Source organism: Spirosoma koreense, assembly GCF_054777875.1.
In genome coordinates, this window is the sequence record NZ_BAAHAC010000003.1 from 461075 (window position 1) to 518745 (window position 57671).

General features: G+C 54.3%; 47 protein-coding genes (2 of these 47 running past the window's edge). 24 read left to right on the forward strand and 23 right to left on the reverse strand.

The features are described 5' to 3' along the window. On the reverse strand, positions 1-2947 hold the 5' portion of the coding sequence (porU2, locus tag ACYVC2_RS05395; RefSeq protein WP_461101274.1) for a putative type IX secretion system sortase PorU2. The gene continues 1100 nt to the left of window position 1, outside the view; 2947 of the gene's 4047 nt are visible here — the first part of the coding sequence; the start codon lies at positions 2945-2947; its stop codon lies beyond the left edge, outside the window. 114 nt (positions 2948-3061) lie between these two features. On the opposite strand from porU2, the gene ACYVC2_RS05400 reads away from it, so the two are divergent. The 6 genes from ACYVC2_RS05400 (at position 3062) to ACYVC2_RS05425 (ending at position 12324) form a co-directional block, all read left to right on the forward strand. Further along, positions 3062-4957 carry a YgiQ family radical SAM protein gene (locus tag ACYVC2_RS05400; RefSeq protein ID WP_461101275.1) on the forward strand — a complete coding sequence of 632 codons (1896 nt, stop codon included), beginning with the start codon at positions 3062-3064 and terminating at the stop codon, positions 4955-4957. A 311-nt stretch (positions 4958-5268) separates the two neighbouring features. Continuing rightward, positions 5269-6636 carry a Gfo/Idh/MocA family protein gene (locus ACYVC2_RS05405; protein WP_461101276.1) on the forward strand — a complete coding sequence of 456 codons (1368 nt, stop codon included), beginning with the start codon at positions 5269-5271 and terminating at the stop codon, positions 6634-6636. 6 nt (positions 6637-6642) lie between these two features. After that, positions 6643-7959, forward strand: coding sequence for a sugar MFS transporter (locus ACYVC2_RS05410; RefSeq protein WP_461101277.1), 1317 nt, complete (start codon positions 6643-6645; stop codon positions 7957-7959). Next, positions 7959-9185, forward strand: a complete 1227-nt coding sequence (nagA, locus tag ACYVC2_RS05415; protein WP_461101278.1) for an N-acetylglucosamine-6-phosphate deacetylase — start codon at positions 7959-7961, stop codon at positions 9183-9185. Before ACYVC2_RS05410 ends, nagA begins: the two co-directional genes overlap by 1 nt. An 11-nt stretch (positions 9186-9196) precedes the next feature. After that, positions 9197-9982, forward strand: coding sequence for a glucosamine-6-phosphate deaminase (locus tag ACYVC2_RS05420; RefSeq protein ID WP_461101279.1), 786 nt, complete (start codon positions 9197-9199; stop codon positions 9980-9982). Between the two features lie 41 nt (positions 9983-10023). Further along, a complete protein-coding gene (locus ACYVC2_RS05425) occupies positions 10024-12324 on the forward strand; it encodes a DUF5703 domain-containing protein (protein ID WP_461101280.1) in 2301 nt (766 codons plus the stop codon). Positions 12325-12533: 209 nt separating this feature from the next. Here ACYVC2_RS05425 and ACYVC2_RS05430 read toward each other — a convergent pair whose 3' ends face one another. The 11 genes from ACYVC2_RS05430 to ACYVC2_RS05480 form a co-directional block, all read right to left on the reverse strand. Then, positions 12534-12944: a response regulator gene (locus ACYVC2_RS05430; protein WP_461101281.1), complete on the reverse strand. Its 411-nt coding sequence runs from the start codon at positions 12942-12944 to the stop codon at positions 12534-12536. Next, the gene (locus ACYVC2_RS05435; protein ID WP_461101282.1) at positions 12931-14859 is read right to left on the reverse strand and encodes a sensor histidine kinase; all 1929 of its coding nucleotides are present in this window, start codon (positions 14857-14859) and stop codon (positions 12931-12933) included. The genes ACYVC2_RS05430 and ACYVC2_RS05435 overlap by 14 nt, the downstream gene beginning before the upstream one ends. Before the next feature lie 130 nt (positions 14860-14989). Then, the gene (locus ACYVC2_RS05440; protein ID WP_461101283.1) at positions 14990-16438 is read right to left on the reverse strand and encodes a DUF1501 domain-containing protein; all 1449 of its coding nucleotides are present in this window, start codon (positions 16436-16438) and stop codon (positions 14990-14992) included. A 190-nt stretch (positions 16439-16628) separates the two neighbouring features. Continuing rightward, positions 16629-19844 carry a DUF1553 domain-containing protein gene (locus tag ACYVC2_RS05445; RefSeq protein ID WP_461101284.1) on the reverse strand — a complete coding sequence of 1072 codons (3216 nt, stop codon included), beginning with the start codon at positions 19842-19844 and terminating at the stop codon, positions 16629-16631. Positions 19845-20332: 488 nt separating this feature from the next. After that, positions 20333-21106: a DUF2490 domain-containing protein gene (locus tag ACYVC2_RS05450; protein WP_461101285.1), complete on the reverse strand. Its 774-nt coding sequence runs from the start codon at positions 21104-21106 to the stop codon at positions 20333-20335. Positions 21107-21160: 54 nt separating this feature from the next. Further along, entirely contained in the window at positions 21161-22300 is a 1140-nt protein-coding gene (locus tag ACYVC2_RS05455) for a DUF3179 domain-containing (seleno)protein (protein ID WP_461101286.1), read from the reverse strand. A gap of 2 nt (positions 22301-22302) precedes the next feature. After that, a complete protein-coding gene (locus tag ACYVC2_RS05460; RefSeq protein WP_461101287.1) occupies positions 22303-24447 on the reverse strand; it encodes an outer membrane protein assembly factor BamB family protein in 2145 nt (714 codons plus the stop codon). 182 nt (positions 24448-24629) lie between these two features. Next, positions 24630-25115: a DinB family protein gene (locus tag ACYVC2_RS05465; RefSeq protein WP_461101288.1), complete on the reverse strand. Its 486-nt coding sequence runs from the start codon at positions 25113-25115 to the stop codon at positions 24630-24632. Positions 25116-25231: 116 nt separating this feature from the next. After that, the gene (locus ACYVC2_RS05470) at positions 25232-26707 is read right to left on the reverse strand and encodes a DEAD/DEAH box helicase (protein ID WP_461101289.1); all 1476 of its coding nucleotides are present in this window, start codon (positions 26705-26707) and stop codon (positions 25232-25234) included. Positions 26708-26995: 288 nt separating this feature from the next. After that, positions 26996-27769, reverse strand: a complete 774-nt coding sequence (locus tag ACYVC2_RS05475; RefSeq protein WP_461101290.1) for an SDR family NAD(P)-dependent oxidoreductase — start codon at positions 27767-27769, stop codon at positions 26996-26998. Between the two features lie 92 nt (positions 27770-27861). Continuing rightward, complete coding sequence (locus ACYVC2_RS05480) at positions 27862-28677, reverse strand: phytanoyl-CoA dioxygenase family protein (protein WP_461101291.1); 816 nt, start codon at positions 28675-28677, stop codon at positions 27862-27864. Between the two features lie 249 nt (positions 28678-28926). On the opposite strand from ACYVC2_RS05480, the gene ACYVC2_RS05485 reads away from it, so the two are divergent. Further along, positions 28927-29994, forward strand: coding sequence for a BamA/TamA family outer membrane protein (locus tag ACYVC2_RS05485; protein ID WP_461101292.1), 1068 nt, complete (start codon positions 28927-28929; stop codon positions 29992-29994). A 36-nt stretch (positions 29995-30030) separates the two neighbouring features. Here the strand turns inward: ACYVC2_RS05485 and ACYVC2_RS05490 are convergent, their stop codons facing one another. Next, positions 30031-30696, reverse strand: coding sequence for a phosphatase PAP2-related protein (locus ACYVC2_RS05490; protein ID WP_461101293.1), 666 nt, complete (start codon positions 30694-30696; stop codon positions 30031-30033). 222 nt (positions 30697-30918) lie between these two features. On the opposite strand from ACYVC2_RS05490, the gene ACYVC2_RS05495 reads away from it, so the two are divergent. Next, on the forward strand, positions 30919-32034 hold the full coding sequence (locus tag ACYVC2_RS05495) for a BamA/TamA family outer membrane protein (protein WP_461101294.1): 1116 nt from the start codon (positions 30919-30921) through the stop codon (positions 32032-32034). Between the two features lie 50 nt (positions 32035-32084). On the opposite strand, the gene ACYVC2_RS05500 is transcribed toward ACYVC2_RS05495, so the two are convergent. Beyond that, on the reverse strand, positions 32085-32390 hold the full coding sequence (locus ACYVC2_RS05500; protein WP_461101295.1) for a hypothetical protein: 306 nt from the start codon (positions 32388-32390) through the stop codon (positions 32085-32087). Between the two features lie 241 nt (positions 32391-32631). Between ACYVC2_RS05500 and guaA the strand changes: the two genes are divergently transcribed. Next, positions 32632-34164: a glutamine-hydrolyzing GMP synthase gene (gene guaA, locus ACYVC2_RS05505; protein ID WP_461101296.1), complete on the forward strand. Its 1533-nt coding sequence runs from the start codon at positions 32632-32634 to the stop codon at positions 34162-34164. Positions 34165-34230: 66 nt separating this feature from the next. Here guaA and ACYVC2_RS05510 read toward each other — a convergent pair whose 3' ends face one another. Beyond that, the gene (locus ACYVC2_RS05510) at positions 34231-34614 is read right to left on the reverse strand and encodes a YtxH domain-containing protein (RefSeq protein WP_461101297.1); all 384 of its coding nucleotides are present in this window, start codon (positions 34612-34614) and stop codon (positions 34231-34233) included. A 363-nt stretch (positions 34615-34977) separates the two neighbouring features. On the opposite strand from ACYVC2_RS05510, the gene ACYVC2_RS05515 reads away from it, so the two are divergent. Both ACYVC2_RS05515 and ACYVC2_RS05520 read left to right on the forward strand, forming a co-directional pair. Beyond that, the gene (locus ACYVC2_RS05515) at positions 34978-35427 is read left to right on the forward strand and encodes a YsnF/AvaK domain-containing protein (RefSeq protein WP_461101298.1); all 450 of its coding nucleotides are present in this window, start codon (positions 34978-34980) and stop codon (positions 35425-35427) included. Positions 35428-35488: 61 nt separating this feature from the next. After that, the gene (locus ACYVC2_RS05520; RefSeq protein ID WP_461101299.1) at positions 35489-36418 is read left to right on the forward strand and encodes a YsnF/AvaK domain-containing protein; all 930 of its coding nucleotides are present in this window, start codon (positions 35489-35491) and stop codon (positions 36416-36418) included. Positions 36419-36513: 95 nt separating this feature from the next. On the opposite strand, the gene glmM is transcribed toward ACYVC2_RS05520, so the two are convergent. The 4 genes from glmM to ACYVC2_RS05540 all read right to left on the reverse strand — a co-directional run bounded on the left by glmM (position 36514) and on the right by ACYVC2_RS05540 (position 41390). Next, on the reverse strand, positions 36514-37926 hold the full coding sequence (gene glmM, locus ACYVC2_RS05525) for a phosphoglucosamine mutase (RefSeq protein WP_461101300.1): 1413 nt from the start codon (positions 37924-37926) through the stop codon (positions 36514-36516). 108 nt (positions 37927-38034) lie between these two features. Further along, on the reverse strand, positions 38035-38865 hold the full coding sequence (locus tag ACYVC2_RS05530; RefSeq protein WP_461101301.1) for a transglutaminase family protein: 831 nt from the start codon (positions 38863-38865) through the stop codon (positions 38035-38037). A gap of 92 nt (positions 38866-38957) precedes the next feature. Then, positions 38958-39698, reverse strand: coding sequence for a peptidase (locus ACYVC2_RS05535; protein WP_461101302.1), 741 nt, complete (start codon positions 39696-39698; stop codon positions 38958-38960). Between the two features lie 192 nt (positions 39699-39890). Next, the gene (locus ACYVC2_RS05540; RefSeq protein WP_461101303.1) at positions 39891-41390 is read right to left on the reverse strand and encodes a sialate O-acetylesterase; all 1500 of its coding nucleotides are present in this window, start codon (positions 41388-41390) and stop codon (positions 39891-39893) included. Between the two features lie 252 nt (positions 41391-41642). On the opposite strand from ACYVC2_RS05540, the gene ACYVC2_RS05545 reads away from it, so the two are divergent. Then, the gene (locus ACYVC2_RS05545) at positions 41643-42137 is read left to right on the forward strand and encodes a hypothetical protein (protein WP_461101304.1); all 495 of its coding nucleotides are present in this window, start codon (positions 41643-41645) and stop codon (positions 42135-42137) included. Between the two features lie 41 nt (positions 42138-42178). On the opposite strand, the gene ACYVC2_RS05550 is transcribed toward ACYVC2_RS05545, so the two are convergent. After that, positions 42179-43633 (reverse strand): tetratricopeptide repeat protein, encoded by a 1455-nt coding sequence (locus ACYVC2_RS05550; RefSeq protein ID WP_461101305.1) that lies wholly within the window; start codon positions 43631-43633, stop codon positions 42179-42181. A gap of 468 nt (positions 43634-44101) precedes the next feature. On the opposite strand from ACYVC2_RS05550, the gene ACYVC2_RS05555 reads away from it, so the two are divergent. From ACYVC2_RS05555 to mtgA, 6 genes are all read left to right on the forward strand, one after another. After that, entirely contained in the window at positions 44102-44389 is a 288-nt protein-coding gene (locus ACYVC2_RS05555) for a YciI family protein (RefSeq protein WP_461101306.1), read from the forward strand. A gap of 75 nt (positions 44390-44464) precedes the next feature. Beyond that, positions 44465-45154 carry a hexitol phosphatase HxpB gene (hxpB, locus tag ACYVC2_RS05560; protein ID WP_461101307.1) on the forward strand — a complete coding sequence of 230 codons (690 nt, stop codon included), beginning with the start codon at positions 44465-44467 and terminating at the stop codon, positions 45152-45154. A gap of 33 nt (positions 45155-45187) precedes the next feature. Next, positions 45188-46033 carry a PhzF family phenazine biosynthesis protein gene (locus ACYVC2_RS05565; protein WP_461101308.1) on the forward strand — a complete coding sequence of 282 codons (846 nt, stop codon included), beginning with the start codon at positions 45188-45190 and terminating at the stop codon, positions 46031-46033. 372 nt (positions 46034-46405) lie between these two features. Continuing rightward, positions 46406-46861, forward strand: coding sequence for a GNAT family N-acetyltransferase (locus ACYVC2_RS05570; protein ID WP_461101309.1), 456 nt, complete (start codon positions 46406-46408; stop codon positions 46859-46861). Positions 46862-46944: 83 nt separating this feature from the next. After that, positions 46945-48066: a radical SAM family heme chaperone HemW gene (gene hemW / locus ACYVC2_RS05575; RefSeq protein WP_461101310.1), complete on the forward strand. Its 1122-nt coding sequence runs from the start codon at positions 46945-46947 to the stop codon at positions 48064-48066. A 179-nt stretch (positions 48067-48245) separates the two neighbouring features. Further along, the gene (gene mtgA / locus ACYVC2_RS05580; RefSeq protein WP_461101342.1) at positions 48246-49046 is read left to right on the forward strand and encodes a monofunctional biosynthetic peptidoglycan transglycosylase; all 801 of its coding nucleotides are present in this window, start codon (positions 48246-48248) and stop codon (positions 49044-49046) included. A gap of 32 nt (positions 49047-49078) precedes the next feature. Here mtgA and ACYVC2_RS05585 read toward each other — a convergent pair whose 3' ends face one another. After that, on the reverse strand, positions 49079-49432 hold the full coding sequence (locus ACYVC2_RS05585; RefSeq protein WP_461101311.1) for a hypothetical protein: 354 nt from the start codon (positions 49430-49432) through the stop codon (positions 49079-49081). Positions 49433-49493: 61 nt separating this feature from the next. Here ACYVC2_RS05585 and ACYVC2_RS05590 point away from each other — a divergent pair, with 61 nt between their 5' ends. From ACYVC2_RS05590 to ACYVC2_RS05600, 3 genes are all read left to right on the forward strand, one after another. Continuing rightward, complete coding sequence (locus ACYVC2_RS05590; RefSeq protein WP_461101312.1) at positions 49494-49952, forward strand: OsmC family protein; 459 nt, start codon at positions 49494-49496, stop codon at positions 49950-49952. Positions 49953-50073: 121 nt separating this feature from the next. Continuing rightward, positions 50074-50868, forward strand: a complete 795-nt coding sequence (locus ACYVC2_RS05595; protein WP_461101313.1) for a thymidylate synthase — start codon at positions 50074-50076, stop codon at positions 50866-50868. A gap of 10 nt (positions 50869-50878) precedes the next feature. Next, positions 50879-51445 (forward strand): pentapeptide repeat-containing protein, encoded by a 567-nt coding sequence (locus tag ACYVC2_RS05600; protein WP_461101314.1) that lies wholly within the window; start codon positions 50879-50881, stop codon positions 51443-51445. A gap of 10 nt (positions 51446-51455) precedes the next feature. On the opposite strand, the gene ACYVC2_RS05605 is transcribed toward ACYVC2_RS05600, so the two are convergent. Together ACYVC2_RS05605 and ACYVC2_RS05610 are read right to left on the reverse strand one after the other, a co-directional pair. Next, positions 51456-52649: an FAD-dependent oxidoreductase gene (locus ACYVC2_RS05605; RefSeq protein WP_461101315.1), complete on the reverse strand. Its 1194-nt coding sequence runs from the start codon at positions 52647-52649 to the stop codon at positions 51456-51458. A gap of 20 nt (positions 52650-52669) precedes the next feature. Then, positions 52670-52978 (reverse strand): 2TM domain-containing protein, encoded by a 309-nt coding sequence (locus ACYVC2_RS05610; protein WP_461101316.1) that lies wholly within the window; start codon positions 52976-52978, stop codon positions 52670-52672. A gap of 132 nt (positions 52979-53110) precedes the next feature. On the opposite strand from ACYVC2_RS05610, the gene ACYVC2_RS05615 reads away from it, so the two are divergent. From ACYVC2_RS05615 to ACYVC2_RS05625, 3 genes are all read left to right on the forward strand, one after another. Beyond that, positions 53111-54847, forward strand: coding sequence for a helix-hairpin-helix domain-containing protein (locus ACYVC2_RS05615; RefSeq protein WP_461101317.1), 1737 nt, complete (start codon positions 53111-53113; stop codon positions 54845-54847). A gap of 127 nt (positions 54848-54974) precedes the next feature. Next, entirely contained in the window at positions 54975-57386 is a 2412-nt protein-coding gene (locus ACYVC2_RS05620; protein ID WP_461101318.1) for a TonB-dependent receptor, read from the forward strand. Beyond that, positions 57386-57671, forward strand: partial view of a DUF4249 domain-containing protein gene (locus ACYVC2_RS05625; RefSeq protein ID WP_461101319.1) — the beginning only. It continues 779 nt past the right edge of the window; the window shows 286 of its 1065 coding nt (coding positions 1-286); its start codon is at positions 57386-57388; its stop codon lies off the right edge, out of view. The genes ACYVC2_RS05620 and ACYVC2_RS05625 overlap by 1 nt, the downstream gene beginning before the upstream one ends.

The window sequence follows — 57671 nt, forward strand, 5'->3', positions numbered from 1 at the left end:
GCCAGTAATAGGTTGTGCTGGGACGCTCGGGCAGGGTTGTTTGGTAGCTGACAACGGGCGACCCCTCGACACGCTGCTTCCAGCGTATCGGGCTGTCGAACCGGGCCGTACTGTCGAGTTCGAGGTCAAACGGGTGCACTATTCGGGAAGCGTATTGTGCGGTTAATCGCACAGATCGGGTCGTAACGACGCTGCCTGGTGCTGGGTAGATCAGGACTGGTTTGGGGCTCGCCAGGATCAGTTCGACGGTAACCTGGTTATTCGTGTGATTTATTTCCGGTTGGGTATCTGGAGAATCGACTGGGTTGACCGTCACCTCGAACTGGTTTTGCCCATCGGCTTCGGATTGGTTCGGAACGGTCAGCGTGAGCGTATCGCTATACGCCACTGATTTAACGAACACTGGGTTGAAAACACCAGACTCGTGCCCATTTACAAACCGACGGACCCGAACCGGCAGCGGATCAGTTCGATACTGCCCGGCGTTTTGCACGACTGCCCGGATCATCACCGAATCACTCTGGATTGTCAGCGGCTGGTTATCTGCGCTTTGAATGCTTACTCCACCCGCGGTTAGCCCATAGTCGGGCGTGCTGAAGGGAAACAGGCGAATGGCCGGATCACCCTGCAACACCATCTGCTGACAGTTCGCCAGCACCCGTCCGTCCGACGACTGCGCTAACAAACGCCGGATGGTTTCCTGCTGAAGATGCCCGATGGATTTGGCTAGCTGGCTACTGTCGGCCAGCAGATTATACAACACCGTACTGTATTGATGCAGCACGTCCGGATAGCCGAGGTGGCTGTGTGCAAGGGCCGCAATTGCCCCGCGGTTGGGTGTCAGAACCCAGTCGGTCGAGAGCGTCGGGCGACCGTAAAAGAAATTGCCGATGGCACAACCGTTGACCAGCAGCAGCGGGTATTTACCTACATTTTGATACCCCAGCGCATCGTTCGAGCAAAAGCCAATGTCCAGATCGGTGACGTCCAGCCCCGAGTGGCCGAAAAATGTGATCAGCCCGATCCCTTCGTTGACGGATTTGACTACGTCGATGGCCTCGACCGGTTTGTCCGTGGTTTTGGCAAGCGTCGTTACCTGGGCTCCCAGCGCCGGGGCAGCCGCCAGATTCCGGTAATCGTCGACCAACTGACGGAACAGACTCCTCTCGTCGGGGGTTTCGCCCCCGCTCAGGTGGAGCAGGTTTTTACGCCAGAGCGCACTCGGCGGCAGGCTTTCGTATTCCTTTACTTTTGCCAGATAGTGCAATACCTCTTCCGGCGAACTAGCGTTGATGCGGCCGGTTGGAACGGCGGGCACATCGACAGGCTGCCCATTCAGACCGGCTGAAAAAAGCAGATCGGAGCCGGGAAAGCCAGCAGTCATGACCAGATCGAGGGTTGCCTGAGCCGGGTCACGCCGGATGCCGGGCGTGCTTCGGCCCCGTCCGACCAGTAGCAGGTACTGCAATGATCCCCTGGATTGCCGGAGCAACTGATCCAGAAATCGCCGGATCGCCAGCGGATGTCGTTCGCCGTAACTATACTGGTCGATCAACTGCTGCATGGTGACCGTCAGCGTATCGTGACTACCGCCGGCTGCCGACGCCCGGTATCGGGCATATTCCTGAACGGCGTTGACCGTGCCAACCGGTCGCATCAACCGTTCGTGACTAATAATCAGATACGTTGGTTTTCGGGCTGTCCAATCGGTGAACCGGACGGGTCGGATGGCTGCCACTGATTTCGGGGTATTCACGCTGAGAAGGGTACGGGCGATGTCGGTACCGTGCACAATGAGCCGGGCCGTACCGGAACGCTGGGTTGCCCCAATCAGTTGCGGAGCGCTCGGGTCGGAAATATTCCAGAAGCGGGTGTTGGCCGGTACCGCCGTCAGTTCGATAAGCGAACGACCCACCGGATTAGGAGCCAACTGAAACGTCTGCATCATTAGACCGTTGACGGTAAATCGCTGAGGGTACCGAAGCCGGACGTACGAAACGGAGTAAGCATCCGTCGCCGAAGCCTCGCCTGTCGAAACCGTCGATACCAGCAGTTGCCCGTTGGTGCCGACATCGCTCCAGGATATACCGGTCTGAATACGAGCATTGTCGTAGACCGAAAAGCGGACCGAGTCAAGCGGATGTTGAGAGCCGGAAGCAGCACCGGCCAGGCAGGTAACCCGGTGATTCGTGAACTCACGGCCCGCCAGCAGCAGATCAATTTTGGGGCTGGGGCCGCTCCGGACGGCGTCGGTCAGCATAAACGACATCGTGTATGGTTTGGCCTTCTGCTGCATACTCCCGGTATAGCCTTCCCCGGCTTCGTAGTAGCTGTATTCGATTTTGGGAGGGATTCCCGCGGCCCAGCCAGGGTAGTTTTCCGTGAATAATCGCAGCTCGTCGGCCCAATGATAGGCGTCGGGTGTAAGATCAGCGTAGGTCGTGTCGGTGTATCCGCTCATGCGTCGGCCCGGCAGACCGTCGAGTCGCCAGGTGAGAAAATATGCTGTTGTGTCGTTGAACAGGCTGTAATAAGCATGAGGCTGAGCCGATGTGGGGCGGTATAACAGCGAATCCGGCGCCCCGTCGTTCCGGCGCCCGTAGAACTCGATGAAATCGCCCGTATCAAATCGCCCGTCGGTTTCACCGGCCACATAAATCGCCTGTTCGACACCCCGATGAAATAGCTGCACCGTGGCTGGATTGAGTTGGTCAGTAGAGATACCGGCTTGCTGAAGTTCCACCGTCGTGATTCGATAAATCCCGTTCTCGGCAATAGGTATTTTGAAATAAGTCTGGCTATACCTGATCCAGCGGGTGGGGTCGGGGTCGCTGACCGTAGCTTGCTTTTGTGCCATGACCGGGATGCTCTCCACGATTACGACAAGCAAGAAATACGTCAGGCTGCACCAATGAAAGCCGGGTGAAGGGAGGACGAAACGATTCATTCCCTTGAGACGGACGAACCCATGGGCCGGTGTCATCTTTGGCAGGAAATGAGGGTTCAGAAGTGAATTATTTCGCCGTTTCCGTGTTTTCCAGATGAACAGGTTTATAAACTCATGATCGAAAGACCCCTGACAGACTGGTTGCCGCTGACGATGAAAGAAGTCGAGAAAAGAGGCTGGGACGAAGTGGATATCGTGCTGGTATCCGGTGACGCCTATGTCGATCACCCGGCTTTTGGAACCGCTGTTATCGGACGGATCATGGAGAGCGAAGGGTTTCGTGTGGCCGTTATCGCCCAGCCCAACTGGAAAGACGATCTGCGCGACTTCAAAAAATTCGGTAAACCAAAATATTTTTTCGGGGTTACGGCCGGCTGTATGGATTCGATGGTGAATCATTACACGGCCAACCTGCGCCTTCGTTCCAACGATTCCTACACGCCGGGTGGCGAAGCCGGGTTTCGACCCGACTACGCCACTATCGTTTACACGAATATTTTAAAAACCCTTTACCCCGATGTGCCGGTCCTGCTGGGCGGTATCGAGGCTTCATTGCGTCGGGTAACCCATTACGATTACTGGCAGGATAAGCTACTGCCCTCCATTCTGGTCGATGCCGGAGCCGACATGCTGGTTTATGGTATGGGGGAACAACCCCTGCGCGAAATTCTGAAGCTGGCGCGCAAAAACGTGCCGTTCTCGTCGATGCGCAACATCAACCAGGTGGCCTACCTGCACGACGCCAGCACCGAACTCCGTGATTACAACAACTGGGATACGATAGAGCTGGCCAGCCACGAGGTTTGTCTGGAGGATAAAATCAAGTACGCGGCCAACTTCAAGATTGTCGAAGTCGAGTCGAACAAGTGGCAGGCCAATCGCATCACCCAGCGCGTCGGCGATCAGGTGCTGGTCATCAATCCGCCGTTCAAGACGATGGATGAAGCCGAGATCGACAAATCGTTTGACCTTCCGTATACCCGCCTGCCGCACCCTAAATACAAAAAACGGGGACCGATTCCGGCTTATGAGATGATCAAGTTCTCGGTCAACATGCACCGGGGCTGTTTTGGCGGCTGTAGCTTTTGCACCATTTCGGCACACCAGGGTAAGTTCATTGCCTCGCGCAGTGAAAAATCGGTGCTGAAAGAAGTGGACGAAATCACGAAACACCCTGAGTTCAAGGGCTATATTTCGGATCTGGGCGGCCCGTCGGCGAATATGTACAAGATGAAGGGCAAAGACGAGTCGATCTGCGCCCGTTGCCAGAGCCCCAGCTGCATTCACCCGGTCATCTGCTCGAACCTCGATACCTCGCACAAGCCACTCACGGAACTATACCGGAAGGTCGATGCCAATCCGGCGATTAAAAAAGCGTTTGTCGGCTCGGGTGTGCGCTACGATCTGCTGGTCGACGATTTCAACAAAAACAATGCCGATGGCAACCACGACGAATACATGGAGCAGCTGACAACGCGCCACGTATCGGGGCGGTTGAAAGTAGCGCCCGAGCATACAGCCGACGATACGCTGCGAATCATGCGGAAGCCGTCGTTCAAATATTTCAAGCTGTTCAAGAAAAAATACGACCAGATTCAGGAGAAGCACAACCTCAAACAGCCGCTGATTCCGTACTTTATTTCGTCGCACCCTGGCTGCGAAGAGCAGGACATGGCCAATCTGGCCGCCGAAACCAAAGATATGGGCTTCCAGCTCGAACAGGTTCAGGATTTCACCCCGACACCCATGACTGTCGCCGAAGTGATCTACTACTCAGGGGTGCATCCGTATACGCTGAAACCCGTCAAAACGGCGAAGACCCGGGAGGAAAAGCAGGCGCAGAACCGCTACTTTTTCTGGTACAAATCCGAACATAAAGACTGGATTCGGAACCGGCTCAACAAACTCAACCGGCCCGATCTGGTCGAACGGTTGCTGGGTAGTCCGAAGAAAGAAAAAACGGGTAAACCCCAATTTTCAAGAAATTATTCAGGAAAGAAGAAACGGTAGGGCGGTTTACGCTCACCCGTTGTAAATTGCCCAACAGACACTAGCTGACGTCTGTTGGGCAATTGTCTTTTTGGATTCTCTGATTTAATTTGATTGAGTAGTTGGCAGCCCAAAAAGGCTTCTCTGCCTGGAATTGCCAGAACGAATAAAGTTTTTTTCGACAGGATTTCTTTTAACGGAGCTGTTTAGGGTTTTCAATTTGATATGTATTCTATCAATGCCGAGACGATGCATTTTTCAAAATGCTAAACCGCTTTAACTAATAAATCCTGTCGAAAAAATATAAACCTAATCTTCCTCAACCGTTTGCCATGAAACAGCTTAAGAACGAGTCGGTTGCTAGTACTCGTCGCGTATTTATCAAAAAAACAGTAGCCGGAGCCGCTACGCTGTCGGTGGGCGGCATTTTGCCGGGTTTCAGTCCGCAGAGCTACGGCCGGATACTGGGCTCGAACGAAAAAATACGAGTCGGGGTCATGGGCGTCAACAGCCGTGGGCTGGCCCTGGCGAGCAATTATGCCCTGCAACCTAATTTCGAAGTGGCCACCATCTGCGATGTCGATACGCGGGCGGCCGAAAAAGCCATCACCACCGTAGCGGGTCTTCAGGCAACGAAACCGAAAAACAATCCCGACTTTAGAAAAGCACTCGAAGACAAGGATCTCGATGCGCTGGTTATTGCAGCGCCCGATCACTGGCATGCACCCGCAGCCATTCTGGCTTCTAAAGCCGGAAAACACGTTTACCTCGAAAAGCCCTGTAGCCATAACCCACACGAAGGTGAGTTGCTGGTAGCAGCAGCTGCTAAGTACAAAAACGTCATTCAGATGGGCAACCAGCGCCGGTCGTGGCCCAACGTAAAGCAGGCGATTCAGGACATCCAGGACGGAGCCATCGGTCGACCGTATTTCGCCAAAGGCTGGTATACCAATAACCGGGCAACGATCGGGGTGGGCAAAGCCGGGCCTGTACCTACCTGGCTAAACTACGATCTATGGCAGGGACCCGCTCCCCGACGCCCGTTCAAAGACAACCTTATTCATTACAACTGGCACTGGTTCTGGCACTGGGGCACCGGCGAAGCACTCAACAACGGCACCCACATGCTGGACCTGATGCGCTGGGGCCTGGGCGTGGAGTACCCCAATAAAGTGACCTCCCTGGGTGGCCGCTATCGGTATAAAGATGACTGGGAAACGCCCGATACGCAGGTGATCAACCTGACGTTCCCGAACAATACGGCTATGACCTGGGAAGGGCGCAGCTGTAACGGACGGACCGTGGAAGGCAGCGACGTGGGCGTGACGTTCTATGGGGAGAAGGGATCGTTGCAATACGGGGGAGGGAATGCGTACACAATTTTCGGCCTCGACAACAAAGTTATCAAAGAGGTCAAAAACGACCTGCCGATCGACCCGCGCAACAAAATGAACCCCTCTCAGGTCCTGGACGCTACCCACCTGCAGAACTTCGCCGATGCGATCCGAAAAAATACACCGCTGGCGTCGGGTATTGTTGGTGGACATCAGAGTACGCTGCTCTGTCAACTGGGGAACATTGCCCTGCGCTCGGGCGACGCGCTGGACATTGACCCGACCAACGGCCATATCCTGAACAACAAAGCCGCCATGAAATTCTGGCAGCGCGAGTACGAAAAAGGCTGGGAACCAACGGTCTGACATCCGATGAGCACACTTGCGGTTGACATACATGGCCTGACCCGGCGCGAAACCACCCTGTCGATTGGCCTGGTGGGGCTGATGTTTTTCATCTTCGGCTTCATTTCGTGGGTCAATTCCATCCTGATTCCGTATTTTAAAATTGCCTGCGAACTGACCAGTTTTCAGGCCTATCTGGTTGCCTTTGCTTTTTACATTGCCTATTTCATCATGTCGGTGCCGGCGTCGTACCTGCTGAAGGCCGTCGGTTTCAAGAAAGGCATGATGGTGGGTTTCTGGGCGATGGCGCTGGGGGCCTTTTTATTTATTCCGGCGGCCCTGAGCCGTACTTACGGGATTTTCCTGCTGGGGCTTTTTACGATCGGCATCGGTCTGGCCATCCTGCAAACCGCTACCAACCCCTACATCACCATCCTGGGGCCAAAAGAGCGGGCGGCTCAGCGGATCAGCCTGATGGGCATCTGCAACAAAGCCGCCGGGATTCTGTCACCGCTTGTCTTTGCGGCCGTTATTCTGCGCCCCACCGATACAGACCTGTTCGCTCAATTGAAAACCATGAGTTCGATCGAGCGGGGTGCTGCACTGGATGAGCTGGTTCGGCGGGTCATTCCGCCATATGCCGTGCTGGGAACGTTCCTGCTGGTGCTGGGCTTTCTGGTGTACCGATCGCCCCTGCCCGAGATCAATACCGAGCATGAAAGCGCCGAGGTGGCGACGGCCAATGCCGGAAAAACCAGCATTCTTCAGTTTCCGCACCTGATGCTGGGCGCGCTGGCTATTTTCATGCACGTCGGTACGCAGGTCATCGCCATCGATACCGTGATTGGCTACGCCAACTCGATGGGCATCGATCTGCTCAAAGCCAAAACGTTTCCGTCGTACACGCTGACCTGCACCATCATAGGCTACCTGATCGGGATCGCGACCATTCCCCGGTTTATCAGCCAGGTCAACGCGCTGCGAGTCTGTACCCTGCTGGGAACGGTCTTTACCCTGCTGATTATTGCCACGCAGGGAACGGTTACGTTTCTTGGGCATACCGCCGACGTCTCGATCTGGTTCGTGGTGCTGCTCGGGCTGGCCAATTCGCTGGTCTGGGCCGGACTCTGGCCACTGGCGCTGGACGGACTGGGGCGCTTCACAAAAATAGGGGCCTCTATTCTGATCATGGGGCTTTGCGGAAATGCTATCATGCCCGTTCTTTACGGTTACGTGGCCGATCGGTTCGACGTGCGGACGGCGTATTGGGTGCTTTTCCCCTGTTACCTGTACCTGGTTTATTACGCCCTGTACGGCCATACCATCAAACGCTGGCGATTCTGATGCGCTATAGAATACAAAATGGCATCCTCCTGACCCCTTACCGTACGCTTCGGGGCGCTACCCTGGTCGTTGAGGATGGCAAAATTGCGGGTATTCACGAAGGGGCCGTTCCGGTGCCCGATGCGGTCGAGATCGATGCGAAAGGGCAATATGTGTCGCCGGGTTTCATCGATATTCACGTGCATGGCGGGGGCGGCTTCGACTTTATGGATGGCACCGAAGAAGCCTTTCTGGGTATCGCTGAACTGCACGCCCGTTACGGTACCACGGCGCTGGTACCGACCACGCTCACCGCTGAGAAAGAAGACCTGCTGCAAACCCTGGATGCTTACGACCGGGCGAAGACCCGGAATACCCAGGGCGCGGCTTTTCTGGGGATGCATCTGGAAGGACCTTACTTTGCGTTAAGCCAGCGAGGAGCGCAGGACCCGCGGTATATCCGAAACCCCGATCCGCAGGAGTATGAAGAGATTCTGGCGTATTCGTCATCGATTGTGCGCTGGAGTGTCGCTCCTGAACTGGACGGAGCCATTGCCTTCGGGCAGCGACTGCGCCAGCGGGGAATTCTGGCCGCCATCGCTCATTCCGACGCCTTCTACGACGACGTGCTGACCGCTTATGAAAACGGTTATTCGCTGGTCACTCATCTGTATTCGGCCATGTCGGGCGTCACCCGACGAAATGCCTTTCGGTACGCGGGCGTCATCGAGAGTGCGCTGCTACTGGACCTCGATGTGGAAGCGATCGGCGATGGCATTCACCTGCCTGCTCCGCTGCTGAAACTGATTTATAAAGTGAAAGGAGCCGACCGGATCGCACTGATTACCGACGCCATGCGGGCCGCCGGGATGCCCGAAGGCGAAAGTACGCTGGGCTCCCTGAAAAATGGACTGCCCGTCATTGTTGAAGATGGCGTGGCCAAACTGCCCGACCGAACGTCGTTTGCGGGCAGTGTCGCTACCACGAATCGGCTGGTCCGTAACATGGTCCACCTGGCCGACGTGTCGGTGCCGGAAGCCGTCCGGATGGCGAGTGCCACCCCCGCCCGGATCATGGGTGTCGATCACCGAAAGGGCTCGCTGGCGCCGGGAAAAGATGCAGATATTATTTTATTCGATTCGGAGTTCACCATCAGCCTGACGATGGTGGAAGGCCGCATTGTTTATACCAGCGAGGACTTGACGCAGGAAAATACAGCGATCGACCAGACAATTCAAAAGCTATAATTTATTTGGTTATGACCATAACCCGTTCTCCTCTCCGGACATTCACTGTCGATCAGCTTACCGTTAACCTGTATGAAAATCGGCGGGAGCTGGGCGAGCAGGCAGCTACGCTGGCGGCCGACCGAATCCGGGCATTGCTGCAGACACAGGATACGGTGAACCTGATTTTTGCCGCAGCTCCGTCGCAGAACGAGTTTCTGGAAGCACTGTCCCAGCAGCCCAACATCGCCTGGGAGCGGATCAATGCGTTTCACATGGACGAATACATCGGTTTGCCTGACGAGGCTCCCCAGCGCTTCGGGAATTTTCTTAAAGACCGGCTCTTCGCCAGAGTGCCGCTAAAGGCGGTTTATTACATCGATGGAAACAACGACCCAGTCGGGGAATGCCGTCGCTATGAATCGCTGCTAAGGGAGTACCCCGCCGATATTGTGTGCATGGGGATCGGTGAGAACTGCCATATCGCCTTCAACGACCCCCACGTAGCCGATTTTAATGATCTCGTGCTGGTTAAAAAGATCGATTTAGACCTGACGAGTCGCCAGCAACAGGTACACGACGGCTGTTTTGCTACCCTGGAGCAGGTGCCCGAATATGCGCTTACGCTGACCATTCCGGCGCTGGTCAGCGCCCCCTGGGTGTTCTGTATGGTACCGGCCGCGCACAAAGCCGAGGCCATTAACCACACGCTGACCGATGCCGTTTCTGAACGCTACCCCTCGACCATTTTACGCCAGCACCCCCATGCCACGCTGTTTATCGATCAGGATAGTGGCCGAAACTGGGGTGGAGCGTAATGCCATTTGGGGCTACTTTTGCGCTCCATTATGTCCTGCTTATGAAAATTTGTTTCTGGGCTCTGTTGATGCTCCTGGTCAGCCGGTCGGGTGTGGCACAGCCGCACCCGATCAGTGCTTACGATGTCGTCTGGACGAGCCCGAGTAAACATTCGTCGGAGTCCATGCCCTGCGGGGGCGGAGACATCGGCTTGAACGTCTGGGTCGAAAAAGGCGACGTGCTGGTTTACCTGGCCCGCAGCGGCACCTTCGACGAGAACAACGCCATGCTTAAGCTTGGGCGGGTACGGCTTACGCTGTCGCCTAATCCGTTCAACGGGGCCGATTTCAGGCAGGAGCTTAAGCTAAGGGAGGGGGGCGTAACCATTAGCGGAGGTAAGGCGCAGATAAACCTGTGGGTCGACGTATTCCGGCCGGTGGTACACGTAGAGCTACAGAGTGCTAAACCCGTTAGTCTGACGGCCGCCTACGAATCGTGGCGTCACGAAGACCACGTGGTGAAAGGGCCGGAACTCCGGGCGAATTCGTACAAAGTATCGTCGAAATTCGACGTTGTCACCCGAAAAGATGCCATCGATTTTCAGGGGAGCGATATCCTGTTTTACCACCGGAATCGTAGCGACGAAGAAACCGCTTTCGACTATACGGTCCGGCTGGAGGGCATGGATTCAGTAAAAGATAGCCTCTTCGATCCACTAAAAAACAACACGTTTGGTGGGCTGCTCAGAGGGGCCAAAATGAAACCCGCCGGAACGGATACCGGTACCTACGCCAACGCCCGCTATAAATCCTGGAAACTGGTTACGCCTGCGCCGGTGCGTACGCAAACGCTTGAGATTGGTCTGCATGTTGAGCAGACTAATTCACTCGATGACTGGAAATCGGGACTAAGGGCGTTGCTCAGCGAAGCCGACCGGGCTCGCAAAACAGCCCGCCAGAAAAGCCAGAACTGGTGGCAGCAGTTCTGGAACCGGAGCTACATCCGCATCGATAGCGACGACACAACTGGGGCTATGATTTCGCGGAATTACCAGCTGTTTCGGTATCAACTCGGCTGCAATGCGTACGGAAAATGGCCGACGAAATTCAACGGCGGGCTGTTTACCTTCGACCCTGCATCCGTCAATAAAACCTATCCGTATTCGCCCGACTTCCGGCTCTGGGGTGGGGGTACCATGACCGCCCAGAACCAGCGGCTGGTTTATTATCCGATGCTGAAAACCGGCGACTTCGACATGCTGAAACCACAATTCGACTTTTACCTTCGTTCGCAGAAAAACGCCGAACTGCGGAGTCGGGTATACTGGCAGCATGCCGGCGCCTGTTTTACGGAGCAGATCGAGAACTTTGGCCTGCCCAACATTTTCGAATACGGCACGAAACGCCCTGATGGCTACGACCCCGGTATGGAATACAACGCCTGGCTGGAATACGAGTGGGAGACGGTCTTCGAGTTCTGCCTGATGATGCTGGAAACCGAGCGCTACGAAAATCGGAATATCAGCGCCTACGTGCCGTTTATCGAGAGCTGTCTGACGTTTTACGATGAGCACTACCAGCAACTGGCCAAAAAACGGGGAGCCCGGCCCTTCGACGAGCAGGGACATTATGTGCTGTATCCGAGTTCAGCCGCCGAAACCTATAAGATGACCTACAACTCGACCACGGTCATTTCGGCGCTGAAGGTGATCCTGAACCGGCTGCTGGCACTGCCGGATACTTACCTGAACAAAAGCCAGCGGGAAAAATGGAGTACCATGCTCCTGCGAGTCCCTCCGCTGCCGTTTGGCGAGTACGAGGGGCACAAAACCCTGGCACCGGCCCAGGCCTGGGCACGCATCCAGAATACCGAAGCACCCCAGCTTTACCCGGTCTATCCGTGGGGGTTGTATGGCCTAGGGAAACCCGGCCTGGAGGTTGCACTCAACACCTGGAACTACGATACGCTGGTGGTGAAATACCGAAGTCATGTGGGCTGGCGGCAGCACAATATCTTTGCTGCCCGCCTGGGCCTTACCGACGAAGCCACCCGCCTGACGACGCTGAAATTTGCCAATTCGACCCACCGGTTTCCGACGTTCTGGGGGCCGGGTTTCGACTGGACGCCGGATCATAACTGGGGTGGATCGGCCATGATTGGCCTGCAGGAAATGCTGATGCAGACCGATGGAAAAACCATTCGGCTACTGCCCGCCTGGCCCAAAACCTGGAATGTCTCGTTTAAGCTCCATGCACCCTACAACACGACCGTAGAAGGACGGGTCGTAAACGGCAAAGTCGAACACCTGACCGTCAGCCCACCCGAACGCGCCAGCGATGTAGTACTGCCTGAAGATGAATAGAGTTGACCCACGGAGCTGAGCCACCTGGCGTTATTTGAAAGCGAATGGCGGGAGGCTTTTCGAATAACGGCTCTGTTATTAATGGCTTATGGCTTTTTGTCATGCCGGCCGTAGGGAGGGATCTTAACGTTTCCTAACTCGAGAGTCGGGAGGCATTAAGATCCCTCCCTACGGTCGGCATGACAAAAAATGGCAGTTGATAACGGGTATTATTTCACCAGTTGCTTCTGTTCGATACGCTTGTATAGTTCCTGCCCATAGGGCTCATAGTCAAGAAACGTGTCGGGCTTGATGAGGTAATCGGCGGCTCCCAACGTTAAACATTTCTCGATTGTCGACGGTGTAGCCGAGGTTGAGGTGATCACAACCGGTAGATGGGCGAATCGGCTTTCCTCCTGCAGTGCTTCCAGGAGCTCATACCCATTCTTGACCGGCATATTCAAATCCGACAATATCAGGTCGGGCAAATCACTGAGGTGGGCTGTCAGCCATTCGAGAACCTGGCGTCCATGTTCGGCCTGAGCGACAATCTCGAACAAGCCCGTCTGTTCGATACCGCTTTTCATAAACAGCCGTTCATCTTCATCGTTTTCTACAATGACGAGCTTATATTTTTTCATAAGGCAGCTGTTTCTCAGCCTGGTGAAGAGTAAAACAAAACGTGGTTCCCTGGTTCAGTTCAGATTCTACCCAGATCTGACCGCCATGCCGTTCAATGATTTTTTTACAGATCGCCAGCCCGATACCGGTACCAGCGTACTCCTGAACGGTATGCAACCGCCTGAACACCTCGAAGATTTTGGTCTGATCCGCTTTCGCAATCCCAATGCCATTGTCCGTAACGCCGAACCGAACCTGGTCGCTGTCGAGCCGGGCATGAAGCTGTATGCTGGGCGTCCGGCCTGCCGTAAACTTAATGGCATTGCTGATCAGGTTCTGCAATAACTGGACTAACTGCAGCCGGTTTCCGTATACGGTATCCAGTTGCAGGTCGAGGTCGATGTGCGCCTGGCTGTCCTCGAGGGAGGAACGAAGGTTCTGCAAAACCTCCTCCACTAACCCCTGGACCGACAGTTTTTCGAATCGTAATTCCTGCTTACTGATCTGCGAATAACGGAGCAGGTGTTCGATGAGCTCCTTCATGCGCGTCGCTGCCAGAATGGTTTTGGCAATGTATGTTCTGGGGGCATCCCCCAGTTCAGGGCCGATTTCCCGATCGATGAGCAGCAGGTAGCTTTTCATAGTCCGGATGGGTTCCTGTAAATCATGCGATACGACAGAAGTGAACTGTTGCAGTTCCTGATTGGCGATGACCAGTTCATCGTTGAGGTGCTGTAACTCGGTGGCCAGTCGCCGGTAGCGGTCATTGCTGTCGCGCAGGCTTTGTTCGGCCCGTTTGCGTTCGGTCAGATCACGGGTTACTTTAGAAAAGCCGATATGAATTCCCTTCGGATTATAAAGCGCCGTAATGACCACATTGGCCCAGAACGGGCTACCGTCTTTCCGGATACGCCAGCCTTCTTCTTCGTATTTTCCCATTGCCTGCGCTATTTTCAGTTCACGCGTGGGTTTTCCACTGAGGATGTCTTCTTCGGAATAAAAGATAGAAAAGTACTTGCCGATAATCTCATCGGCACTGTAGCCGTTAATCCGTCGGGCACCTTCGTTCCAGTTAATGACCCGTCCTTTTTCATCCATCATGAAAATGCCATAATCTGCCACCTGCTCCACCAGCGAGCGGTACTGCTCTTCGCTCTGCCGAAGCGTTTCGTCGGCTTCCTTCCGTTCGGTCAGGTCGCGGGTCACTTTAGAAAAGCCTATCAACTGATTCTGTTCGTTGAAAAGGGCCGTTATGACAATATTGGCCCAGAAAACCGAGCCGTTTTTTTTGACCCGCCAGCCTTCTTCCTCATACTTGCCGGTTTGTCGGGCAATTACCAGCTCGCGGGCTGGTTTCTGACTGGCCAGGTCTTCGGCGGTATAAAAAGTCGAGAAATGCTTCCCGATGATTTCGGCCTCCGAATAGCCTTTGATGCGCCTGGCCCCTTCATTCCAGGAAATGATGTGCCCTGCTGGATCGAGCATAAAAATGGCATAATCCCGGATGCCCTCGACCATCAGCCGGAAGCGCTCTTCCCGCTTCAGCAGCTCAAGCTCCTGCTGTTTCCGGCCCGAATTGTCCTGCAACAGGCAACTGAAGCCCGTCAGGGTACTCTGCTCATCCTGAATGCGGGTCAGGGTCATGTCGCCCCAGAACTTGGTCTTATCCTTCCGGATTCGCCACCCTTCCGTCGTGAACTGCCCATTTTTAACGGCCATGCTTAACTCGTAATCGGCTTTGATGATGCCGCCAGGCGCATCATAAAAAATGGAAAAAGGTTGGTCGATCAGCTCGTCCAGGGTCGACCGAATGAGTTGTACCGCAGCCCGATTGGCAAATGTGATCAACCCCTGCGGATTTAAGTGAAGTACGGCGTGGGGCAGCGCTTCAAGAAGCAGACCGTAATCGGTAAATATGGTTCGCTGAGTAGACAAGAGAACGAGTTAGCTAACCTTAACTAATTATCTAAGAAAATATGATCGAATATAGCGGGTTGAGCCCAATATCGTACCGAGCTGGCCCAAAAATCGGGCTTGCTCGATACGCCAGGTCCATTCAGTAGTGTCAGGCCAGAATACCGTTGACCAGTTTACCTTCTACATCCGTGAGCCGGAAGCGTCGGCCCTGAAATTCGTAGGTGAGTTTTTCGTGGTCGATCCCCATCAGGTGCAGCAGCGTGGCCTGAAAATCGTGCACGTGCACCGGGTTATGGGCGATGTTGTAGCCAAACTCGTCGGTTTCGCCGTAGGTGATACCCGGTTTGATGCCTCCGCCCGCCATCCAGATCGTGAAGCAACGCGGATGGTGATCACGCCCGTAATTGTCTTTGGTCAGTTTACCCTGCGAATAGTTCGTCCGGCCGAACTCGCCCCCCCATACCACGACGGTGTCGTCCAGCAGACCGCGCTGTTTGAGGTCCTGTACCAGAGCTGCCGACGGCTGATCGGTAGCTTTGCACTGGCGCGAAAGCCCTTTGGGCAGGTCGCCGTGCTGGTCCCAGCCCTGGTGATAAAGCTGCACGAACTTGACGTCGCGTTCCAGCAGTCGCCGGGCCATCAGGCAGTTAGCCGCGAACGTGCCGGGGTTGCGGGCTTCGGAGCCGTAGAGGTCGAATACCCAGTCGGGCTCGTCGGACAGATCGTTGACTTCCGGCACGGAGGTTTGCATCCGGAAGGCCATTTCGTACTGCGCAATGTGGTTGGCCACCTCCGGATCGCCGTATAGTTCTTCCTGCGTCTGATTCAGATCCTTCAGCGCATCGAGCATCGACCGGCGGTCGGCGGTGGAATAGCTCCCCGGATTATTCAGATACAGCACTGGGTCGGCGCCGGAGCGAAACTGTACGCCCTGATGGCGCGAAGGCAGAAACCCGTTGCCCCAAAGGCGGGCATAGAGCGGCTGGTCCTGGGGGGCGTCCTTCGATACCAGTACAATGAATGCGGGCAGGTTTTCGTTGGCCGAACCCAGCCCGTAACTGATCCACGAACCGATGCTGGGCCGCCCGGCCAACTGATTGCCCGTCTGAAAAAATGTCAACGCCGGGTCGTGGTTGATCTGCTCGGTGTACATGGATTTGATGAAACACAGTTCATCGGCCACCCGGCTCGTATGTGGCATTAGCTCACTCACCCAGGCTCCGCTTTTTCCGTACTGAGCAAATCGATAGGGCGAACTCACCAACGGCAGGGCCGACTGCTGAGCGCTCATCCCCGTTAGCCGTTGCCCTTTCCGGACCGAATCGGGCAGGTCTTTGCCATGCATGGTTTCCAGAAACGGCTTGTAATCGAATAGTTCCAGCTGCGACGGTCCTCCGCTCTGGCACAGATATACGATCCGTTTGGCCCGCGGAGCCCGGTGCGGCACCAGCAACTCGGAGGTCGGAGCCGGATTGGAAAACAGATTCCGGGGGAGCAGTGACCCCAGCGCCAGCGTACCTAAGCCAATAGATGCTTTGGTCAGAAACGACCGCCGGTTAAACGTATCGGCCAGGTGTTGCGTCAGTTTCTCGTTCATGGGGATGGGGTCAATTTTAGGGTCATGCGTGGTTATTAAATGGTCATTGGTGGTTAGTTTTAGTCAGTTTATAGTCAATTGTTGTCATGCTTTGTCTTAAGTTGTAACTGCCTGTCCGTGAGATTTTTCTACCAATACCAACGAATGACCAATTAATGACGGATAATGAAACCAAATGACCATTAACCCGTCAATGTTTTGTAACGAAGGCTTCCGAATTCATAACCGTACTGGCTACCACGGTACCGGCCGCCAGCGCTGCCCGATCCGGTACCGTGGTCGATCGAGACTCGCCTGTTTGTAGCCAGCCGGTTGCCTTGGCCGGATTGTTTTTGAATTTCTGGTGTTCCTGGTCGTACAGCCGAATTAGAATCGCTAGTTCTTTATCCATTGGCTTCCGACTCGTCAGCAGACGAAACAACCGCGTCATCTGGTCGGGTAATGTCGTTCGCTGGGTCAGCGACCGTTCGGCAACGACCCGTGCGGCTTCAACAAACTGCGGGTCGTTCAGCAGCACCAGCGCCTGTAGGGGAGTGCTGGTTTTCTGCCGCTGCACTACGCAATAGCTCCGGGAGGGTGCATCGAAGGTGTTCATCGACGGGGGCGGGTTTGTCCGGCGCCAGAACGTGTACAGACTCCGCCGGTACAGACCTTCGCCTTTGTCCTGCTCATAAACCGCTCCATTGACCGCCCACAGGCCGTCGGGCTGGTAGGGCTTCACGCTGGGGCCACCCAGTTTTTCCGATAAAAGTCCACTGGCAGCCAAGGCGTTGTCCCGGATCATTTCGGCCGTCAGGCGCATCATGGGGCCACGGGCCAGCCAGGTATTTTCGGGGTCTTTCTGCAAACCCACGCGAGTCGGGCGCGACGATTGCCGGTAGGTAGCCGACAGAACGATAAGCTTCTGCATGGCTTTGATGTTCCAGCCCGTTTCCCGAAACTTGATCGCCAGCCAGTCGAGTAGTTCCGGATGCGTCGGCAAGCCACCCTGGTTACCAAAGTTGTTCGACGCTTTCTGAAGCCCCGTTCCGAAATAGGTCTGCCAGTAGCGGTTCACGGCGACGCGGGCCGTAAGCGGGTTGTCTGGGTGCAACAGCCACCGGGCCAGCCCCAGCCGATTGCGCGGAAACTCGGGTGAGAACGGAAGAACGCTGGCCGGTACGTTAGGCTGTACGCGGTCGCCGTGAGCGTCGTACACCCCCCGCCTGAGCAGGTACGTCGGCCGGGGTGTTCGCATCTCCTCCATCACCATGATCTCCGGAATGGCTTCAATAACCTGATTTCGCTCCGTTCGTAGTTTCTGTAATTCGGTCCGCTTTTGCTGGTAGGCGGCCGAATGCGTAGCCAGGTAGTACGAAAATAGCCCCTGGGGGTCCGACGGGGCCGTAGAAGAGGGCTGAGCTGGACTCGCTGCCCGAGCCAATACGGCCACTTCGGGTGCGGTAAGTTCGCGGGTGTAAACCACCAGTTCATCGACCAGCCCATTTTTAAAGCCCGCTCCCCGCATATCGGCCCCCACCTGCAAACCGGGCTGGTCTTTACTCAGGTGTTTGCCTTTGAGAAAGACAATGTCCTTAAACAGGTTGTCTCGTTCGGTAGTCATTGCTGCTTCCCGCCCATCGATGTACAGCTTTAGCCCGGTCGCCTGGCTTGACCCGTCGTAGGTCATGGTCAATTGAATCCATTTCTGCTTCGGTAGGCGTTGCCGACTGACCCGGATGATGCTGTTGTAAGGCCAGGTATGTGCCATCAGCAGTTCGGCTTTTCCGTCGCGCAGGTTCAGAAAATAGCCCCGAAAATTATACAGAATGTCGCCCTGCCCTTTGTGCAGAATAACCCCTTTGTTCAGGTCTTTCGGGATATTGACCCAGACACCGATTGAAAACGGCTGGGCCCGGTGAAAAATACCGACTTTGCCCAGACTCAGAATATCGTCGCCGTTGGAGCGGAAGGCTTGCCCGAATTTACCTGGTGCCAGCACGGGTTCCACCACGGTGCCTTTGTCGGCAACCGAAACGTCGCTTACAAACGTGCCCTTGACCAGTTTATCGAACGTGAACCGGGCCTGTAAGCCCCGCGCCAGATCGAGTGAAGTCGTTTGATCGTTGGTAGTCTGCCACCGGGCAAACGGCTGTTGTTCAGCCTGTTTTAGCTGGCCCAGATCATTTTCTGTTCGTTTGATGGCTGTATCGATAAAGGTCAGCAGGCTATCCTGTTTTTTTTCGGTGAGCAGCAGGGTGGGCACAGGCATAGCATCGTCCCAGGAAATCTGCCCGGCTTCATCGACGTTGTTGAAAAAGGCAAACAGGCTGTAATAATCTTTCTGCGAAATGGGATCGAACTTATGATCATGACAGCGGGCGCATTCCACCGTCATGCCCAGCATAGCCGTACCGAGGGTATTGGTGCGGTCGGCCACGTATTCGACCCGAAATTCTTCGTTGATAATCCCGCCCTCCATATTTTGCGAATGGTTGCGGTTGAAACCGGTTGCCAGGCGCTGTTCGCGTGTGGGGTTGGGCAGCAGGTCGCCCGCGAGCTGCCAGGTAATGAACTGATCGAACGGACGGTTCTGGTTGAACGATCGAATGACCCAGTCGCGCCAGGGCCACATCGGTCGGTAACGATCGACCGTATAGCCGTGCGTGTCAGCATAACGCGCCAGGTCCAGCCAGTCGACCGCCATTTTCTCGCCGTAGTGCGGAGATCGTAGCAACCGGTCGACAACTTTCTCGTATGCGTTCGGTGATGAGTCGGTTAGGAAGGCGTCGGTTTCCTCGGGTGTGGGTGGTAGGCCGGTCAGGTCGAGCGAAACCCGGCGCAAAAGCGTTTCTTTGTCGGCTTGGGGCGATGGGCTAAGGCCTTTTTCTTCCATTTTACGCAACGTAAAATAGTCGATCTCGTTTTGCGGCCACCGCTTGTTACTTACCGTGGGGAGTACCGATTTTTGTGGTTTCATCAGCGCCCAGTGTGGTTTGTATTCGGCTCCCTGCTCGATCCACTTGATCAGGACGGCTTTTTCATAATTCGTCAGCACGCGATTGGAGGCTTTGGGCGGCATCATGTCGTGCTCATCGGCGGTGATGATGCGGTGGTATACCTCACTACCAGCCAGGTCGCCTGGCACGATGGCGTGTTTGCCTTTTGCTTTTTTCAGGGCAGCCAGTGCTCCTTCGCGCGTTGCCAGCTCCAGGCCCGCTTTCTGGCTGTTCTTATCGGGACCGTGGCAAAAAAAGCATTTGTCCGACAGAATGGGTTTGACATGCAGGTTGTAATCGACCGGTTCCGGAAGCTGATCGGCCAGTTGGACAATTGCCGCCGGTTTTTCGACGTGGTGGCAGCCCTGCATGAGTAGAAAAGCGCCGACCAGAAGCAATACATAAAACCGACCCGCTTTGCTTTTCATAGCATTTAATGAAACCAATTGGCTAATCAATAGCAAAAATAGGATTTATATAAGTAAAGAAAAACAGATGGTCAAGTGGGTAGTTTAATACATACTCCGCTTAATGGAATCTGCTTCTGGAAGAAATGTGTATGCGGAGAAGGACGGTGTAACGATGCAAAATGCCCTGAATTTTCAACAACCAGTGCTTATTAAGTGACTTTAATGAAAATTGAGAGTCAAATTATAAAATATAACGTCCACAACTTGAGTTAATAATTAAAAAAGTATAAGCGATGATCGATTCTATAAAGAAAACTGCCGCTACCAGTAAAAAAGCGTATCGTACGCCTTACCTACGCAACCTGGGGAGTGTAAAAGGTCTGACTTTGAAAATCGGCTCGGTGAGCGATGGAATCTCTCTTCATATAGGATAATTACGGATTTATCTGAAGGGGGCAGAGCGCTGAAAGACATTGACAACGGGCTTATACGCTGGTATAAGCCCGTTATTTTTTGGCGAAATTCAGGTCGTACCGCACATTCAGCCGGAAGCCGTTGTTAAGTTCGAAAACAGGCTTGCCCGTTGCCGGATCGACTTCCGGGTGTTGAGTAATCTGATTGAGGTAGTTCAGTTCCAGCGCGAAAGAATCCCGAAGCTGATACCCTAGTCCGCCCGAAATTCGGTTCTGATTAAATACATTCTGCCCGACGTTCCGGCCAAACCCTATGAAAAGTTCATCGAAAAAGTTAAGGTAAAACTCGCCATCGTCGAGGGTCGGCCCCTGTAATGGAATTTCTCCCGAAAGCTGATACCGCACCCGGTGCTGGTATTCCCACGCTTCAATCTGCCGCGGATTGGCATCGGCACCAATACTGAGCCAGCGCTGTTCGAGCCGAAACCGATGGCTGAGCTTGACGATCCCCAGCTTGTCCTTCAACTGAACATCTTCGTAGAGCCGATGCTCGAGCGTAGGCACGCCCGCATCGGCAACGGGGTAATCGCCGTAGGGATAGGTAGTGAACAGCGTGTAGCCACCACTCAGCTTGATCCGGTCGGTAAGTTTATAGGTCAGGCCTAGCCGGGCCAGCGACTGTTGCCAGGCCTGTATCCAGTCGATCCGGCGCCACTGGTATTCGGTATGCAGCGCCCAGCGCTGATTCAGGCTATGATCGCCGTTGTAAACATACCAGCCAATCGTGTTCCGATCGATGATCCGATTTGGCTGAGCAAGCCCAATAATAGGCAATACTATAAACAGAGTGAGTAAACGAAGAGCCATCGGCGCTGGATGTTGGTGTATACTTAAGCCGATGAAGAACCCCTTGGTTTAAAATTAGTAGCGCCCGGTACCCGGATGAAACGTTCGCCAGCTGTGCCAGAACTCCTGATGCGCCGGTAGGCGGACCAGACTGAGCTGTGTACCCAGGGCTTTTCCAGACAAAGCGTAGGCTTCCGGCCCATACCTGAGCGTATCCCGGTGCAACTGGAAACGGGCCGTAGGTGCGGAGCGCTGATACGCAAAAAAACTCCGGTTGTCGGGAGCCAGGACCAGCAGGATGGGGCGATCGGCCAGCGTGTCATGAATCAGTCGTTCGCGTTTCAACCGGTTCCAATCGTAGGCTTTAGCGTGGTTGTTTACGTTGATTCCCACCACCCACGATTTATCTTGCCAGGACAGGCTGTCGGTCTGGGTCAGATCGCTGCCCCCTTTGCCCCGTTCGTAGGCGCTCATCTTTGCATACCGTTCATTAAACGTTGTATCGGGCTGCATGACCAGGCTGTTGGGATGAAGCGTCAGCCACTGTTTCAGAGTCATCTGTTCACTGAAAACTTCGGGGAGTGTATCGCCTTTCAGTTGGCCGGCAATGGCTTCACCGTTTGCCTGCCGCCACCAGCTGCCCGTCGTAGCATCCTCAAACATGGCATTGAAATGATCCATCCCCACCAGCCGGAAGCGCTCGGAATGGCCGTTTACAACCGGGCGAAATGCACGTCCGGTGCGGCAAACGGTGCAATAGGTTACCATGATGGGCTGCCCGCCGAGCGTGTCCAGAACCTGATGGTGGTAGCCAATATACTGAATCGGGTAGGCTTTCGCCTGCCCATTTACTTCGATGCCCAGCACTTCGCGGTCCGGCTTGACGGTGTTTTCCGGTGCTCCTTTGAGCTGTAGAGAGCCTGGCTGGTAGAACATGTGATCGGCGGCCATTCGGAAATTAAAGGCGTAACTAACCACCGCTACCAGCACGAGCGCTACCAGCGCCGGCCATTTCGACCCCTGGAAGGCACGAAGCGCGCCGATCAGTATAAGCGCTCCGAAAAGAAGCCGAAACCCCCACCGCCAACTGTACAGGAAATAAGCCAGGTCGAGGCTGTTCATGCGCTGGCTGCCGGGCATAGGCATGATAAAGTAGACATTCGCGACTTCGAATCCCAATAGGCCAATAATACCAATGTAGAAAAGTGTTTTCATGATCAGGGTAGAGCAAAAGCGACGTATTGGTTTCCTTTCTTTACACCCACTTTTCCGCCCCCACAGGCAATTACCACGTACTGCTTACCGCCGATCTGATAGGTAGCGGGTGTGGCAAAGCCGGCAGCCGGGAGGTCGGTTTCCCAGAGGAGTTTACCGGTTTTCTTGTCGAAAGCCCGGAATTTTTCGTCACGAGAGCCGCCGATAAAGAGCAGCCCACTGGCCGTACTGACCGGTCCCCCGTAGTTCTCGGTACCGGTGTTGGCAATGCCTTTGGCTTTGAATGCCTTTTCTTCGCCGAGCGGAATTTTCCAGAGATATTCGCCGGTGTTGAGGTCGATGGCGCTAAGCGTACCCCAGGGTGGCTTGATGGCCGGGTATCCCTCGCTGTCCTGAAAGCGATTGTACCCCGTTATTTTATAGGGCAGATACGGTCGTTTAGCCTTCGTGCCGACGGCCACTTGACCGGATGCTTCCTGTTTTTCGTCATCGAACAGAAAAGCGATCAGCGCATTTTTTTCTTCTGCCGAAAGTGTCGTGAAGCCCGGCATCATGCCGCGTCCGTTGCTGACGGTTTGCAGCACATACGGCCGGTCACGTCGCTGGCCGATGTTGACCAGCGACGGATACCCACTGCGGGGGTTGCCCTTTCGTTCGGGGCCGTGGCAGCTCAGGCAGTTTTGGGTATACACCCGCTGGCCGGGGCTCAGGTGCGCCAGTTCGTCTTGTTTAGGCGTGTCGATGAGCTTATACAGCCAGGGAATATCGTTGGCGTTGACGTATAGAATCCCGTCTGGATCGGCGGCCGCGCCACCCCACTCCGCACCACCGTCGGTGCCGGGAATCATCAGTGCCCAGCCTTTGTCGGTCATGGGTTCGTACGACCGCTTGCCGACGGTTCGGAACAGCTTCTGGAGCGAGTCCCGGTCTACCGAATTGGGGTTGATATCGGCCTCGGTCATGAGCTGTCGCACAAAAGGCGCTGGCTTCTGCGGAACCGGTTGTGTAGGCCAGGTCGATTCGCCAGGCATGGCCGACTTCGGAATGGCTACTTCCTTGATCGGAAACAGCGGTTTGCCGGTTACGCGGTCAAAAACAAATACGTAACCCGTTTTGGTCACCTGCGCTACCGCGTCGATTTTTTTGCCGTTCTGTGTCACGGTAATCAGGTTGGGTGGGGCCGGAAAATCACGGTCCCAGAGGTCGTGGTGAACAGCCTGAAAATGCCAGAGTCGCTTGCCCGTACGGGCATCGAGCGCCAGCACGCAGTTGGCGAACAGATTCTGGCCCTTGCGGTTGCCGCCGTAGAAGTCGTAGGAGGGCGATCCCGTCGGGACGTACAGAATCCCGCGCGTTCGATCGATGGCCATCCCCGACCAGTTGTTGGCCCCTCCAACGTCGAAATTTTTGTACGCTTCTTTCGGCCAGGTGTCGTAGCCGTATTCGCCCGGATTTGGAATCGTGTGAAAGGTCCAGGCCAGTTTTCCCGTGCGCACATTGAACGCACGGATGTAACCCGGCGCGGCATCGGCTTCTTCCGACAACCGAACGGGCATGATAATCAAATCGCCGAAAATGGTACCGGGTGTGTTCGAGATCACGAACTTATCTTTAGCCTGCTCACCCAGACCATCGTGCAGGTCGATGTGACCATCCTGGCCGAAACTGGAAATGGGCTGACCGGTTTTGGCGTCGAGCGCGTACAGCAGCGACCCCATCGAATGCAAAATTCGGGGTGCATCGGTGGATACACCAGGTTGAGGAGCCCAGAAGGTAACCCCCCGGCTGGTGTTGGCTCCGGCTTTTTTTACCCCGCCAAACCGCCAAAGCTCCTTTCCCGTGGCCGCGTCGAGCGCAAAGGCCTGAACGGAGGGCGTAACGCCGTATAGAACCCCATCGACAATAATAGGGTTGGTTTGTATCTGGCCACTGTCGGGGGTGGAATATCGCCAGGCAACCTGCAGGTTTTTAACATTTGCTGGGGTAATCTGCGTCAGCGCCGAGTAGTGATTCCGGTCGGGCCCGCCGAGGTATTCACCCCAGTTGGTATTGTCGTTGGGCTTGTCGTCGGTCGGGTTCTGCGCCAGCTGCGACCAGCCCAGGGCCAGTATCGCCAGTGTGGTCACTGGAAAAAGCAATCGTTTCATAGGGTAGGAGGTAGTACAACAGAACTACGCGATACGTAAAAGCGATTTTGTTGGAAAAGCTACCAGACCTTCCCGTAAGAATCAAAGCTTAAACCCGTCGATACCACCGACAGCCCGTGCCGGTGAGACTGGGGTATCGATAAGCGGGTTGAACCAGGAGCGTCAGCCTTGCCGTGCTACCTTCAGGCTTCGGCAAAAAACAGAAACATATCGGTATTGACTGGCGTGTGCCCCTGCATGCGAACCATATTCGCTAGTTGCCCCCGATGATACGTACCGTGATTGACAACATGGTTGATCGTTTGCCAGAGTGGCAACTCAAACGTCGACCCTTTCAGGGTGGTGAAGATAATTACCTGCTCGTCTCCGCCCGCAAGCAGCGTCTGGATGCGCTGCTCCATTGCGTACTGAATGGGGATCCAGAGGGCTTCGATGGAGTCGGCTGTCGTGGTATCCCAGTCCGAAGGGATCGGAACAATCGGGTTGCCCTGCCAGCGGTTCAGCCATAGCCAGTCGGAGATGAGCAGATGCGTAGTGGTTAGCCGGATCGAAGGAAAACTGCCCCCTAGTTCTTTGTTGAATTCTGCTGCCGACAACATTGCTGCCTGCGTCAGCATCCGCTGGTTTGCCCAGCTGTTAAAAGCGACTAAACTGCTATACCGATCCATGGCACTAATTTAAATTGGGGTAGACTTTCGGATGCAAGTATAAGCATCGACACGCAAAAGTCCCGAATGAAATCCGGGACTTTTGCGTGTCGAACATTTAGGTCAATTGACCTGATCTAATAATTTTTATCCGAGCTAAAATCCAGATACCGGCTATTGCCGCTGCCTCTGCCGGGGCGTTGTTCGCGGTTGTCGGTAGCCGAAGGTTGTTTCGGCCCGCTGGAGTGGCGCTGACCATTGCGTTCGTTTTGGCGGGACTGCCCCCGGTTTTCGTTACGTGGGTCGGTGCTGCTGTTGGGCCGGCGTTCGTTCGAATTCGACCTGTTGGGCTGACTCGTCTGCGACGAACCATTGGTCCGGCCTCGGCCGTGTTGCTGACGCTGGCCACCATTCGCGTTGCCCTGACGATTTCGCGACTGTGCAGGAGCTGGAGTAACAACGGCGGTATTCACGTCGAGTACATAAGGGTGGTCGGTAATGACGGGAACCGTTTTACCGATGAGCTTATGAATATCTTTCAGATAAGCGAGTTCTTCAGCATCGCAGAACGAAAGCGCAATACCATCGTTACCGGCGCGGCCTGTTCGGCCAATGCGGTGCACGTAGGTTTCGGGAATGTTCGGCAATTCGTAATTGATAACGTGCGAAAGCTCATCGACATCGATGCCCCGTGCGGCAATATCCGTGGCGACAAGGACGCGGGTTTCGCGGCTTTTAAAATTCGAGAGAGCCCGCTGGCGCGCGTTCTGCGACTTGTTGCCGTGGATAGCTTCGGCACCGATGCCCGCCCGCAGCAGGTCTTTAACGACCCGGTCAGCGCCGTGTTTGGTACGGGCAAAGACCAGCGCCGAGCGAATGCTGGTATCCTCCAGAATATGAACGAGCAGTTTGCGCTTGTCATCTTTTCCGACAAAATACAGGGCCTGATCAATTGTGTCGGCGGTCGACGAAACGGGCGTAACTTCGACTTTTGCCGGATTACGCAGAATCGTATCGGCCAATTTGGCTACGTCGGGCGGCATGGTAGCCGAGAAAAACAGCGACTGTCGACGGTCGGGTAATTTGGCGATGACCTTCTTCACATCGTGAATAAAGCCCATATCGAGCATGCGGTCGGCTTCATCGAGCACGAAAAACTGAACATCGCGCAGCGAGACAAATCCCTGGTTCATCAGGTCGAGCAGCCGGCCAGGGGTGGCAATCAGCACATCAATACCCGCTTTGAGCGTGTTGACCTGGGCATGTTGCGAAACCCCACCGAAAATAACCGTATGACGCAGCTGAAGATGACGGCCGTAGGCGGCAAAGCTTTCGTCGATCTGGATAGCCAGTTCGCGGGTGGGCGTCAGAATCAGGGTTTTAATGCGACGGGGGGCTTTGGGGTTCTGGCTACGCTCTGCACTCATCAATTGCAGAATCGGGATGGCGAAGGCGGCCGTTTTGCCGGTGCCGGTCTGGGCGCAACCCAGCAAATCCCGGCGGCTTAACAGAATCGGTATGGCTTGTTGCTGAATGGGGGTTGGGGTGGTATATCCTTCTTCGGACAGTGCCTTCAGGATAGGGTCAATTAATTCTAAATCAGAAAATTGCATGTGTTAGCTGGACGTCGGCAGGCAAGGAAACAAGGCTTTAGTATAAGGTTCGCATCCAACGTCTTTAGAAAGTTATATGGGTACAACCAGAACGAGACAAATAAAGTGCCATTCATTGGGCAAGTACAAAAAGTGCTGCTGATTAATGGCTAACTCCCACCCTATAATAACATCAGATTTATCTTTGGCCAACTACGTATAAGCGCCGTATGGGGTACCCCATACGGCGCTTTATTGACGACTACCTTTTTCGATGATCAGGTGAGTTGCCCTTTAGGTTTGTGTGTGCTATTCGTAAATACTCCCGGCGGTTTGTTCGACCAGCCCTTTCGGAAGAAGCCAGGCCATCAGTTTGCCGGCTTTGTTGAGCAGGCCCGTTACTACTTCGGTTTTTCCGGCCAGCATAGCGCCTACAGCCTGTTTGGCGACTTCTTCGGGCGTCATATTTACTTTCTCGGCGGCTTTGCGCCCTTTCTCACCAATCTGCGCCCGGTCGACAAACCCCGTGTCAGTAGCACCGGGGCAAACGCAGGTGACCGATACCGATGATTTTTTCAGCTCCTGATGAAGCCCCCGGCTGAACTGAAGCACGAACACTTTCGATGCAGAGTACAGACTCAGACCCGGCACCGCCTGATAAGCCGCCGAACTGCCGATGTTCAGGATATAAGCGCTGGGTTGTTGCCGAAGCTGGGGCAGAAAGAGATACGTTAACTCCACGAGCGCCGTCATGTTAACGGCCATCATGTTGGTGTGTTCAGCCAGCGAATGTTTCTCAAAAGGCCCGCTCAGGCCGTAGCCCGCGTTGTTGACCAACGCCCGGACCGCGTATTTTTTTTGCGCGCACCAGTCGAAAATCCGTTGGGCGGCCCCCGCTTCGGCCAGGTCGATGGCCAGCACGTCGGTTTTGATGCCGTACATGGACGACAGTTGCTGAGCCGATTCGGCTAGTAAGGTGGCTGACCGGGCGACCAGCAACAGATCAAATTTCTGGCGGGCGAGTTCGGTGGCAATGGCTAAACCAATGCCTTTGCTGGCACCGGTGATGAGGGCGTAGGCCATACGGATAAAAAATCGATAGTCGGCAGTTGATAGTGTATAGTGGAGCTTCTGTTCCAACTATACACTATCAACTGCCGACTATCGATATTGGCTTAAATATTTACTTTCGAGATAAACCGATGATAGAACGGCGTTTTGCTGTTTTCGTGTTTGGGCATGTATTTGCCCGTAACGACCGGAACATACATGACGCGCCGACGGCTGGCTTCGCCCACGTGCGGAGACTGCTGCGCCCGGTGCCAGAGCCGCCCATCGTGTACTGACAGGTCGCCTGCGTTGATATCGAAGCCGATTTCGTGTTTATCGGGTTCGTTATCAACGAAGTATTTCTTGCGGAACAGCATTTTAAGAATACCCTGCTTGTGCGTACCCGGAATGACGCGCAGGCCCCCGTTTTCGTACGGGGTCGAATTCAGGTGAATGCCCACATTCAGCATCGGCATGATGCGCTGCCCGAGGAAAATGTCGCGCGGGCTGTCGGTATGCCAGCCCATCTGGGAGAATTTGCTGTTGGGAGTGCGAACGTAGTGGTTGAGAATAAGCCCATCTTTTTCAACTTCAGCAATACGACCTTCGTACGGCTGGAGCAAGTCGACAACGGCCTGCAGGCGGGGGTCCTGAAGGAACTCGTGGAGGGCGGTGCTGTGCTGCGAGAGGAAGCACATCCGCTGAATCATGGCATTTCCGGCTTCGTCCTGACCGAATTTCAGGGGAACACCGTTTACTTTGTCGCGGCCTTCAGCGAGCCATTCTTTCTCGATCCGCTCAACTTCACTAATGAATAACTTTACCGTTTCAGGATGAATAAAATTACGGAAAACAATCACGCCATTTTTGTTAAAGAACTGGCGTTGTTCGGGGGTAATGGTTTCGCCCAGCGTAAAGGGCGGTAAATCGATTTTGCTCATATCGGTGGTTTACAGTTCGGAGGTTCCGGGTTCAGTGCCAACCGCTGGCTGCCTTCCATTGGACAGATACAACCATAATGGTTTGTTTACGCCCCAAATCTACGAAATTTACAATTTTAGGATTACTTTTAATTGATTTAATTAATCCGACTTTAATTAACGGTTATTTCAGTTTCGGTGGCTGCTTTATTTGATCAACGGTTAATACTCCTGTTAGTCAGTAGTTTAATTGGGCTTACTACGTCTGCCTTGGCTCAGTCAGACAGTATTCCGTTACCCCGGGAGGCTGAGCTTAACCCTGCCATCCGGGCGCGCAACACGCTGATTTTGCCGCTGATAGCCCGTTCCATCGAGACAGACTGGTCTTTTGGCGTGGCAGGTTCGTACACCTTTCGATTCAACCGGTCCGATACCGTAACTCGTACTTCTAACGCACAGGGACTTGCTTTATACTCACTGCGAAAACAATTTATTGCCGCGATCAACGGCACCACGTACTTTCCCGGCGAACGCTATATTCTAAACTATCAGTTGTCGTACAGCAATTTTCCCGATAAATTCTGGGGCCTGGGAAAAGAAGCGCCGGACAAGGGCGAAGAGGCCTATACCTTTCAGCAATATTACGTATACCTGCATTTTCAACGAAAACTTCAGGAGCGTTTTTTTGCGGGCCTGCTCTACGAATATCAGCGATTATTATCTGTCGATTACCAGCCGGGGGGGCTCTTCGACCGGCTGGATGTGCCGGGCCGCTTTCCGTACCATGTGTCGGGGGCGGGGCTGAGCCTGACCTACGATTCGCGCAACAACGCCTTTGCGCCCGACCGGGGGGCCTTCCTGCAGGTGTATTTCAACCACTTTGCCCCCCTTTTCGGATCGGACTTCCGGTATACCAATTACGTGATCGACTTCCGGCGGTTTTTGCGGACCTACCGCGATCAGGTACTGGCTATTCAGGCCTACGGTTTTTTCAATGCCGGCCAGGTGCCGTTGCGTAGTCTGGCCAGCTTCGGAGGGTCGAACAGCATGCGTGGGTTTTACGATGGCCGGTACCGCAGTAAAAATCAGGTCGTTATTCAGGCCGAGTACCGGGTGCCTTTGTTCTGGCGGTTGGGGGCCGTTGGCTTCGTTGGCATCGGAAATGTAGCCAGCCGGGTGCAGAACCTAAATTTCGAAGATTTAAAGTACTCCTTCGGCGCAGGAGCCCGCGTGGCCCTGGACCGGAAGGAGCGCCTGAATCTGCGCATCGATTACGGCTGGGGAATCGGGCAGAGCGTATCGAATGGGTTGTATTTCCAGTTGGGCGAGGCCTTCTGACCAGTATTCAGCAGAATTGCTGAAAGACCTGTCGGCTTATTCCTGGAGAGCCCTATTATTCCAGCCGCTGAGACCGAGCCACTTGCCCAGGCGGTAGAACGGATACGTAAACACAAAGGCGCCCATCACATCGATGGTGTAATGTACGTGCTGCACAAGCAGCAACGCCCCTACGATCAGCGAGCCAACCAGCACCAACAGCCGGTCCCAGCGCCGACGCAGACACAAAAAGATCAGAAAGATGGTGGATGTATGGCCTGAGTAGAACAGATCTTTCGTGATATAAACCTTCCCGTAGAATGCGTTCGTTATCGGATCGACCATCGGAATGAGGCCAATTGGCGGATTGAGCGGGAACAGATTGATGCTGATCATGCGCGACAGGCTGATGAGTACGTAACTGTACACAAACATCATGTAAATGGCCGGGCTGCGCCGGACCCTAACCACAAGCAGCAGCGCGGATGCCCAGATGACCAGAAAAATAATCAGCGATACATCGACGGGGGGAATCCGGGTCAGCACCCAGTCTGCCAGCACCGGACCACTGTGTTGTTCGATGATTTGAAAAAAGATCGGAAAGGCGCCCAATAAGGCCAGTAGACAAACCACGCTGACGATGAATTTTCGGCGAAAAGCAGTCGACCGCCAGGCCGCACTCCAGATGACTTCGTTAACTGGATTAGGGGTAAGAACAGACATAAAGCAACGGAAAAGGCCGCAAAGGTACGAAAGAGTAAAGTATCGAGGTGATCAACTCGTTCGACTTCGCGCTAAATTGATACAGGATCGTTGGGTAGTTAACCCTAAAAAAACCAAAATAGCTTTCCTGAGTTTAGTGTACCATTCGTTTTTGCGGATGAACGAATCGAATCGGCCACTTTACTGGTAATACTTTTTTATTCTTTATACGTACATACAGGTATGAAACGCAGCTATTTCGGTTGGATGGGGCTGTTTTGGCTTTGGGCTCTGAGCCCGGACCAGGCAGGGGCGACGGGGCTACCTGAGACCGTACTGCCGGTTGCGGATACGGCCAAAAAAGAACACCGTTTCCAGCTTATCCCCCTGCCGATCGTGTTTTATACGCCCGAAACCCACATTGCCTATGGGGCGCTGGGGGTGTGCCTGTTCCGAACCGACAGCACGGCGCGCACGTCGAACGTCGATTTTGCCGTCCTTCATACGCAGAATGCCCAGACCGTGGTCGAGCCGACGTATACCATTTTCACGAAGCACGAAAAATACCTGATTCGGGGTATGTTGCTTTACACGAAGTTTCCGGAACTGTATTATGGTATCGGTCCCGCCACGACCGACGACCAGCAGGAGTTGGTTTCGTACAAGAGCCTACGGGCCTACAACCGGTTTCTGCGCCGGGTAAAGCCCGGCTGGTTTGTGGGTCTTCAGCAGCAGTATTTCAAAACGTTCGATATCACCCGCTCCTCCGACCGGGCCTTACCTGCTCAGACTCTGATCGGCGGTTTGGGCAGTGTCGTGAATGGGGTAGGCCTGGCCAGTGTGGTCGATACCCGCGATAACATTTATTCGCCCGTCAGTGGCTGGTACGCCGATGTCTCGCTGATGGACTACCGGGGGTGGCTGGGCAGCGAGTTCACCTTCACTAATTACCTTTTCGATATTCGGCATTACCAGTCCCTTTCACCCAATACGGTGCTGGCTGGGCAGGTGTACATCAATCTGAATATGGGTGAAGTGCCCTTCAAGCAGGCTGCCACGCTGGGTGGATCGTCGCTGTTGCGCGGGTATTACAACGGTCGCTATCGCGACAACGATGCCCTGATTCTTCAGGCAGAAGTACGGCAGCGATTTTTTGGCCGGTTCGGTGGGGTGCTCTTTGCGGGCGTGGGCGACGTGGCGCATAAACCCAGGGAGTTTACCGTCGGTGATCTCAAACCGACGGGTGGGCTGGGGCTACGGTACCTGATCAGCCGCAAAGAACACGTGAATGTACGCTTCGATGCCGCTGTCGGTAATCATACCCACGGCTTCTACGTGAATATTTCCGAAGCTTTCTAGCCTTCGAGAAAAGGCGGCCGGTTTCCTCGAAACAGGTATCCGTCGGGAGCCTACGGCAACATTTTTACTGCCTGAACGATAGAGAATTGCAGCCGCCGAAATACTTCCGCGTATTTTGCCAGGGCCATGGGGTCCGTCTGTTTGTATTTCGAATAAAACATCAGGGCCTGTAGTTCGGGCCGGCCGTAGCGGGTCAGCATGGTCCAAGTGGCTATATACGGTCGTGTATCATCCGCCGTTTGCATCATTTCGGCCAGCAGCACCTCCATCCGGAGAAAAGCAGCAACCATCGATACCGTCCCCTGGCGGGGATGCAGGTTCTGAATGACAGCGAGTTCGAACAGAATAGTAGGCATTTTACGAGAGTAGGTAATTTTCTGTTAACTCGCCGTGGCTGTTCATTGTTGGCTGTGAGGACCGATATAGTCTAAATGTACTATATTGCTGGCTGGCAGGGGCTCGTTTATAAACAGAATTGACTATACGAATCGAGCCTACGTAGGGATCATTCATTTCAGGGCTGCGGCCATTTTCTCAATCATTCCGTATTGGCGGTGCCGCTAAAATGCCCTAACTTTGCATTTTAGAGACCCATACATGGCCACCGAACAAATTCTGATTCTGGATTTTGGTTCGCAATATACCCAACTCATTGCCCGCCGGGTGCGCGAACTGAACGTTTACTGCGAAATTCATCCGTACAATCATCTTCCTGTTATCACCTCCGACGTCAAGGGCATTATTCTGTCCGGCAGTCCATCATCCGTACGCGACGCCGACGCTCCCGAAGTTCATTTAGCTGCTTTTCGGCATAAACTGCCCATTTTGGGGGTTTGCTACGGTGCCCAACTGCTGGCGCATACCAGCGGAGGAGAAGTACAGGCATCGGCCATCCGCGAATATGGCCGCGCCAAACTTGGTACGGTAAACGGTGAAAACCCGTTGCTTAAAGGCATAGACCAGCACTCGCAGGTGTGGATGTCGCACGCAGACACCATTACGAGCGTACCGGAGAACTTCACCATCATCGCATCGACCGATACGGTCCGGGTGGCAGCTTTTCAGGTTGAAAACGAACCGACCTACGGCATTCAGTTCCACCCCGAAGTAACCCACTCGCTACAGGGGAAAACCCTGCTGCACAATTTCGTGGTCGACATTTGCGGGTGTGCCCAGGACTGGACGTCCGAGTCGTTCGTCGAAACAACCGTAGCGCAACTGAAGCAAAAACTTGGTAACGATAAGGTCGTGCTGGGCCTCTCCGGTGGGGTCGACTCGTCGGTTGCGGCCATGCTCATTCACCAGGCTATCGGCCAGAACCTGTACTGCATCTTTGTCGACAACGGGGTATTGCGGAAAGATGAGTTTTCGGGCGTTCTTGAATCGTACAAAACCCTGGGACTGAACGTCAAAGGCGTTGACGCGAAAGACCAGTTCTATACCGCTCTGGCCGGGCTGACCGATCCCGAAGCCAAACGGAAAGCCATCGGTAAAACCTTTATCGATGTGTTCGACCACGAAGCCCACCTGATCGAAGGCGTATCGTGGCTGGGGCAGGGGACCATTTATCCCGATGTGATCGAGTCGGTATCTGTCAAAGGCCCGTCGGCCACGATCAAGTCGCACCACAACGTGGGAGGGCTGCCCGATTTTATGAAGCTGAAAATCGTTGAGCCGCTCAATACCCTGTTCAAAGACGAAGTACGGTTGGTCGGCCGAACGCTGGGCCTGCCCGAAGCCATTCTGGGACGCCACCCGTTCCCCGGCCCGGGCTTAGCCATCCGGATTCTGGGCGACATCACCCCCGAAAAAGTGCAGATATTGCAGGAGGTCGATGCGCTGTTCATCGACGGTCTGAAGCGCGAGGGCTTGTACGATAAGGTCTGGCAGGCCGGGGCCATGCTTCTGCCCGTGCAGTCGGTTGGCGTCATGGGCGACGAACGGACGTACGAACGCGTGGTTGCCCTTCGGGCCGTAACGAGCGTCGACGGAATGACCGCCGACTGGGCGCATCTACCGTATGAATTCCTCGCCAACATATCGAACGAAATTATCAATCGCGTCAAAGGGGTTAACCGGGTAGTTTACGACATTTCGTCGAAGCCCCCTGCTACCATCGAGTGGGAATAGGGTATAAAAAAAGGACCAGGGCTTCAGACCCTGGTCCTTTTTTTATACCCTGGAATACTAACTGACTTAGTTAAGTTTCAGGGCTTCTTCAGCGCTGTTAATACCCGATTTTGTGGCGTCGGCGGCATCTTCGACTTTGTCGTTATAAGCTGCCTTTGCTTGACTCTTTTTATAGTTGGCTTCTCCCTGATATTGATCGTACTTGTCTTCGGCCTGCCCTTTATATTGATCAAACTTGTTTTCTGCCTGGTTCTTTAGTTGATCCGCTTTCGCCTGGGCATTACCGACCAGCCGGTCAACCTGTGATTTTACCTGGTCGACCCCTTCTTCCCACTGGCTTTGCAAGTCATTGGCGGTCTTCGTCAATTTTTCACGGGTTTCTTTTCCACTCCGGGGGGCTGTCAAATAACCGATTGCCAATCCTGCTAGTACTCCTCTTAGAAAACTCATTGTCGTAGTAGGTTTTAAATGTCCTGTGTCTGTTTTCTCTTAAAAAAATATGCCAGATGAAAGACGTTTTCCGTCAGGATGCTGATTCATAGGCGCTTATTTTAACCGAATAAAAACGAATAAGTTTTAAAATACATCAGAGTGGGTATTTTATTCCCCAGGATAGGGGTCGTCGGTGGGCAGAAGGGGAGCGTCCTGCTTATTTAGGCTGATCGTTGTCCTGATTAGCCGACTAGTTGAATTACCCGCAAGGGGGCAGTTACTTAAAAATAATTTCTACAAATATTATAGAACAAATATAGTATGAACCTGCTTATACAACACACAACACGCAGCATTCCCATTGTTCTGTGAATTTCAAAAATGATGAGCAACGAGTCCAGTCAGGCAAGTAGAAGCGATGAATCCGGGAAGGTAACCCTGTCGACAGAGCCGATCATTATTCCTGTTATCGAGGAGCATCTACACATCCACAAGCAGCTTATCGAGACCGGAGTCGTCCGCATTGCCAAGCACATAATCGAAGAAGCGCAGACGGTCGATATACCCGTCTTTCGGGAAGAAGTGACTGTCGAACACGTGGCGGTTTACCAGTATGTCGAAACCGCCCCTGCCGTACGCTACGAAGGAGAGACAATGATCATTCCGGTATTGCGGGAAGTGCTGGTGACCGAAAAAAAGCTCTTGCTGGTGGAGGAAGTGCACGTAACCAAACGACACTTCAACGAGCAGGAAACCCAGGAGGTAATACTCCGGAAAGAAGAAGTGACCGTCGATCGGAGCGGTCCTCATCCCGAACGCTCGGCCCTATGAAAGGCCTTCGTTATAGATTAATCAACAAAACCAATTCTCAACGATCAAACCAGTAAAGCTCATGGCACAACAGACAGTAGTTGGTATTTTCGACAGCGCATCGGAAGCGCAAAAAGCCGTAGATCAGTTAATAAGCGAAGGCTTCTCGCGGAGTAATGTGGATGTGTCCGTCGCGAACGCAGCCAACTCGGCTGATACCTATGACACGACGACCACGCGAACCGACGGCGTAACGGAAGAACATCGAAATTCAGAGGATGGCATCGGTGGTTTCTTTAAATCACTGTTTGGCGATGATGACGATGATGACTACAGAAAACATAGTGAAGTGGGGCGCCGGGGCTCAATTGTAACGGTACATGCTCAAACATCGGACGAGGCCGAGCGGGCTGCCAGTATTCTGGACGATAAAGGGGCCGTTGACATTGACGAACGGGCCGCGGAATATGGCTATGGCAATACCGCGTCAGCTGCTGACACCCTCACAGGAAGCGGAACGGCTTATGCCGACACCGATGTGACGAATCGCAGTCTGACACCCGATACGGACCAGACTATCAAGGTGATTCAGGAAAACCTGGAAGTTGGCAAGCGGGATGTACAGACTGGGGGCGTCCGGGTGCGTAGCCGTATCGTTGAGCGGCCGGTCGAGGAAAGCCTGCGTCTGCGCGAAGAGCGGGTGACGGTTCAGCGTACACCCGTCAATCGGCCTGCAACGGCCGCGGACCTGAATGCCTTCCAGGAAGGACAGATCGAACTGACCGAGCATGCGGAAGTGCCCGTAGTGTCGAAAACGGCCAACGTCGTGGAAGAAATTTCAGTGGGCAAAGAAGTGAACGAACGGCTTGAAACCGTTCGGGATACGGTGCGCAACACCGATGTGGAAATTGAAAACCTCGGTAAAACCGAGACGACGACCGATCCCTTGCTGACCACCAGCCGAACAGATTATGAGGACGAGCAGGTGAACACAAGCTCGACCAATCGGTAGAGGAGGAAAAGGTAGAGGGCCTGGGGCAATGGGTAAAAAATGAGTATACACATCTCATTCCTTACCCGATGCTCCAGGCCCTCTGCCTTTCTCCTTTATCGTTTCTCCGCGATCACTTCCCGAATGTCGTTGATGATTTTTCCGGCCAGGTGATCGGCTGTCGCGAGCGTGTCGGACTCCGAATAAATCCGGATAATGGGTTCGGTATTCGATTTGCGGAGGTGCACCCACTCTTTATCGAACTCGATCTTGACCCCATCGATCGTATTGATCGGATTGCGGGCGTACTTAGCCTGAATCCGGTCCAGCACGGCGTCGACGTTGATATCGGGGGTCAGTTCGATCTTATTTTTTGAAATGTAATAATTCGGGTAGGTGCGCCGAAGCATCGACGCCGATTTACCGGATCTGGCCAAATGGCTCAGAAACAAAGCGATGCCCACCAGCGCGTCGCGACCGTAGTGCAGGTCGGGGTAAATGATCCCGCCGTTGCCTTCGCCACCGATAACGGCTTCCTGCTCTTTCATCATCTCGACCACATTGACTTCGCCCACGGCCGAGGCAAAATGCTGCCCACCATATTTGCGGGTTACATCCCGTAGCGCTACCGTACTCGACATGTTCGATACGGTATTCCCGGCGGCTTCGCCCTGAGCCGCCCGGCTTTTGAGCACGTAATCAGCTACGGAAACGAGCGTGTATTCTTCACCAAACGGCGATCCATCCTCACAAATCAGCGCCAGCCGGTCGACGTCGGGGTCTACGACAATCCCCAAATCGGCATTACCCTTGGTCATTTCTTTAATGATGTCGCGCAGGTTCTCTGGAAGGGGCTCTGGATTGTGGGCAAAATTACCCGTTGGTTCGCAATGGAGTTTGGTCACCTGCTCGACGCCGAGTGCTTCCAGCAGCATCGGTACTGCCAGGCCACCCGTTGAGTTGACGGCATCGACCACCAGCCGGAAATTGCGGGCGACAATTGCATCGCGGTCTACCAGGGGTAAGGTCAGAATCTGCTCGATGTGTTTTTGCAGCCAGCTCGTATCGACCCGGTATTGCCCCAGTTTCCGAACGTCGGCGAAATCGAACGACTCCGCTTCGGCAATGGCCAGTACCTCCGCTCCGTCCTGGCCTGAAATAAACTCGCCGTTTTCGTTGAGCAGTTTGAGGGCATTCCACTGGACCGGATTGTGGCTGGCGGTGAGGATGATACCCCCCGCTGCTTTTTCGCCTGGTACGGCCAGCTCGACGGTTGGAGTGGTCGATAGCCGCAGGTCCAGCACATCCAGGCCGAGGCCCTGTAAAGTGGCGGCTACCAGTTTTGAAACCATATCGCCCGATAGCCGACCATCGCGCCCAATGACCACGGTTTTTCGATCAGGGTTTCGTTGTCGTAACCACTGCCCAAACGCGGCTGTAAATTTGACTACGTCCAGGGGCGTCAGTCCGTCCCCGCTACGCCCGCCAATCGTTCCTCTAATCCCGGAAATAGACTTGATTAATGCCACTGTAGGTATGCTGATAAGTACGCAAAGATAACGAGCCGGGGGCAGGGGGCAAGAGGATTAGAAAAAACTAATCCTGTCGACAGTCCCCCTCCGCCCCAGGCCCTTTGCTCAGACAAACACCAGTTCTGAACGGAGCACTGAGTTGGCCTGCCCGCTGAATGTTCCCCTGATGGGAGCGGCCAGCTCGGGTTGGGCCGTCGAAGTCAGAAAGATGTGCCGATTGACCACGACCGAACCCTCCGTGGGGTCGAAACCCCGCCAGCCAGCCCCCGGCAAATAAACTTCGGCCCAGGCGTGGAGCTGGTGTTCCTGCTGCGGATTTCCGAACAGGTACCCACTGACAAAGCGGGCGGCTATGCCCAGACTGCGGCAGGCAGCCATGAACAGGGTCGTATAATCGCGGCAGGAGCCCCTGGCGAGCGTCAGGGTTTGTTCGGGCGGAAACGGCGCGCCCAGTTCCCGGATTTCGTAGGTAAACTGCCGGATCGTCTGGTTCAGATTCATCAAAAAGCCCGTCGTCTGCCAGCCTGCGTCGGCCGCAATCTGCCGGGCCCACTGTTCGACCCGATCCGATACGCCTACGCGCTGCAGATAAGGCTGTAGCAATTCCTGCTCGGCTTTCGGGTATTGAAATGGAACGCGCTGGGCTTCAAAGGGAAATAAAACAAAGTCGAACGAGTTGAATTCCTCCGACTGAAGCTGGATTTCGGCCGTTACCCGCAGTCGGTTCGTCGGCCGGCTAAAATACACCAGTTGCTGAACGTTGCCTTCTACATCGATATTCCGGACAATTTTGGCCGGCGTCGGGTCAATGATGAGGGTGTAGTCCAGCAGCCGCTGGTAGGGATAGGTTCGTGGGTATAAATAAAGCGTTTGCGGGCCCAGTGCAACAGGAATGTCGTAAGTGTACTCGGATTCATGCCGAACGTGGAGGTGCATAGCGAAATAGAGTGAAGAGTGATGAGTGAATAGTGATGAATGAAAAATAAGCCTGATACTGTTTCATTCATCGCTCTTCACTCATCCCTGCTTTATACGTTTTTAACGGAGCGGACTTTTTCGAAGATGGGGTCCATCCAGTAGGAGGGCAATTTACGGACCGAATTGCTGAGCAGGGCACTCCACTGGTGCGAGACCTCGTCCATGTCTTCTTTTTCAAGCCGGTACTCGGTCATGTGAAAACTGTCTTTCGGGTAGATGACCACATCCAGTGGGTAATCGACATCGTTGGCGCTGACCCGGGTGGCGTCGAACGCCAGAAAGCCGATCTTCAGCGCATCGGGCAGGCTTGTTTCGTACGATAAATTTCTGAATAGCAGCGGTTTACCATAGCCGGAGTTGCCAATGATCTTAAACGGAGACCCCTGATCCACTTCCACCCAGTTGCCCTCGGGGTAAAGCATAAACAGCTTATGTTCTTCATCATCTTCCAACTGCCCGCCAACGATGGCGTTGAGGTTGAAATTTAAGCCGCTGGCGATAATCGAGGCTTTATCTTCCTGGGCCACCCGCTTCACCTGTTCCCCAAAAGCGTTGACGGCTTTGTACAATTTATTGAAAGAACGATCGCGCTCGGTGAGTACTTCTCTGAAATAGGTGATGGCCTTGTCCCGTACGGAGCGCAGACCCGACGTCATGATAAAGAGTGAGTGATTTTCGACTTCATGAACCGAAATTTTACGGTTTGATGAAACCTCGGTACCGGAGGTCAATCGCCTGTCGGCAATGGCAACCAAACCCGACGCGACCTTAATTCCTAAACAATACGTCATTCGATACAGTGGGGGAAACCAGAGCGTTTTCTCTGGGCAGTAAACCCAACAAATATACGGGTTACCCCCATTTTTGTTTGATCTACCCGTTTGTTTTCTCGAAAAATGATGCGCGCTACCGACAAGGCAATGCTTATTTTTGACCCTTATCGGTCCGCTGATCGCTATCCGGAACCGTCGTTCGGTATTCGCCTACAGCTCTGGTAAACAGTCGTATACGCGGTTGTGCACCTGAAACAGACAGGCTGCGGATGCGTCGGCTGGCAGGGCAGGAGACGGAGAGCGGGTGCGCCACGGAAATACGGGTTCATTGACTATAGAGACGACCGGAGGGAAAAAGGTTTCCCGCTGTTGGGTCTGCAGACGGGCCGAATAGGTTCCCGTTCCGACCCTAAGCCGTTGGGTTGTATCGCCGGTGTTCCAGCTGTAGCTGGCCCCATCGGGCTGAGTGAGCATAAGCTGCTGATCGTCGGTGCAGGCAATCCGAAGCAGTGGTTGCGGGCGCGACTCGTAGGGGGTAATGCTCCGAAGCACGGCGTCGGTGATGGCGTTGGCCCACAGTTCCCCTGCTTTTGCCTGGCCAGCGGGCGAGTAATGCGCTCCGTCGGGCCGGTCGGCTACGGAAGTGATGATATCCAGGTCAGGTCCCGCGAAAGTACGATAACCGGGTTTGTCGATCACCTGTTGCTGAGCTGCCCGGACGTTCTCGGCAGGGCCATGCATGAATGAAGAACGGGCAACGATCCAGGCCAGGTCGGGCTTGTTGAACTCCTGGCGGGATTTGTCGATAACCCCCAGATGATGTTTCAGAATAAGCTCGGTCGGGTTGGCGCGGTCATTTTCGCCATGATTCAATAAAATCGCACGAATGCCGGTCGATGGAACGTATAACTGCATTAGATTCCGCAGGTTGACGTAGGGCATGCGGAGGCTGTAGCGGACGAAGCTGTGCGTAAACGGAATATCGTAGGCCGAGTTGTAGTTATGCTCCATGTTGCTGCCGCCGAAGCCCGCGTTGAAGAGCAGCACCGGCACGTTGATGCGCCGAACGAGCACATCGCCCATGTGCCCCCAGAACCACGCCATTTTAGCAAAAGGCGCCATGCCGTTGAATTGCTGGAGCTGGCTAAACACTAAACTGGGCAAATAGCGGGCATCGGCGGTGGCCAGGTACTGCTGAAAATCGGGCGACTCCTGGTCGAGCGCTACCACCGTCACCCGATCGTCGGTAGCACCGGGCATCGACGGGCAGCCGTTCGTTCCGTTCACGTTACAACCCGATCCCTGCGCGTTGGAATGCCCTACGATGGCAAAAACCTCACCCACGCCAAACCGATCTACCGAATCTACGGCCACCACCTGCCGGTTTCGTAAGCCCCGCACTTCGATCCGGTACCAGCCGCCCCGCACCTGAAGGGTTCCGGTAAACTGCCCCTGGGTTGGACGAGCCTGAAGCGTCGCCCAGCCAGTAGACACGCCCTGACCCGAGACCCGTGCCACCACCCGCGCTTCGACAGCATCGAGGGGCTCTGCATAGCTGCCTGCAATCTGGACCGTGGCCAGGTTAGCGTTGTTGCGCTGGACGACCATCCGACTCACCGGATAGGTAACCGTAAGCTGGGCACTGACCTGAGTCGACATCAGGAAACAGCAACTGGCAGACATAAAGGCCTTTCTAAGGTAGATTAGCATGATGAATAAACGAAAGTGGCATTTAGGAAGAGAACGCCATGACGTAGCATATTGATTTGAATAAGCCGGATAAAACGGGTTTGACGATTCATAAAGACCTCCCAATTCAGCGCAAAGAGGAGCCTCGATTGGCAGTAGGCTAGCCGGACTGGAGCCGTATGCTAATGGGTATTTTTCGACCAAATTGGTTTGTTTTTGGGAATCGTTTGTGTTACTTTGGCATTCTTATTCAACCCCGATGCCCATTCTGCAATGAACTTTGACGACGAAGACGACGACGATAGCTTTATGGACTGGGATGGTTTCGATGAAGACTATGACCCCGAGGAAGCCCGCGCCGAAATGGAGGCTGAAAACCGACGGATCAAGAACCTGCCCATTCTACGGAAAGCCAATGAACTGATGGAATTGACGCAGGCTATTGTAGAAACCATCAATAAGGAAGAGGACGTGCTGATGATGCATGAACAGATGCTGGCCAATGCCATGATGCTGGCTCCGAAAATCGTTGGGGCCGAAGGGGGAGATTTGTATACACTGCGGATGGAAAATGCCGTCATCATCAAGATGCACGCCCGTGAACTACTCGCTCAGACTTCCTACTGTAAGGCCGAGAAACTGGCTACGACGGCGTATCTGAACGTGCTGCGCGACGAAATCGAGCAGTTTCGGCTGCTGTTCGTCGAATGGGTCAATAGCTTTGATAGAGATAATGACGCCCCAGACGACTGGGGGCTGTTTTACTAAAGAACGAAGCGGGCAGGTCGGAAAACCTGCCCGCTTCGCATTTATCGGGTATACATGGCGCCTTTGGCAATCGTCGATTCGTACTCGAAATTGATCGTTTCCAGGAATTTACCCGTCACCCAGCCGATATCGGCATTGCGGATAAAGACAAACCGCCTGGGCGTCGAATTGGCGTTGTAAGCTTTCATCAGCGCGTCGAGCCACAACACTCCGGCAATCAACTGCTTCTCATTGAGCCGACTCTGAACCGTGTTGATGTCTCTGGCAGCCAGATTCCGGACGCCGGAGCTGGGTATGGCCTGGAGATTGGGCTGAAACAGGGCTTTCGTATCCTCCAGTGCCAGCCGTTTGAACTGCTCCACATCGGCGGCCAGAATCGGTACGGCGGTAACATCGGCTTTTTCCGGGTGCAAATACGTCACCAGCGCCAGAGCAATATCGCCCCCAACTCCCACCGTTCGGCGCTGTTTAAAGCCAGATTCGCGGCTACCCAACCGAGAGGCCAATGCCGAATCGGCGATGGCTTTGACGACCCGCTGAGCTTCGCGCTTGAAGGCATCCATACTGAGCGACCGGTTGCCTTCGATGCGTTCGACCAGGGTGGTGGTCCCAACGGGCAGGCTGATTTCATGAAAATCTTTGTCGGCATGGGTGAAGTTCCGGCGGCTGGCATCCTGGTCGAAATAGCCACCCATCGTGCTGACGCTTCCCAGATTCAGCGCCGAGGTAGTTGGCCATACTTTTCGCGGAATGGCGCCAATCGTGAAGAGCTCGGCTTCGCGCATGGGCGTCAGGGTAGTATCGATGCGGATGTTGGGATTGGGCAACACCCGCGACAATTGATGGAAAAGGGCCTGACGACTTTCGGGCGTACGCCCGACGCTCTGTTCGAGGTCACTATTGAAGATGATGAAGGTCCGTTCGGCCGGCACATTGTACCGCCTGACCGAATCCAGGCCTACGCGAAGGGCATCCTGGCCACCGCTGACGGATTTGGAAGCATCGGCCAGCAAGCCGCTGCTGGGAATCTCGAAGGTCGTTTTGATGTCTTTTTCGTAAAAATCTGTCTCGTACTGGGTTTTGAAAATAGCCACTTTCACCCCCGATCGGCCGATCTGAATACCGGCATACACATTCTTACTGGATAAATCCCGGATGATTTCATTGACTCCCCAGCCGCTGGCCACATACTTGAGATTGGTATACTGAGTGCGCGCCCGATCCAGATACTGCAGGGCGGTGGTCGTGTCTTTCAGATCTTTGTACGAAAGGCCCAGCAGTTCGTTGGTGACGGCTTCCCAGTACGCGTGTTTGGTCCGGACGGCGGGCATGGCTCGCTGTAGCAAGCTGATCGATTCCTGCGATTTATCGACTTCCCGCAAGGTGTTCGCCAGTTTGATGTAGCGAATGGCCTGCGAGAGGCTGGTGGCAGTCTGGGCTATTGCCGATGACAACCCGATATAGAGGCAGGCGGATAGAAAGCAGAAGCGTTTCATTGCTTTAATAAAGATTAAGTTTTAATCATCCAGGCAGGAAACGAATGGGGAGTGAGCCGCTTATCGGCGACTACCAACGGCGGGCTACGCCCGATTCAGCCGGAAATGATCCATAGAGACGATTGACTCATGTACGTGACAGCTCATCGGACGGATTCGGGGCTGTGCTAAAAGTTAGTATATGGGAAACTGCCCCTATTTTCAAACTAGTTGGCTGCGTGGCAGCTAGCTTATCACTTTAAATCAGACCTAAACTACCGAATAAAAACAATTGACTATTTAGGTGAAATTTTTACTATTAATTTATCAATTTTGGAATTTTGGTAGCAAAATGATTTTAAGGATCTTCTGATGACCAACTGGCTGAAAAGTAAGTGAATCGATGTTCGCCGATCAATATGCACCCGCTATGATTAGAATTATTTTAGCGAAGATGGTATCTTGCCAAACGAAAAACCACGCAAGTTCATGCGTTACATCATTCACGCGTACGATCATACGGATGCCGATGCGCTCGACCGGCGGATGCGGGTCCGCCCGGCTCACTTCGATTATGTCCGCCAGTTGAAGGCCGAAGGACAATTTATTCTCGGTGGAGCCCTGCTTGATTCCGCTGGCAACATGATCGGGTCGATGCTCTTGCTTGAGCTGCAAACCGAAGACCAACTGGCTACGTATCTAAAAACCGATCCGTACATTGTGCAGGGTGTCTGGGATAAAATTGACGTAAACCCCTTCCGGCAGGCCGACGTCTGAAACGCCCGACTGGCTGTGAAAATGACCCCATCGATGCCCTGGCCGCTACTGTTTACTACTTACTGACGACTCATTTTGATACAGGCTGCAATATTTGATATGGATGGGCTGCTGGTGGATTCGGAACCCCACTGGCGAGCCATGGAGCGTGACGTGTTCGATTCCGTGGGCCTTCATCTGACCGACGAACAATGCAAGCAGACGACGGGTTTGCCTATTCTGGACGTTGTCCGGTACTGGTTTGTGCGCGCCCCCTGGTCCGAACAACAGGCCGCGGGGCGTAGTCATGAAGCGTTGGCCGATGCCATCACCGAGGGCGTTCATGAACGGATTGCGCAACTGGCCGAACCCATGCCGGGCGCGCTGGATACACTCGACTTTTTTGTCGGACGCGGTATTCCAACGGCAATTGCTTCGGCGTCGCCCATGAGTCTGATCGAAGTGGTACTGACCCGCCTGGGTATTCGCGATGCCCTGACGCTTTGGCACTCGGCTACGCTGGAAGCCCGCAATAAACCGGCTCCGGATGTATACCTGGGTACGGCCCGCAAACTGGACGTGTTACCGGCAAACTGCCTGGCCTTCGAAGATTCGGGAAATGGCCTGAAATCCGCTTATGCGGCTGGTATGCGTACCGTAGCCGTACCGGGCGCTTTCGAATACGATGATCCGAAGTTTGCCATTGCCACCCTTAAACTGCCCGCGCTGACGGCCTTTTCGGCGGCTACTTTCGACGCGCTGCTACTGAACGAATGCTATTCCTAACTACCTAAATGTGCCGAGCACTTGTTAACACCTATGCGTATTTACCAACTAGATGCCTTTACCGATCGACTGTTCGCGGGCAATCCGGCGGCTGTCATTCCCTTGACCGACTGGCTGCCCGATGAACAGATGCAGCAGATCGCATCCGAAAATAACCTGGCCGAAACGGCTTTCTACGTAAAAACTGACGGCGACGCGAACTACCACATTCGGTGGTTTACGCCTACTCTGGAAATCGACCTGTGCGGGCATGCAACACTCGCCACCGCTTATGTTATATTCTTTCTGGAAGAAAAACTGGCTGAACAGGGCGAAATCGATCAGATTTTCTTCGACTCCCGCAGCGGCCAGCTGAAGGTCTGTCGGGGCGAAAACGGGTGGTTAACCCTCGACTTTCCGGCTGACATCGTGCATAAGGCCACGCTCCAACCGCCTGCGCTGATCACCAGCGTGCGCGAAAAACCCGTAGCCGTCTATAAAGGTAAAACCGATTACATGCTGGTATACGAAACCCAGGCGCAGATCGAAGCGTTGGCACCCGATTTCAGAGAGATGAACACCGTACCGGCACGGGGCGTCATCGTTACGGCTCCGGGGGATCCAAATCGGGCTGAGAACGGAGCAACCGAAAGCGTTGATTTTGTTTCCCGCTTTTTCGGACCACAGGCCGGCATCGATGAAGATCCTGTTACGGGTTCGGCGCACACCACGCTGGTGCCGTACTGGGCCGAGCGGCTGGGCAAAACTGAACTCACCGCCCGTCAGCTTTCGAAACGGGGCGGATACCTGCGTTGCAAACTCAACGAAAGCACAGACCCCGTCCGGGTCGATATTTCGGGACAGGTGCAACTGTATATGACCGGTGAAATTAACCCGTAACGAAGAGTAGCGTAAGTGGTCACGACCGATTTACTGACCACTTACGCTCTTAGCAGAAACCAGCAGAGGTCGTTTGTTAACGGCTTACTAGCAGTAACTAATTTTAACCGATTTTTATTTGTAATAAATCTAAACAAGCGTATTTTTGCTGTCGTAAACGACTATAAGTAAATGACAGCCGAATTTGTCGCTTTTGAACACACGGTTTCGCTCAGTGATGCTAAGCCAATAACGCAGACGAACCCTTTTGCGGGGTATGAATGCGTGCTGAAAAAGTGCTGCAAAAAGTATAAAAAGGGCAAGCGCTGCAAAAAATGCCCCGATTGACAAGCTAGCCGACTGCGGACGTTCCATCTTTGCCATCTTTGCGACATGGAACTACAGTACCAATCTTACCCGGATTTGCCACCGGAGCCCTGGTCGACAGCCCTGCTTGACCTGCTCTCCAGCGTATTTTCGAATCAATCCCGCTCCGGTTTACTGAATCAACTCACGTATCAACAGGCGCATTCAGGCCTGCAAACCCTGCTGGCAGTTGCCGGTGGACAGGTGGTTGGCTGCAAACTAGGCTACGAACGCAAACCCGGTCATTTTTATAGCTGGCTGGGAGCCGTGCATCCAAATGCCCGGGGACAGGGTATTGCTTCCGAACTAATGCGTCAGCAACATGACTGGTGTCGCCAGCACGGATATCACACGGTCCGTACCCAAACCTATAACCAGTGGCGGTCGATGCTTTTGCTGAATCTGCGGTTCGGCTTCGACATCATTGGCACCGTACAGGGCAGCCACGGACTGGCCATTGTGCTGGAGAAGAAAGTAGGTTGAGGCTAGCAGCGAACCAGACGGACCACCGTTGAATTGTGGCTTTCCGGTGAACCCAACGCCCGGCTTTATTGTCATTTGGGCAGATGCATCTTTATCTGCACATACCGTTCTGCAAGCAGGCCTGTCACTACTGCGACTTTCACTTCAGCACCAGCCTGGGCCAGAAATCGGCGCTGGTCGATGCGCTTTGCGCAGAGATCCAGTTGCAGAAAAACTACCTGCCCGATCAGCCGCTCGAAACCATCTACTTCGGTGGGGGCACGCCTTCGTTATTGACCGAAGCCGAATTGGCGCGAGTGTTCGAAACGATTCGGACGCAGTTTGCTGTATCGCCTACGGCCGAAATCACGCTGGAAGCCAATCCCGATGATCTGTCGGCCGAAAAACTTCGGATGCTGCGTCGGTACGTCAACCGGCTAAGTATTGGGATTCAGACCTTCGATGAAGCGACCCTGCGCTGGATGAACCGGGCGCATACGGCCGTTGAAGCGGAAAGCTGCGTCAGGCTGGCGCGGGAAGCGGGTTTCGAAAACCTCAGCGTGGATTTGATCTACGGCATTCCGAACCGGGATGAAAGCCGCTGGCTGGCCGATCTGCAAAACGTACTCGCGCTCGGTGTACCGCACCTGTCGGCCTACGCGCTGACCATCGAGCCCGATACCGCTTTTGGACGCTGGCAGCAAAAAGGCAAACTGCCACCCGCCGACGAAGCCCTGGCGGCCGGACAGTTCGAAGCCCTGACGAAGGTATTGACGGGAGCCGGTTATGAGCATTATGAAATATCGAATTTTGCGCGGCCCGGTCAGTATGCCCGGCACAATACCGCCTATTGGCAACGCCGACCTTACCTGGGCATAGGTCCCAGCGCCCATTCGTACAATGGGTATTCGCGGCAATACAATATTGCGAACAATGCGCGTTATATCGCTGATATCCGGCAGGAAAACCTACCGGTTACGGTCGAACAGCTGACCACGGCCGATCAGGTAAATGAATACCTGCTGACGGGGTTACGAACGCAGTGGGGCTGCTCGCTGGCTGAACTGAATACGCTGCTGGGCGACGATTTTACCCGAACCCAGGCGATGGATCTGAAGGCAATGTATGCGGCAGGATGGCTGACAAACGACGGAACTCATATTCGCTTGTCGGAAGCGGGGAAACTCTTTGCGGATCGGGTAGCGGCTACTCTGTTTGTGGACTAGAGCGGGTTTTCACCCGCATTTCGAAATAAGATTACGGTTAGATTGAGTCGAAATGCGGGTGAAAACCCGGTTTACGCTTATTTTCGCGTCATAGCTCTGGTTTTATGACTTCGTACCCATCCGGCAATCCGCTTCGTAATACACCCCGGCAACCCCGACCCAAGGCTGCGAGTGCCTCGATGCCGGGCGACCCTAAAACCGAGCGTCGCTTTAGCCCGTCCCGGTCATCGCGCGAAATGGGTTCGTCGCGTTGGGCGCGGGTTCGTCGGTATATGCGGGAGCGGCCCGTGCTGGATCGAATTTACCGCATTTGTCTTCGCCTTTTTCTCTGGCTGTTTTTCGGCTCCCTGGGCTCGGTAATCGTGCTGAAGTATGTGCCCGTCTGGGTAACCCCACTGGTAGTTTCCCGCTGGATCGACACCTTCGGAACGAATGAAAGCAGTCATGTCTACAAAAAGTGGCAGTCATACGACGACATCAGCCCGGAGGTAGCGCTGGCCGTCGTATCCTCTGAAGATCAGGCTTTCCCGACTCACTGGGGCTTCGATTTTGATGAGATTCAGGATGCGATCAAAGAAAATGAAACCCGGAAACGACCCCGCGGAGCCAGCACCATCTCGCAGCAGGTAGCCAAAAACGTATTCCTGTGGAACGGTCGTAGCTACGTCAGGAAGGGACTGGAAGTATACTTTACGGTCCTGATCGAGCTGATCTGGGGCAAAAAGCGCATTCTGGAAGTGTACCTGAACGTGGCCGAAACCGGGCCGATGACGTTTGGGGTCGAAGCGGCTTCCCAGCGTTATTATGGACATTCGGCCAAAACGCTTTCGCGAAACGAAGCGGCCCGCATGGCGGCTGTGCTGCCCAATCCACGGCTGTTCTCTATTGCTAACCCCTCCAGTTACGTACAGCGCCGAACCCGCCAGATTGCCCGGCAGATGCGCTACCTGGGAGGGCAGAAGTATATTCGAAACCTATGAGCCTGAAGACAGACCCTGAACCAGGATGGAGGTTAGAATAAACCTTGTTTGAAGACCTGTTCGAGATGAACTGGCTCGTTGCGTAGAATAAAGACATAAACCAAGCCAGCCAGGATCAAGTAGCTAATAGCCAGCCATTTTCTTTTTTGAGCGAACTCCACGGGATGGTGATAGTAGTCGTAAATCATAGAAGCCGAGAGCCCCATGACCATCAGAAAGAACGAGAACACACCGAAATCTGTTCGGTAAATACGCACCGATTCCATAAACCGCGCGCCCGACACGATGTAGAGCAGCCAGGCCCCAAAGCCCGCCCGATAGAGATACACGCTCAACCGTCGGTCGTTTTTCAGGTCGAAGAGATCGTCGGTGAATTTTTCGGACATGATTTTATGTACTTTAAGCTGGTGAAGCTACCCATTTTACCTGATAAACGCAAAAAACACAATGCTTGATTCACAACCGGTTGACGTATTACCGGAATTTAACACCATGCAGGTTGAACTCGTACGCGTCGACGATGCGTTTCATTTTGAAGCCATTGGCCAATCGGGCGTCACCCAACACATCGACGGCGCCACCGACATCGGCGGCCATAATGCCGGCGCACGCCCGATGGAAATGCTCCTTATGGGCCTGGCGGGCTGTACGGCTATCGACATTATTTTGATTTTGCAGAAACAGAAGCAGGTCATCGACGATTTCCGGCTGAAAGTAGACGGGCTGCGCGTGAAAGGAGCGATGCCCGCGCCGTTCAAAAAAATTCATATTACCTACCTTCTCAAAGGGCAAATCGATCCCGACAAACTACAGCGGGCCATCGATCTCTCGATGGATAAATATTGTTCGGCGACGGCTCAGCTGCGGCCGTCGGCAGAAATTACCTATTCGTATGAGTTAGGGTAACCGTTCAGGAATACATGGTAGGGCGGTGCCCCGGTTCTGAACCGGGGCACCGCTTGTTTTAAATCCCGGGTTATTTTCCGGTTCGGGTTGACTTATGGCCGTCGACTTACGACTTTTGTTTATGCAACAGTATCACGACCTGCTTCGCCACATTCTTCAGCACGGCACCCGCAAAACCGACCGGACCGGCACCGGTACCATCAGCGTCTTTGGTTATCAGATGCGCTTCAACCTGGAGGACGGCTTTCCGCTGCTGACCACCAAAAAAGTGCATACCCGGTCCATCATTCACGAGCTGCTGTGGTTCATCAAGGGGGATACGAACATCAGGTACCTGAAAGACAATGGTGTGTCGATCTGGGACGAATGGGCGGACGAAAACGGTGACCTGGGACCGGTATACGGCAAACAATGGCGGAGTTGGGCCGCCCCCGACGGACGGGTGATCGATCAGCTTAGCGACGTTCTGAAGCAACTCAAAAACTCACCCGATTCGCGTCGGATGATTATTTCGGCCTGGAATCCGGCCGATGTTCCCAGTATGGCCCTGCCGCCCTGCCATTTGCTGATGCAGTTTTACGTGGCCGATGGGAAACTGTCCTGTCAGCTTTACCAGCGGAGCGCCGATGTGTTTCTGGGCGTGCCGTTCAACATCGCCAGCTATGCGCTGCTGACCATGATGATCGCGCAGGAATGCGGCTACACTGCTCACGAATTTATCTGGACCGGTGGCGACACCCACCTGTACCTGAACCACCTGGATCAGGTCGAAACCCAGCTTTCCCGCGAACCACGGCCACTGCCGGCCATGCGGCTGAACCCGAATGTGAAGTCGGTTTTTGACTTTACGTACGAGGATTTTACCCTGGAAAATTACACTCCCTATCCGGCTATTAAAGCGCCTGTAGCGGTGTAAGTAATTGTCCATGGAATACTACGATCAGGTCTTCGATCAGCCCGTCACCCTGCCCGGCCAGTGGGCGGGCCAGACGTTTGAGCAGTGTGTCTTCAAAAAACTGGATTTGTCGCGCACGGCGCTGACGGGTTCGAATTTTATCGACTGCCGGTTTGAGGCCTGCAACCTGACGAGGGCGGAGCTGAGCGATACCAAACTCTACGATGTCCGGTTTATCGGCTGCCAACTGGCTCAGGTCGATTTTGGGCCTTGCAACCCGTTTGGTTTCCACGTCGATTTTGAGGAATGTCAACTGGATAATGCCGTTTTCCTGGACCGGAAACTGAAGAAGGCGCACTTTATCGACTGCTCGCTGAAGGAAGTTCACTTTCTCAAGTGCGATCTGACGGGAACCACCTTCAAAAACTGCAACCTGGAACTGGCCAGATTTGAGGCCAATAACCTGACCCAGGTCGATTTCTCCAGTTCGTTCAATCTGGAACTGAATCCGGAAGAAAATAAAGTAAAAAAAGCCCGGTTCTCGCTGCATAACCTGCCCGGCCTGCTAACCAAATACGATCTGGTGATCGGCCGGTAAGGATTGACTATCAGGCTACTTTTTCTTGCCAGTTTACTTTATAGGCATACACCCAGTCCATTTTCCTGGCTTCGAACCTGACAAAATAGGGGAGCAGTAGATCCCGGAAAAACTGCTGAAATTTGTTCGGAACGGTTTTGGCATCACCGACTTTGCGGGCTTCCCGGACAATCCGCTGGGCTCTTGCCTGGCGTAGGGACTGAAACGTTGCAAAGGCCTGTTCGATCGTAGCACAATCCCGAAGGCACTGGGCCAGCACAATCGTATCTTCCAGCGCCAGCGAGGCACCCTGCCCAATATGGGGCGCGGTGGCATGGGCGGCATCGCCAATCAGACAAACCCGTCCTGTATGCCATTTTTTCAGAAACGGGATGTCATAAACAGGATAAACGTCGACGCTGGTGGCCGATTGTATGATGTCGGCTATGGGAGCCGGGTCGTTTTTGTGTAACGCCAGCAGGGTTTGTTTCAGTTGATCCAGTTCCAGTTTGCTGAGCTCATTCCGGGCGGCTTCCCGGGGTTGAGCGAGGTTGTTGAACCACCAGATTTCGCCCTTATTGGAAACGGCATAGGCAAAAAACGAGCGTTCGCCGAAGGTCATCCGAATCGAGCCGGTCAAATCCTGAACGTTGTCGAGCCGACTGAACCCGCCGGTCGAAAGCAGTCCGGTATACGTTAGGCGGGGCGCGTCGGAAAAAATAGACTTCCGGGTGACGGAGTGAATCCCATCGCAGCCAATAATGAAATCGGCCGTGGCGCTGGTACCGTCCTCGAAAAAAGCGGTTGCCAATGTGGAATCCTGCGAAATGGCGTTCAACTTCTTTCCTGTTTCGATCGTAATCCCATGGTCGAGGGCCACCGTACGGATCGACCTGGTCAGCCAACCCCGTTTTAACTGAACCGTCTGGGCGCCGTACGAAGCTAGCTGATGGGCATTGTCCAACTCACCGATGTTTTTATTCTTAGCGTTATAAAAAGTCATTTTACCGGGCGTGAAATCGGTCAGCAGGGTTTCCAGCGGCATAAATTCCTTCAGCACATTCAGGCCATTTGGCGTGATGCCCAGAAAAGCGCCCGTCTCGTCCCGGAAGTGCGGCTGGGCTTCGTAAATAGTAGCCTCCACGCCAATTCGTTTCAGAAACAGAGCCATGGCCGGACCCGCGATGCCACACCCAATCAGGATTGCCCGTTGATTTGTCTTCATGATCGTTTCAGGAACGATGCTTATTTGCCGTAATTGACCAGCTTCTGGTATTCTTCTTCGATCATCGAGCGTTCGCTGTTACTTTGATACACATGGAAATAATGCGACGCCAACCCGATCCCCCAGCCGATCATCGGAAAAATGGGCCAGGGAAAAAAATAGCCAAAGTGATTGAACGAATGAATAGCCAGGTTGCTGAAGGCCCAGATAAGCCATAAACCGGCGTTGACGATCAGATAGGAGCGGAGGTGTATCCGAAAACCGACGCGGGCTTTCGCACGTTTCCACAAAAAAGGATCGTACTTGGAGTTAATTGAATTCGGTTCCATGAGCGTTGTCGCGTGTTTGAAGTGAAGCAGGAAATTTCCTGCGCCGATGAAACAAAGCTATAGCGACCGCTTCCCGAGCCCTTCTGAAATCTGACCGAATCCCTAACTTGCAGCGTAAATTGCCGTTTTTCTATGACCAATTCCGAAATCGTTGACCTGCTCGAACTCACGGGCCGGTTAATGGAACTTCACGACCGCGACCAGTTCAAGGTCCGTTCCTACCAGTCTGCAGCGTTCAATCTGGATAAATCCACGGCCGATCTGGCCAATCTGCCGGTCGATGAGCTGGTGAAACTGCCGGGCGTGGGCAAATCCGTCGCGCAGAAAATTCGGGAGATTGCCGAAACCGGTCGCCTGACAGACCTCGATGACCTGCTGGCGCAAACGCCGTCGGGCGTGCTGGATATGTTTCGGATCAAAGGGCTGGGCGTGAGGAAAGTACGAACCCTTTGGCGCGAACTCGGCATCGACAACCTGCGTGATCTGCAGCAGGCGGGTGAGAACGGCGAGATAGCGAAAATTAAAGGGTTCGGAGCGAGCACGCAGGAGAAAATTCTGGCTGCGCTGGAGTTTCTGCAGGAGCAGCAGGGAAAAGTCCGGATGGACAAAGCGGCCATGATGGCTAACCTGCTCTATGATCAACTGGCGCCCCTTTTCGAACGGGTGGAAATCAGCGGTCAGGTGCGCCGGAAAGCGCAGGAGGTGGATACCGTGCAGTTGCTCGTACAAACCAGCGATCCGGTTTCGGCCATGCTAACGCTGAAAAACCTCCCTGACCTGGAGCAGCATGAGCAGGCGTCCTCACCGTTTGTATGGCGGGGACGGCTTCGGGGTTTCGACGTAGGGGTGGAGCTGGCCTTATACCCAGCCGATCAGATGAACCGGCAACTGTTTATTCAGACCGCCACCGATGTCCATATGCAGCAGGTGGGAACGGGTGGGGCGTCGTTGTTGCAGGTAGCCTATTCCAGCGCTATTTCGGAAGCGACCGAAGCAGCAACCGTTGAGGTCGAACAGGCGATCTATGCGCGGGCCGGATTGCCTTATATCGTACCGGAAATGCGGGAGAGCGAGTTTGCCTTCCGCTGGGCCAGTCGCCATCAGAACGACGAACTCGTACGGTGGGAAGATCTGCGTGGTACCCTGCATAACCACAGCACCTGGTCGGACGGCAAGCAGTCGGTGGCCGACATGGCGGCTTACTGCCGCGAGCTGGGGCTGTCGTATTTTGGGATCGCCGATCATTCGAAAACCGCATCCTACGCCGGTGGCCTCGACATCGACCGGGTTGCGCAGCAGCAGGCGGAAATCGATGCACTCAACGCCGGTTTTGGGCCAGACTTCCGCATCTTCAAAGGAATAGAATCCGATATTTTGAGTGATGGATCGCTGGATTACGACGACGCGACGCTGGCTTCCTTCGATTATGTCGTAGCCTCGGTACACCAGACCCTGACGATGTCGATTGAAAAAGCTACTACCCGTCTGCTCAAAGCGATCGAAAACCCATACACGACGATTTTAGGTCATCCCACCGGTCGGCTGCTGCTGGCCCGCGAAGGGTATCCGATCGATCACCGGGCCATCATCGACGCCTGTGCGGAGCATCAGGTCGTTATCGAAATCAACGCCAGCCCCTACCGGCTCGACATCGACTGGCATTGGATCGACTACGCCATGCAGCAGGGCGTCATGCTGAGCATCAACCCCGATGCGCATGATCTGGCCGGTCTGCTGGACATGCACTACGGGGTAGCTGTCGGCCGAAAAGGGGGTCTGACCAAAGCCATGACCTTTAATGCCCTGACGTTGGACGAGATGAGCGCGTACTTACAGCAACGTCGGGAAAGTATTCGTAAAATAGGATAAAAGCAGGATTAATTGTCGATTAATCTGCGTAAAAATAGGGTAAATCGATCTGTTAATTCCTTTATACCGTTGACAGGCAACCGCATTCGGTACTGTCGTCGACTCTGCGTTTCCTAAACCCGGCTCTATGCGTTTTACAGGTTTACTGTGGCTTACTTTTTGTCTGCTCAACGGGGCACTGGCCCAGCAAAGACCCAACGCAAACGCACCGGCGGTTACCTTCTCGGCTACGGGATATGTGCGGGATGCTAAAACCGGTCAGCCGATTCAGGGCGTCAACATCGTTGCGCTCGACGTATCGAAAGGCTATGTGACGGCCAAAGACGGGTTTTACATCGTACAGTTACGGCCCGGTAAGTACATTCTCCGCTTCACACACGTGGGTTACCGGCCCCGGCAGGATACCATCACCCTCAACGGGATGTTGTTCCGGGAAATAACCATGGAAGATGACGCCAAGGATTTGGAAGAAGTCGTCGTGACGAGCGAAGCGCCGGACCGCAATGTCCGCAAAGTAGAAATTGGTGTGTCGCAACTGACAATTCGGAGTATCCGGCGCATTCCGCCCTTGCTGGGCGAGATCGATGTCATCCGGAGTTTACTCTTGCTGCCGGGGGTAACCACCGTTGGCGAAGGCGCACCGGGCTTCAACGTGCGTGGAGGGAGTGCCGACCAGAACCTGATTCTGTTCGACGATGCACCGGTCTTCAACCCAAGTCACCTGATGGGCTTTTTCTCGGTGTTCAATCCCGATGTCGTGCGCGATGTGACGCTCAACCGGGGGGGCGTATCGGCGGCTTATGGTGGGCGGGCATCGTCGGTACTGGACGTGAAGATCAAAGAACCCGATGCCGAAAAATGGGGTGTCAACGGGGGCATCGGCATCATTTCGAGCCGGTTGGGCGTCGAAGGGCCGATCATCAAAAACAAGCTTTCGGTGCTGGCAGCCGTCCGCGGGTCGTTCAATGATTTTCTCTTTAAACTGGCCCCACCGAATCTGCGGGGAACGACGGCCAACTTCTACGACCTGACTACCAAGCTCAAGTACCAGCCTAACGAAAAACATACCCTGACGTTTACCGGCTACCTGAGCACCGACGTATTCAAGCTGGCGTCTGACTCGCTGTCGGGTCAGGAGATCAATGCTTCCTCGACGAAGTTCAATTACCAGACCCTAAACGGCGCCGTACGCTGGAACTACTTCATGAGCCGGCAACTGAACCTGGCAACCTCGGTTATTCTGAGTCGCTACCGGGCCGATCTGTCTTCGGCGGATTCGGCCAACGCGTTTCAGCTCGAATCGGGTGTCTGGCATCGGCAGATCAAGTCCGATCTGACCTATACGCCCGGTGAGGTACACCAATGGCAGGGGGGGCTGAGTCTGATCGACTACCTGATCCAACCCAATACCCGGACGCCGGGCCCGCTCTCGAATGTGTTGCCGGTCGAGCTGGCTCGAGAACGCGCCTACGAACTAGCGGCTTACGTGCAGGATGAGTGGAAACTGAACGCCGACGTTTCGCTGATCGCAGGCCTGCGCTATTCGACCCTGCTGAACCGGGGACCCGCCAGCGTCCGTACTTACCAGGAGAACGGACCTCGCCAGGACGAAACCGTCACCTCGACGCAGACCTACGGGGCGGGCCGAATCTACCACTCGGCCGGTGGGCTCGAACCCCGGCTGGCCGTTCGCTGGTCGGTAGGCGAGGGGCGGGCGATCAAGGCGGGATACAGCCGGCTGCGGCAGTACATTCAGCAGGTGACCAATACCACCGCTGCGCTGCCGACTTCGCGCTGGCACCTGAGCGACATGTATACGAAACCGACCATCGCCGATCAGTGGTCGCTGGGGTATTTTCTGAATACGGCCGACAATGCCATCGAAGCCTCGGGTGAGGTGTACTACAAAACCCTGACCAACGCCATCGATTACCGCGACGGGGCCGAACTGCAGCTGGCGCCGGCCGTCGAAACCCAGATCGTGCAGGGCAGCGGTCAGGCGTACGGCTTCGAGGGATTACTGCGCAAAAACAAGGGCCGCTGGACCGGTTTCATCAGCTATACCTACGCCCGCACGTTCCTGACGATGAATAGCCCCTACGCCGATGAGCGGGTGAATAACGGCAACCCGTATCCGGCCAATTACGACAAACCGCACACGCTGAACGTGCTGGCTACCCACCGCCCGACTAACTGGTTCAGTATGTCGCTGAACTTTACCTACAGCACCGGCCGCCCGACGACCCAGCCCGCGGCCATTGCCCGGGTAGCCGGAGTGCTCGTGCCAATTTACCTCGACCGCAACCAGCAGCGGGTTCCGGATTACCATCGGCTCGATTTTTCGATGACCTTCGAGCAAAATCCACTGAAGAAAAAGCGCAACCAGAGCAGTTGGATTTTCTCGATCTATAATGTCTATGCGCACAAAAATGCGTACTCTGTTTTTTACAAGCTCAGCCCCGCTTCGGGAACCGATGCTTATAAACTGTCCATTTTCGGGACGATGTTTCCATCCCTGACCTATAACTTCAAATTCTGATGAGACTCCGGGTGCTGATTTATGCGCAACTGCTGGTGTATGGGCTGCTGGTGGTTTCCTGCGTCACGGAATTTCAGCCCGACCCGGTCAGTATAACCCCTTCGCTGATTGTGGAAGGCATGATCACCGATCAGCCGGGCCCTTATTCGGTGAAGCTGACCCGCACGGCCGATTATTCCTACAAAAGCCTGAATCTGCTCGAAACAGGCGCCACGGTGATTATTTCTGACAACCTGGGCAATCGGGAAGTTCTGAAAGAGCAGGGGGGCGTCTACCAGACCAGTA

Bases quoted from the DNA above. Each gene is read 5' to 3' on its own strand.
- ACYVC2_RS05400 (WP_461101275.1), top strand. From the start codon at position 3,062: ATGATCGAAAGACCCCTGACAGACTGGTTGCCGCTGACGATGAAAGAA.
- ACYVC2_RS05405 (WP_461101276.1), top strand. From the start codon at position 5,269: ATGAAACAGCTTAAGAACGAGTCGGTTGCTAGTACTCGTCGCGTATTT.
- ACYVC2_RS05410 (WP_461101277.1), top strand. From the start codon at position 6,643: ATGAGCACACTTGCGGTTGACATACATGGCCTGACCCGGCGCGAAACC.
- nagA (WP_461101278.1), top strand. From the start codon at position 7,959: ATGCGCTATAGAATACAAAATGGCATCCTCCTGACCCCTTACCGTACG.
- ACYVC2_RS05420 (WP_461101279.1), top strand. From the start codon at position 9,197: ATGACCATAACCCGTTCTCCTCTCCGGACATTCACTGTCGATCAGCTT.
- ACYVC2_RS05425 (WP_461101280.1), top strand. From the start codon at position 10,024: ATGAAAATTTGTTTCTGGGCTCTGTTGATGCTCCTGGTCAGCCGGTCG.
- ACYVC2_RS05430 (WP_461101281.1), bottom strand. From the start codon at position 12,944: ATGAAAAAATATAAGCTCGTCATTGTAGAAAACGATGAAGATGAACGG.
- ACYVC2_RS05440 (WP_461101283.1), bottom strand. From the start codon at position 16,438: ATGAACGAGAAACTGACGCAACACCTGGCCGATACGTTTAACCGGCGG.
- ACYVC2_RS05445 (WP_461101284.1), bottom strand. From the start codon at position 19,844: ATGAAAAGCAAAGCGGGTCGGTTTTATGTATTGCTTCTGGTCGGCGCT.
- ACYVC2_RS05450 (WP_461101285.1), bottom strand. From the start codon at position 21,106: ATGGCTCTTCGTTTACTCACTCTGTTTATAGTATTGCCTATTATTGGG.
- ACYVC2_RS05455 (WP_461101286.1), bottom strand. From the start codon at position 22,300: ATGAAAACACTTTTCTACATTGGTATTATTGGCCTATTGGGATTCGAA.
- ACYVC2_RS05460 (WP_461101287.1), bottom strand. From the start codon at position 24,447: ATGAAACGATTGCTTTTTCCAGTGACCACACTGGCGATACTGGCCCTG.
- ACYVC2_RS05465 (WP_461101288.1), bottom strand. From the start codon at position 25,115: ATGGATCGGTATAGCAGTTTAGTCGCTTTTAACAGCTGGGCAAACCAG.
- ACYVC2_RS05470 (WP_461101289.1), bottom strand. From the start codon at position 26,707: ATGCAATTTTCTGATTTAGAATTAATTGACCCTATCCTGAAGGCACTG.
- ACYVC2_RS05475 (WP_461101290.1), bottom strand. From the start codon at position 27,769: ATGGCCTACGCCCTCATCACCGGTGCCAGCAAAGGCATTGGTTTAGCC.
- ACYVC2_RS05480 (WP_461101291.1), bottom strand. From the start codon at position 28,677: ATGAGCAAAATCGATTTACCGCCCTTTACGCTGGGCGAAACCATTACC.
- ACYVC2_RS05490 (WP_461101293.1), bottom strand. From the start codon at position 30,696: ATGTCTGTTCTTACCCCTAATCCAGTTAACGAAGTCATCTGGAGTGCG.
- ACYVC2_RS05495 (WP_461101294.1), top strand. From the start codon at position 30,919: ATGAAACGCAGCTATTTCGGTTGGATGGGGCTGTTTTGGCTTTGGGCT.
- ACYVC2_RS05500 (WP_461101295.1), bottom strand. From the start codon at position 32,390: ATGCCTACTATTCTGTTCGAACTCGCTGTCATTCAGAACCTGCATCCC.
- guaA (WP_461101296.1), top strand. From the start codon at position 32,632: ATGGCCACCGAACAAATTCTGATTCTGGATTTTGGTTCGCAATATACC.
- ACYVC2_RS05510 (WP_461101297.1), bottom strand. From the start codon at position 34,614: ATGAGTTTTCTAAGAGGAGTACTAGCAGGATTGGCAATCGGTTATTTG.
- ACYVC2_RS05515 (WP_461101298.1), top strand. From the start codon at position 34,978: ATGATGAGCAACGAGTCCAGTCAGGCAAGTAGAAGCGATGAATCCGGG.
- ACYVC2_RS05520 (WP_461101299.1), top strand. From the start codon at position 35,489: ATGGCACAACAGACAGTAGTTGGTATTTTCGACAGCGCATCGGAAGCG.
- ACYVC2_RS05530 (WP_461101301.1), bottom strand. From the start codon at position 38,865: ATGCACCTCCACGTTCGGCATGAATCCGAGTACACTTACGACATTCCT.
- ACYVC2_RS05535 (WP_461101302.1), bottom strand. From the start codon at position 39,698: ATGACGTATTGTTTAGGAATTAAGGTCGCGTCGGGTTTGGTTGCCATT.
- ACYVC2_RS05540 (WP_461101303.1), bottom strand. From the start codon at position 41,390: ATGCTAATCTACCTTAGAAAGGCCTTTATGTCTGCCAGTTGCTGTTTC.
- ACYVC2_RS05545 (WP_461101304.1), top strand. From the start codon at position 41,643: ATGAACTTTGACGACGAAGACGACGACGATAGCTTTATGGACTGGGAT.
- ACYVC2_RS05550 (WP_461101305.1), bottom strand. From the start codon at position 43,633: ATGAAACGCTTCTGCTTTCTATCCGCCTGCCTCTATATCGGGTTGTCA.
- ACYVC2_RS05555 (WP_461101306.1), top strand. From the start codon at position 44,102: ATGCGTTACATCATTCACGCGTACGATCATACGGATGCCGATGCGCTC.
- ACYVC2_RS05565 (WP_461101308.1), top strand. From the start codon at position 45,188: ATGCGTATTTACCAACTAGATGCCTTTACCGATCGACTGTTCGCGGGC.
- ACYVC2_RS05570 (WP_461101309.1), top strand. From the start codon at position 46,406: ATGGAACTACAGTACCAATCTTACCCGGATTTGCCACCGGAGCCCTGG.
- hemW (WP_461101310.1), top strand. From the start codon at position 46,945: ATGCATCTTTATCTGCACATACCGTTCTGCAAGCAGGCCTGTCACTAC.
- mtgA (WP_461101342.1), top strand. From the start codon at position 48,246: ATGCCGGGCGACCCTAAAACCGAGCGTCGCTTTAGCCCGTCCCGGTCA.
- ACYVC2_RS05585 (WP_461101311.1), bottom strand. From the start codon at position 49,432: ATGTCCGAAAAATTCACCGACGATCTCTTCGACCTGAAAAACGACCGA.
- ACYVC2_RS05590 (WP_461101312.1), top strand. From the start codon at position 49,494: ATGCTTGATTCACAACCGGTTGACGTATTACCGGAATTTAACACCATG.
- ACYVC2_RS05595 (WP_461101313.1), top strand. From the start codon at position 50,074: ATGCAACAGTATCACGACCTGCTTCGCCACATTCTTCAGCACGGCACC.
- ACYVC2_RS05600 (WP_461101314.1), top strand. From the start codon at position 50,879: ATGGAATACTACGATCAGGTCTTCGATCAGCCCGTCACCCTGCCCGGC.
- ACYVC2_RS05605 (WP_461101315.1), bottom strand. From the start codon at position 52,649: ATGAAGACAAATCAACGGGCAATCCTGATTGGGTGTGGCATCGCGGGT.
- ACYVC2_RS05610 (WP_461101316.1), bottom strand. From the start codon at position 52,978: ATGGAACCGAATTCAATTAACTCCAAGTACGATCCTTTTTTGTGGAAA.
- ACYVC2_RS05615 (WP_461101317.1), top strand. From the start codon at position 53,111: ATGACCAATTCCGAAATCGTTGACCTGCTCGAACTCACGGGCCGGTTA.
- ACYVC2_RS05620 (WP_461101318.1), top strand. From the start codon at position 54,975: ATGCGTTTTACAGGTTTACTGTGGCTTACTTTTTGTCTGCTCAACGGG.